This is a genomic window from Shewanella sp. SM23 (genome assembly GCF_025654295.1).
GTDB lineage: Bacteria > Pseudomonadota > Gammaproteobacteria > Enterobacterales > Shewanellaceae > Shewanella > Shewanella oncorhynchi.
Window position 1 is genome coordinate 1 of record NZ_JAKKRM010000019.1, and the last position, 57,671, is coordinate 57,671.

At 45.5% G+C, this 57,671-nt stretch carries 47 protein-coding genes and 1 tRNA gene (1 of these 48 running past the window's edge); 22 read left to right on the forward strand and 26 right to left on the reverse strand.

The features are described from left to right. Both L5L98_RS18520 and L5L98_RS18525 read right to left on the reverse strand, forming a co-directional pair. Positions 1-180: transposase domain-containing protein (locus tag L5L98_RS18520; RefSeq protein ID WP_263142523.1), on the reverse strand; the 180-nt coding region annotated here is incomplete at its 3' end. Positions 181-295: 115 nt separating this feature from the next. Then, a complete protein-coding gene (locus L5L98_RS18525) occupies positions 296-4,849 on the reverse strand; it encodes a biotin carboxylase N-terminal domain-containing protein (protein WP_105251502.1) in 4,554 nt (1,517 codons plus the stop codon). A gap of 121 nt (positions 4,850-4,970) precedes the next feature. Here L5L98_RS18525 and L5L98_RS18530 point away from each other — a divergent pair, with 121 nt between their 5' ends. Next, positions 4,971-5,882 (forward strand): LysR family transcriptional regulator, encoded by a 912-nt coding sequence (locus L5L98_RS18530; protein ID WP_263142787.1) that lies wholly within the window; start codon positions 4,971-4,973, stop codon positions 5,880-5,882. Between the two features lie 164 nt (positions 5,883-6,046). On the opposite strand, the gene blaOXA is transcribed toward L5L98_RS18530, so the two are convergent. Next, positions 6,047-6,871 carry a class D beta-lactamase gene (blaOXA, locus tag L5L98_RS18535; RefSeq protein ID WP_263142788.1) on the reverse strand — a complete coding sequence of 275 codons (825 nt, stop codon included), beginning with the start codon at positions 6,869-6,871 and terminating at the stop codon, positions 6,047-6,049. A 330-nt stretch (positions 6,872-7,201) separates the two neighbouring features. Here blaOXA and L5L98_RS18540 point away from each other — a divergent pair, with 330 nt between their 5' ends. The 10 genes from L5L98_RS18540 (at position 7,202) to L5L98_RS18585 (ending at position 18,632) form a co-directional block, all read left to right on the forward strand. After that, the gene (locus L5L98_RS18540; protein WP_263142790.1) at positions 7,202-8,356 is read left to right on the forward strand and encodes a hypothetical protein; all 1,155 of its coding nucleotides are present in this window, start codon (positions 7,202-7,204) and stop codon (positions 8,354-8,356) included. 158 nt (positions 8,357-8,514) lie between these two features. Next, positions 8,515-9,174 (forward strand): SprT family zinc-dependent metalloprotease, encoded by a 660-nt coding sequence (locus tag L5L98_RS18545; protein ID WP_263142792.1) that lies wholly within the window; start codon positions 8,515-8,517, stop codon positions 9,172-9,174. Between the two features lie 129 nt (positions 9,175-9,303). Beyond that, positions 9,304-10,080 (forward strand): endonuclease EndA, encoded by a 777-nt coding sequence (gene endA / locus L5L98_RS18550; RefSeq protein WP_173913177.1) that lies wholly within the window; start codon positions 9,304-9,306, stop codon positions 10,078-10,080. 8 nt (positions 10,081-10,088) lie between these two features. Next, a complete protein-coding gene (gene rsmE, locus L5L98_RS18555) occupies positions 10,089-10,820 on the forward strand; it encodes a 16S rRNA (uracil(1498)-N(3))-methyltransferase (protein ID WP_263142794.1) in 732 nt (243 codons plus the stop codon). A 93-nt stretch (positions 10,821-10,913) separates the two neighbouring features. Continuing rightward, on the forward strand, positions 10,914-11,867 hold the full coding sequence (gene gshB, locus L5L98_RS18560; protein WP_131525067.1) for a glutathione synthase: 954 nt from the start codon (positions 10,914-10,916) through the stop codon (positions 11,865-11,867). A 74-nt stretch (positions 11,868-11,941) separates the two neighbouring features. After that, the gene (locus tag L5L98_RS18565) at positions 11,942-13,264 is read left to right on the forward strand and encodes an alkaline phosphatase (RefSeq protein ID WP_263142797.1); all 1,323 of its coding nucleotides are present in this window, start codon (positions 11,942-11,944) and stop codon (positions 13,262-13,264) included. A 170-nt stretch (positions 13,265-13,434) separates the two neighbouring features. Further along, positions 13,435-14,478 (forward strand): methyltransferase, encoded by a 1,044-nt coding sequence (locus tag L5L98_RS18570; RefSeq protein ID WP_263142799.1) that lies wholly within the window; start codon positions 13,435-13,437, stop codon positions 14,476-14,478. Between the two features lie 480 nt (positions 14,479-14,958). Continuing rightward, a complete protein-coding gene (locus L5L98_RS18575; protein WP_198573564.1) occupies positions 14,959-16,647 on the forward strand; it encodes a DUF342 domain-containing protein in 1,689 nt (562 codons plus the stop codon). 233 nt (positions 16,648-16,880) lie between these two features. Beyond that, positions 16,881-17,258: a DUF4144 family protein gene (locus tag L5L98_RS18580; protein ID WP_028759298.1), complete on the forward strand. Its 378-nt coding sequence runs from the start codon at positions 16,881-16,883 to the stop codon at positions 17,256-17,258. A 231-nt stretch (positions 17,259-17,489) separates the two neighbouring features. Further along, positions 17,490-18,632: a site-2 protease family protein gene (locus L5L98_RS18585; RefSeq protein ID WP_173913176.1), complete on the forward strand. Its 1,143-nt coding sequence runs from the start codon at positions 17,490-17,492 to the stop codon at positions 18,630-18,632. A gap of 145 nt (positions 18,633-18,777) precedes the next feature. Here L5L98_RS18585 and L5L98_RS18590 read toward each other — a convergent pair whose 3' ends face one another. The 4 genes from L5L98_RS18590 to L5L98_RS18605 form a co-directional block, all read right to left on the reverse strand. Next, entirely contained in the window at positions 18,778-20,241 is a 1,464-nt protein-coding gene (locus L5L98_RS18590) for an efflux transporter outer membrane subunit (protein ID WP_263142800.1), read from the reverse strand. Between the two features lie 7 nt (positions 20,242-20,248). Next, a complete protein-coding gene (locus L5L98_RS18595; protein ID WP_263142801.1) occupies positions 20,249-22,297 on the reverse strand; it encodes a MacB family efflux pump subunit in 2,049 nt (682 codons plus the stop codon). 2 nt (positions 22,298-22,299) lie between these two features. Continuing rightward, positions 22,300-23,532, reverse strand: coding sequence for an efflux RND transporter periplasmic adaptor subunit (locus L5L98_RS18600; RefSeq protein ID WP_263142803.1), 1,233 nt, complete (start codon positions 23,530-23,532; stop codon positions 22,300-22,302). A gap of 469 nt (positions 23,533-24,001) precedes the next feature. Continuing rightward, on the reverse strand, positions 24,002-24,781 hold the full coding sequence (locus L5L98_RS18605; protein ID WP_263142804.1) for a TOBE domain-containing protein: 780 nt from the start codon (positions 24,779-24,781) through the stop codon (positions 24,002-24,004). A gap of 205 nt (positions 24,782-24,986) precedes the next feature. Here L5L98_RS18605 and modA point away from each other — a divergent pair, with 205 nt between their 5' ends. From modA to modC, 3 genes are read left to right on the forward strand one after another with little or no spacing between them, the layout of a single operon-like run. Then, entirely contained in the window at positions 24,987-25,778 is a 792-nt protein-coding gene (modA, locus tag L5L98_RS18610; protein ID WP_263142805.1) for a molybdate ABC transporter substrate-binding protein, read from the forward strand. Position 25,779: 1 nt separating this feature from the next. After that, positions 25,780-26,517: a molybdate ABC transporter permease subunit gene (modB, locus tag L5L98_RS18615; RefSeq protein ID WP_006083011.1), complete on the forward strand. Its 738-nt coding sequence runs from the start codon at positions 25,780-25,782 to the stop codon at positions 26,515-26,517. Then, entirely contained in the window at positions 26,511-27,596 is a 1,086-nt protein-coding gene (modC, locus tag L5L98_RS18620) for a molybdenum ABC transporter ATP-binding protein ModC (protein ID WP_263142806.1), read from the forward strand. Before modB ends, modC begins: the two co-directional genes overlap by 7 nt. 87 nt (positions 27,597-27,683) lie before the next feature. Here modC and L5L98_RS18625 read toward each other — a convergent pair. Both L5L98_RS18625 and L5L98_RS18630 read right to left on the reverse strand, forming a co-directional pair. Beyond that, a tRNA-Leu gene (locus tag L5L98_RS18625) sits at positions 27,684-27,770 on the reverse strand. 146 nt (positions 27,771-27,916) lie between these two features. After that, positions 27,917-29,506 carry a bacteriohemerythrin gene (locus L5L98_RS18630; RefSeq protein WP_131524106.1) on the reverse strand — a complete coding sequence of 530 codons (1,590 nt, stop codon included), beginning with the start codon at positions 29,504-29,506 and terminating at the stop codon, positions 27,917-27,919. 311 nt (positions 29,507-29,817) lie between these two features. Here L5L98_RS18630 and L5L98_RS18635 point away from each other — a divergent pair, with 311 nt between their 5' ends. Next, positions 29,818-29,949 (forward strand): DUF3149 domain-containing protein, encoded by a 132-nt coding sequence (locus L5L98_RS18635; protein WP_105251481.1) that lies wholly within the window; start codon positions 29,818-29,820, stop codon positions 29,947-29,949. A 141-nt stretch (positions 29,950-30,090) separates the two neighbouring features. On the opposite strand, the gene L5L98_RS18640 is transcribed toward L5L98_RS18635, so the two are convergent. Then, on the reverse strand, positions 30,091-30,702 hold the full coding sequence (locus L5L98_RS18640) for a superinfection exclusion B family protein (RefSeq protein ID WP_105251480.1): 612 nt from the start codon (positions 30,700-30,702) through the stop codon (positions 30,091-30,093). 168 nt (positions 30,703-30,870) lie between these two features. Here L5L98_RS18640 and L5L98_RS18645 point away from each other — a divergent pair, with 168 nt between their 5' ends. Further along, entirely contained in the window at positions 30,871-32,496 is a 1,626-nt protein-coding gene (locus L5L98_RS18645) for an ATP-binding protein (protein ID WP_105251479.1), read from the forward strand. 86 nt (positions 32,497-32,582) lie between these two features. Here L5L98_RS18645 and tcdA read toward each other — a convergent pair whose 3' ends face one another. Next, positions 32,583-33,392: a tRNA cyclic N6-threonylcarbamoyladenosine(37) synthase TcdA gene (gene tcdA, locus L5L98_RS18650; RefSeq protein WP_263142810.1), complete on the reverse strand. Its 810-nt coding sequence runs from the start codon at positions 33,390-33,392 to the stop codon at positions 32,583-32,585. Positions 33,393-33,818: 426 nt separating this feature from the next. On the opposite strand from tcdA, the gene L5L98_RS18655 reads away from it, so the two are divergent. Further along, positions 33,819-34,883: a porin gene (locus L5L98_RS18655; RefSeq protein WP_263142811.1), complete on the forward strand. Its 1,065-nt coding sequence runs from the start codon at positions 33,819-33,821 to the stop codon at positions 34,881-34,883. Positions 34,884-35,318: 435 nt separating this feature from the next. After that, the gene (locus L5L98_RS18660) at positions 35,319-36,428 is read left to right on the forward strand and encodes a porin (RefSeq protein ID WP_263142813.1); all 1,110 of its coding nucleotides are present in this window, start codon (positions 35,319-35,321) and stop codon (positions 36,426-36,428) included. 166 nt (positions 36,429-36,594) lie between these two features. On the opposite strand, the gene parC is transcribed toward L5L98_RS18660, so the two are convergent. From parC to nudF, 7 genes are read right to left on the reverse strand one after another with little or no spacing between them, the layout of a single operon-like run. Further along, the gene (gene parC / locus L5L98_RS18665; RefSeq protein ID WP_198573784.1) at positions 36,595-38,871 is read right to left on the reverse strand and encodes a DNA topoisomerase IV subunit A; all 2,277 of its coding nucleotides are present in this window, start codon (positions 38,869-38,871) and stop codon (positions 36,595-36,597) included. Further along, the gene (locus L5L98_RS18670) at positions 38,864-40,036 is read right to left on the reverse strand and encodes a PQQ-dependent sugar dehydrogenase (protein ID WP_105251474.1); all 1,173 of its coding nucleotides are present in this window, start codon (positions 40,034-40,036) and stop codon (positions 38,864-38,866) included. Before L5L98_RS18670 ends, parC begins: the two co-directional genes overlap by 8 nt. A 52-nt stretch (positions 40,037-40,088) precedes the next feature. Further along, positions 40,089-41,975: a DNA topoisomerase IV subunit B gene (gene parE / locus L5L98_RS18675; RefSeq protein ID WP_263142816.1), complete on the reverse strand. Its 1,887-nt coding sequence runs from the start codon at positions 41,973-41,975 to the stop codon at positions 40,089-40,091. Between the two features lie 56 nt (positions 41,976-42,031). Beyond that, positions 42,032-42,607, reverse strand: coding sequence for a YqiA/YcfP family alpha/beta fold hydrolase (locus L5L98_RS18680; protein WP_263142818.1), 576 nt, complete (start codon positions 42,605-42,607; stop codon positions 42,032-42,034). 26 nt (positions 42,608-42,633) lie between these two features. Next, the gene (cpdA, locus tag L5L98_RS18685) at positions 42,634-43,473 is read right to left on the reverse strand and encodes a 3',5'-cyclic-AMP phosphodiesterase (RefSeq protein WP_105251471.1); all 840 of its coding nucleotides are present in this window, start codon (positions 43,471-43,473) and stop codon (positions 42,634-42,636) included. A gap of 15 nt (positions 43,474-43,488) precedes the next feature. Then, the gene (locus L5L98_RS18690) at positions 43,489-43,929 is read right to left on the reverse strand and encodes a DUF1249 domain-containing protein (RefSeq protein WP_105251470.1); all 441 of its coding nucleotides are present in this window, start codon (positions 43,927-43,929) and stop codon (positions 43,489-43,491) included. Between the two features lie 6 nt (positions 43,930-43,935). Further along, on the reverse strand, positions 43,936-44,538 hold the full coding sequence (nudF, locus tag L5L98_RS18695) for an ADP-ribose diphosphatase (protein ID WP_028759445.1): 603 nt from the start codon (positions 44,536-44,538) through the stop codon (positions 43,936-43,938). Positions 44,539-44,782: 244 nt separating this feature from the next. Here nudF and tolC point away from each other — a divergent pair, with 244 nt between their 5' ends. After that, the gene (gene tolC, locus L5L98_RS18700; RefSeq protein ID WP_105251469.1) at positions 44,783-46,090 is read left to right on the forward strand and encodes an outer membrane channel protein TolC; all 1,308 of its coding nucleotides are present in this window, start codon (positions 44,783-44,785) and stop codon (positions 46,088-46,090) included. Positions 46,091-46,166: 76 nt separating this feature from the next. Here the strand turns inward: tolC and L5L98_RS18705 are convergent, their stop codons facing one another. From L5L98_RS18705 to L5L98_RS18715, 3 genes are read right to left on the reverse strand one after another with little or no spacing between them, the layout of a single operon-like run. Further along, positions 46,167-46,904, reverse strand: a complete 738-nt coding sequence (locus L5L98_RS18705; RefSeq protein ID WP_263142820.1) for a TIGR04219 family outer membrane beta-barrel protein — start codon at positions 46,902-46,904, stop codon at positions 46,167-46,169. Between the two features lie 2 nt (positions 46,905-46,906). Next, positions 46,907-47,875, reverse strand: coding sequence for a DUF2333 family protein (locus L5L98_RS18710; RefSeq protein ID WP_105251468.1), 969 nt, complete (start codon positions 47,873-47,875; stop codon positions 46,907-46,909). Positions 47,876-47,886: 11 nt separating this feature from the next. Further along, entirely contained in the window at positions 47,887-48,369 is a 483-nt protein-coding gene (locus L5L98_RS18715) for a copper chaperone PCu(A)C (RefSeq protein WP_113941529.1), read from the reverse strand. A 33-nt stretch (positions 48,370-48,402) separates the two neighbouring features. Between L5L98_RS18715 and L5L98_RS18720 the strand changes: the two genes are divergently transcribed. After that, the gene (locus L5L98_RS18720) at positions 48,403-49,140 is read left to right on the forward strand and encodes an enoyl-CoA hydratase (protein ID WP_263142823.1); all 738 of its coding nucleotides are present in this window, start codon (positions 48,403-48,405) and stop codon (positions 49,138-49,140) included. Between the two features lie 132 nt (positions 49,141-49,272). On the opposite strand, the gene L5L98_RS18725 is transcribed toward L5L98_RS18720, so the two are convergent. From L5L98_RS18725 to dusA, 3 genes are all read right to left on the reverse strand, one after another. Beyond that, positions 49,273-49,473 carry a PspC domain-containing protein gene (locus L5L98_RS18725; protein WP_263142824.1) on the reverse strand — a complete coding sequence of 67 codons (201 nt, stop codon included), beginning with the start codon at positions 49,471-49,473 and terminating at the stop codon, positions 49,273-49,275. Between the two features lie 151 nt (positions 49,474-49,624). Beyond that, positions 49,625-49,915 (reverse strand): hypothetical protein, encoded by a 291-nt coding sequence (locus L5L98_RS18730; RefSeq protein ID WP_263142825.1) that lies wholly within the window; start codon positions 49,913-49,915, stop codon positions 49,625-49,627. Positions 49,916-50,125: 210 nt separating this feature from the next. Beyond that, positions 50,126-51,145, reverse strand: a complete 1,020-nt coding sequence (gene dusA, locus L5L98_RS18735) for a tRNA dihydrouridine(20/20a) synthase DusA (protein ID WP_263142826.1) — start codon at positions 51,143-51,145, stop codon at positions 50,126-50,128. A gap of 734 nt (positions 51,146-51,879) precedes the next feature. Between dusA and L5L98_RS18740 the strand changes: the two genes are divergently transcribed. Then, positions 51,880-52,344 carry a chemotaxis protein CheX gene (locus L5L98_RS18740; RefSeq protein WP_105251417.1) on the forward strand — a complete coding sequence of 155 codons (465 nt, stop codon included), beginning with the start codon at positions 51,880-51,882 and terminating at the stop codon, positions 52,342-52,344. A gap of 424 nt (positions 52,345-52,768) precedes the next feature. Here L5L98_RS18740 and alr read toward each other — a convergent pair whose 3' ends face one another. Continuing rightward, positions 52,769-53,845, reverse strand: a complete 1,077-nt coding sequence (alr, locus tag L5L98_RS18745; protein WP_263142828.1) for an alanine racemase — start codon at positions 53,843-53,845, stop codon at positions 52,769-52,771. Positions 53,846-53,947: 102 nt separating this feature from the next. After that, positions 53,948-55,354, reverse strand: a complete 1,407-nt coding sequence (dnaB, locus tag L5L98_RS18750; protein ID WP_105251415.1) for a replicative DNA helicase — start codon at positions 55,352-55,354, stop codon at positions 53,948-53,950. A gap of 125 nt (positions 55,355-55,479) precedes the next feature. On the opposite strand from dnaB, the gene L5L98_RS18755 reads away from it, so the two are divergent. Beyond that, on the forward strand, positions 55,480-57,671 hold the 5' portion of the coding sequence (locus L5L98_RS18755) for a S46 family peptidase (protein ID WP_263142830.1). 7 nt of this gene lie beyond the right edge of the window; the window shows 2,192 of its 2,199 coding nt (coding positions 1-2,192); the start codon lies at positions 55,480-55,482; its stop codon lies beyond the right edge, outside the window.

Sequence of the window (57,671 nt, forward strand, 5' to 3'; positions counted from 1 at the left end):
CCAAATCATCGCGTCCATCGGCAATTTACGCCGTCTTAACGTCGCAACGCCCTGAGAGTCTAGGCAAGATTGAATTAACTCAGGTTCTAACACATCTGCTAAGCAGGTGAATTCGGTTAGGCGGGTAATATGAGTACGGGCGAGTGCTTCTGAGAGTTGCATAAAAAAATCCGATGACATGAGGTCATCGGATTTTGATCTTTTCAGCGAGATCGTCAAGCGATCTGTCTTAACTGATCGGCATTACGCCAATGGCGGGTATTTTCTCATTCAGCTATGGCGTTAAACGCTGAGCTTATTCTTCAACAGGCGAGACCACGAACAGTAAGTCGCCTTGAGACACTTGCTGACCATTGCTGTTCAGGATGCGCTCGATACGATACTTCTTATCTTCAGGGTACAGAATCGCACTCTGACGGTTAAAGCCGGCTAAGGTCACTTGCGAGAACATCTTCATCGCTTCTGTTAGTGCTAGCGTTTGATCGACTGTGACTATGTCACCTTCTTTCACAAAATCCGCTTCACCCGGTGCAGAAGAGGTATAGAAGATACCTGCGCCTTGGGCTAACACTTTCAGTTCGTTACTTTCGCCAACACGCAGTGACTCAGTGTCCACTTCCACAGTTTCAGCGGCAGCTTCCATTTCAGCGATCAACGCAGGAATGTCCAGCTCAGCCATTAAACGTGGCAGATAGTTAGTATCGTAAACACCTTCGTTGAAGGTACCATCTTTCAAGATCAACTTGAGTAACGGAATGTTAGTCGCGATGCCTTTCAGCACTACACTGTCTAAGTATTCGTACAGTTTGGCAATTACATCCTCACGGTTTTCACCACGCATGATGATTTGCGCAATCAAGCTATCGTAGTATGGCGATACTTCTTTACCTGGCGCAGCAATCGAAATGATTTCCACATCTGGATGATCTGGGAACACACACTCAGTGATCTTGCCAGGATTTGGGATCAGCTGCAGTATGCCATGGCTATCGAGCGCCGCTTTCTCAGCTGTCACACGTACTTCCATCGCATAACCAATTTCTTTAGGTTCTAACGCTGCAATTGAACGACCCGCTGCAATATCAAACTGCGCACTAACGATATCAATACCTGAAGTCGCTTCCGTAACAGGATGTTCAACCTGCAGACGTGTGTTCATCTCCATAAAGTAGACTTCGTTCGCATCTAAGTTATAGATAAACTCTACGGTACCTGCGCCCATGTAATCGGTCGCGTCGCCTAAGGCACGGGTATAGGCCAGCACTTGTCGCTTCAGCTCATCCGGCAGCATAGTTGAGCCAGATTCTTCGACCACTTTTTGGTTGTTACGTTGAACCGAACAGTCACGCAAACCTAATACTTTCGCGTTGCCGAACTTATCTCGCAGTAACTGCACTTCGATGTGACGTAGTGATGTCACATACTTCTCTAAGTACAAATCACCGTTACCAAAGGCAGCGGCCGCTTCAGTTGCGGTTTTTTGGAATAAACCAATCATGTCTTCAGGACGTTTTACAACCTGAATACCTTTACCGCCACCACCTTGTACCGCTTTAAGCAGTACTGGATAGCCGATTTCGCTCGCCACGTTTACGGCTTGCTCAGCATTGGTCAGAATACCGTGCGAACCAGGCACAACTGGTACGTTTTGCGCTTGCGATGTCTTAATTGCGTTCGACTTGTTACCCATAGTCGTCATTGAATGCACGCTAGGACCGACGAAGTTAACACCGTTATTCACACATAATGCAGCAAACTGCGGGCTTTCTGATAGGAAACCAATACCAGGATGCAATGCATCAACCTGTTCATATTCGGCCACTTTCAGCACTGAGTATGCGTTCAAGTAACTTTCGTCCGATGTGTTACCACCGAGACAAACTAACTTGTCGGTTTCTTTGAGCATGTCCGCTGGCACTGATGTCATATCAGGATCCGACGCCACTAATACCACATTGATATTATTGTCATGCGCCTTGCGAATAAGTTTCACCGCTGTACAACCACGGGCGTGAACCAATACTTTGTTAATTGGCTTCATTAACTTACGTGGATCGTTCTGCACGATCACTTCTTCTTCAACAGTAGCTTCAACCACTAAGGTCGACAGTGCATTGATGATCACGTCGTTAATTTTTGCCGAAGGCATTGGCATCAGAGGATCGATACCTGCTAACTGAGAGTCTAAATTGTCGCTGAATGGGTTATGGACTAAGCCCGCCATTGCGCCAGGTACTTTTGACAAGTAGTTAGACAGCGTTGCCGTTGATGGTAAGTAAGCTGGCACCACCATTTGACCTGCGAACGGCATGTTAGTACCAGACAGATAGTAAGTTTGCACCAATGGGTGAGTTACAAAACTCGCCTGCGCACCACCGGTACAGTCACCAAAACCAAACATCAGTACTGGCAATTCGTTATCACGAATAAAGCGCGTGATACGGTCGTTCACCACAGCCATAGAGAATAGCGCCGCAGCGCCTTCTTTAGTCTGCATACCACCTGAACTGATAAAGCACACAACGGGTAATTTACGCTTAGCACACTCGATCAATAGTGCAGAGAATTTCTCAGCACTAGCCATATCGAATGCACCCGCTTGGAATGCGGTGTTAGACACAGCCACACCCACACGCACTTTTTGACCTTTTTCTTTAAAGTCAGCAATACCTGTGATCAAACCACATGGGCGAATGCCTTTATCTAATGCGTCTTCAATCGATAAACGGAAGCCTGGGAAGTTGAGCAAGTTAGCCGACATTTTGTCGCCGTTGATCTCTTCGAAATGGGTAAAGAACTGCTTCACCACATTTTCCCAAGTCATGTTGCCTTTACGTTTTTCGTCACGTAGCACTTTTTGGATCAATAGATCTTGATAACCCATGGTCAAGCGGTTCCAGAAGTCCTTACGACGACCGATACGCACAGGGTTGATCGCACCAGTGTACTTGCTGGTATCGCTTTCACTATCGAAATACTCAGGCAGTAAACGCTCGAAGAAGTAAGTCAGTACCACGAATAGACTGTCGTTAAGTTGTGGGAAACCCACACTCTTCCACTGCTCTACTCGCACCAACAAATCGGCGCGGTTCGATTGACCCATAAAATACTTGAGCCACTTATAGAACTTAGCTTTGTCGTTCGAGGTATCTTGCGTCGACAATGCATGGTCAATTGACTTGTGCAACAGGTTGTTCACTGAGTTACGTGACAAACTCTTCGACATCATGGCTTCTTTCGCGATTGACGCTAAGCTGCCCACAACGTTGTCATACAAGGCATTAAAGATCAGAATGTTATGGCATTGCCAAATAAAGTCTTCACGCAGTTCTTCATTTACCACCACATCAAGCACAGTCAGCTGATTCAGCTCAGGCCATTTAGCTTGAGTCACAGACTTTGGCAAACTTTCTAAGTGCTGAATCAGCCCTTTAAAGTTGTTAGCCGCATTGCTCTTCCAGCGATGATACAAAGACCAGCTAATGTTGAATAACAACGCCTTACGTGCTTTTTTATAGTTCTCTTTTGGCTCACCCAAAATCAAACGTGTCAGCATGTTACGCTCGGTAGAGACTTCGTCACGTTTAGCGACAAAGTTAGTCCACAATTTATTCAAATCTTCGTCATAAACTAGCTTGTCAGGGTTAGACAACCAAGCTTGGAACACACGGTCTTGTTCCTGTTGAATACGTGCCAACAGATCACCTTCTGGCACGCTAGCACGTGACAGACGGCCATATTGCTCTTGAGAAATAGAATGGATACGGCTACGTAGCGTTAAATAACGCAAATAGCGATAGGCGCTACCGAACAAGTTATGGTGACTGGTCGGGCTCGTTGCCACAGCTAATTCTGCGTTCAGTTCCAAAGCCATCAAGTTTTTAGATGGATTAAGGAAACGAGTTAAACTGCGATCATAATGCTCACGTAAATCTTTAGATTCACGCACAAAATTCATCGCTGCACGCTCAACCGCTTCTACGCTGCTAATAATAGCGCGGCGCAGATTGTGCTGACGCTCGTCACGATCGCCCGGTGAAAAGTCGATAATACCGTCGATACAACCTGAGGTATAAAGCTCTTCTGGTGATACACCGACAGATTTCGCACATTCTTGCCAAGATAAGTTGTACTTACGGGCAATACTTTGCAGACCTTGTGGCTGGATCGTGTTGAAAATACCGTCACGCAACGACAACAGAATGTTCGCAGCCGCTAATGGAATTGCGCCACCAGAATAACCAGCACCAATTACGATACCGACTGTCGGTACGTCAACGTTGGCACTTTCTGCGATAGCTTTAGAAATTGAATGCGCTTGGTTTTGGCTGTTAGCGATTTCGCCAGCATCCGCCCCTGGGGTATCAATTAAATAGATAATCGGCATAGACAATTCGGCGAAATGACGAATTGCTTTACAAGCGGCGTAATGATGCTCAGGCATCCAAGCACCGTTAGCGGTAGTGCGTTCTTGGGCAATAAAGCCAATACGACGAGTGCGTGAACCAAAGTTCAGCTCGACCTCAGCACTGTAAAAAGAGCCCAAGTGAGTTTCCGTAATCAAACGACCTTTAAGATCGGCAATAATACGTTTTGCACCAGGACGACCTTTATCTTGGGTCGGCTGGATCACTTTAGCAACGTAACCGTCGACATCTAAAGATGCCAAGTCTTTTAAGTTTGCTTGAATAGCATCCTCATTTAAAAGACCTTTAATTTCTTCCGATAAACTCTGTTTACTGTGCTTAGGAAACAGAGAAAAATCTTTTGCCAAATGCTCGGCCTGTAAAAAAAGCGGATCGGGCGTTTGGGCTTGAGTCATGTGTTTGGGCTGATTATTGCTGGTCATCAAAAGATCCTCTGCTTAGCCTCTGAAAATTTTTAGCCAATAAATATAACTTTGTTATCCCGTCAAATGCCATTAAACTGCATAGGACGCTTTGTTCCAAATATGAGACAGTGGGAATAACATGCCAGATTTAAACGGTATGATGCTATTTGCAGCCGTAGTTAGAGCGAAGGGATTCTCCCAAGCTGCACGTGAAACCGGCCACCCAAAATCCACCATAAGTCGCAAAATCGCGCAGCTAGAAGAACAACTTGGCGTGCGATTACTACAGCGCGACACCCGTAATTTGAGTTTGACCCAAATCGGGGCACTCTTTTATCAACACTGTGATTCGATTCGCAATGAGGTAGAAGCGGCCAAGGCAGTTATCGAGAATACTCACGATGATGTGTCAGGATCATTACGCATTGCAATCCCAGTGTCATTTAGCCAAGAACTTATCGCTAACCTCTGTAGCGGATTTATGCGTTTATATCCCAATGTTGAATTGGATGTCCAGTTTACCGACAACGATATTGGTTTAGTCGGTGAAGGATATGACATAGCCATCAAATATGGTCCACTTCAATCGTCGGACTTAGTCGCAAGATTACTGTTTGAACGCCAGCCAATTTTAGTGGCAAGCCCTGCATACTTAAAACTCAAAGGCACACCCGCGACCCCAAAGGAACTCTGCCTGCACAGTGGGATTTTATTGGGGACTTCTCGCTCAGCACCAATTTGGCCATTGGGTAAAGGTTCGCATAAAACCATGGCGAACTTTCAGCGTAAAGTGAGGGTCAACAGCCCGATAATGGTGAAGCAATTAGCCATAGATGATTTTGGCATCGCCATGTTATCCAATTCAGCCTGTAAGACTGAACTTGCTAATGGACAGCTAGTACCGATTTTACAGGAATGGCCGATTGAACCTTTTAAGGTTTACGGTGTTTATTCGAGCAGACGCCAACTGGCCACCAACATCAGTGTCTTCTTAGACTTCTTCGTAAAACGCTTCAGCAGCCAAGAAAGCCTGCAATCCCTAATGGGTTAACGTTTCCCGTCGCATCAAGGAAACCTGTTTCAAGAAAGCCCAATAAAAATGCCTAGATCTGAGTCTAGGCTTTCAGTATCACGATTGATGTCAGCTAAGTAGGCAGCGTCATACGCAATTCTCGCAAGGTTTGGATACGCTATGCTTACGCGACCTAGCATGGGCTAAGGAATAACGCGTTCCCGTTTTAAGATTTCCTTAGTAACGGCTTGACGCAATGGTAAACCTGCCGCGTCGGGAATATCCATATTCATCGCAAAAAACCATACATTATCATCGAGTTCAACCCAACCTACCCACCAGCCAATGCTTGGTTCTGCTCTGACTGCATAACCGGTTTTCGCACGGATAATATAGTCAGAATTCGCTTCGGTAAGCATGGCTTGCTTAACAATACGTAAACTGCGCTCAGAAGCGTGTATCTTGTTGTGATAAAGCTTACGTAGGAAATCGATTTGCTCCGTAGCCGAAATTCGTATGCCACCATCTAACCAAAAGCTATCCAAATTTCCCGAAATATCCTCATTACCATAATCAAACGAGGCGATCATCTTCGACATACGCGCCTCACCAATTTGGCGAGCAAACTCTTGGTAGACAGGCACAACCGAATACTTCATTGCAGTAATAAGGTTATGATCACGATTCCAAGTTGCGATATCTCGACTTTTACCATCCCACTTAAAGACTTGATGCTCATCCTTCACCACGCCAAGCTCTAGCGCGATCAAACTGTTAGGAATCTTAAACGTCGATGCAGGTAAAAAACCTTGATTGGCACGTTTAAGATTATTAGTGAATCCCTGTTGCTTGTTTTCATTCCATAACACCACTACGCCTTTAGTTTGGTGCTGAGTAAAACTGGCATCCCAACTGCGGGTTTCTTGCCACTCCTTAGCTGTAGTAGATGCAAAAGTCGGCGCCACTAAGCTTGACGACACTAAAATAGACGACATCACCAGCACAGCCGATATGGTGAACAAACGCATAAAGTCTCCTTGTAGAAAAACAAACAATCCAATGAACTAAAAAAGTGATTAAGGCTATCACTTAGGGTTTTGGCAAGCCCTAGCAAACTGCTGACCAATTGTGGCAAAAAAGAGGCAAACTAGACCCTATTGCACTGTTGCAGATGGATTAATGCTAGCGCCATATGATTTGTGATAGAAGATATTGACATAAGATGACGAAGATCACTGAGCTTAACTTTATTACCCTCAGCTTGTAGTGCATACTTTTTGGCATAAGAGCCTATCCGTACGAAAAAAATAATCATTATTTCCAATGAATAACGTCTAATCACTACAGGGAAGCCAAACATGTTAAAGCCAGTGTTAACACTCATCCTCACCACCAGCTTAATGACTACAGCCAGTGCCGTGCAGTTATTTGGTGATGTTGAAGTTTCCCGCCTACCAACAGCCGAAAAAACCATAGGCGACGTAGTCACTCGCTATCAAGCTCTTGACGATGGTCTGGCTCAGCTGAGCTCAAAGAAAAACGAAGTTGACGCCACCCAATTAGCGGCACGCCAAGGACACAGATTATGGCAACAAGCTGTCCGCGATGTGCAGTCAGGGCATTTTGACGACCGACCTTTATACTGGGCTCGCCTTGCCATGCTTAATAGTCTAAAAACCACCAGCGCCAACTTTAAAATGGCCGATTGGCAACAAGACATATTAATGAGTGCGGTTGAAAAAGCCTCACGGGGTTTTAGCGATATTCAATATGGTGATGATGTCCAAATCAAAATATTTCTCACGGGTTTCGATCCTTTCTTCCTCGACAAAGATATCACCCAGAGTAATCCTTCCGGTCTAGTTGCCCTCGCCTTGGATGGTTTTCGCTTTGATATTAATGGTAAAACGGCGCAAATAGAAACCGCTATGGTGCCTGTTCGTTTTGCAGATTTTGATCAAGGACTTATCGAGTCGCTATTGAGCCCGATTTATCGCGATCCTAAAACCCATTTTGTGTTCACCGTTAGCATGGGCCGAACTGATTTTGATATCGAACGCTTCCCAGGGCGAAATCGCAGCGCAGCGGCGCCCGATAACCAAAACGTACTCACTGGCGGCACTAAAATCGCACCCGTTGCCCCAAAGCTTAATGGTAAAGATTTTATCGGCCCCGAATTTGTGGGATTTTCACTGCCTGTTTCGGCTATGCAAGTCAAAGATAGTCAATGGAAAGTCAATGATAACCATACTGTCACTACCCTTGCCCGCGGCGAGTTTAGCGCGACGTCATTAAACGAACTGCAAAACGAAACCTCAGTCGAAGGTTCAGGCGGCGGTTATCTCTCTAATGAAATCTCCTATCGCGCCATAGTCTTGCAGCAAAAGTTTAATAGCCATGCCAAGGTCGGCCACATTCACACACCAAGAGTCAAAGGCTATGACGCCGATACTGAGCAAGCCATAGTCGAACAAGTACGCACTATGGTGATGCAGGCGGCGGCGAGTTTATAGCCAAGTCACATTTCCTGAAACAGGCTGAAACTGGCATTGTCAGATAGCGTTCGCTATGATGCGAACGCTTCTGATGTGAACGCTTAGGCAGGCTTAATCACCGATAAGTTTTAAGCACTCAATTTTATGTTTAACCGACGAGATCCAACGCTAACCCTATGCTGAAACCCGCTGACTTACTCAATGCCTTACGCCGTCGCAGCAGTGAAGCACTTGCCCCGCTGACAAAATCGACGTACGCAGCCTTAGGCCAAAGCCAAGATAAGTCGCAGGGGATAACGAGTCCACCATTACAAGATCCGGCTCAAGCACATATTTTCACCGGTTCATCACGCCCACTCTCGTCACTACAAATTCAAGTACTAGAGCAAATTGAAGCCTGTTATCAAGAGGCCGAGATATCGCTTAAGCGCACTTTTTCACGCCCAGTCACTCAATTTAGTCTAAGGGGTAAGAGTGCGGGTACGGCACATTTGCAGCAGAATCGCCTGCGATTCAACCCCGTTCTACTAAGGGAAAACAGCGAGGCATTTCTGACTGAGGTCGTCCCCCACGAAATTTGTCATTTGCTGTGTTTTCAGCTTTTTGGCAAAACCAAGCCCCACGGTAAAGAATGGCAATCTTTGATGTTAACGGTATTTAAGGTCAATCCGAGTACCACACATAGCTTTAATACCACTTCAGTTACGAGTCACGATGTTGAGTATCGCTGCGCCTGTGGACCGATTCGACTGAGTATTCGCCGCCATAACAAGGTGCTGCGCGGTGAAAGTCGTTATATCTGTAAACGCTGTAAGACCCATTTAACTGCGATCTAGCGACTTTCAGCAAACAAAACTCCCACCTAAGTACGACTCAATTTGCATAAACAGCGATATTTCCCTTACCATCACGCCATAAAAGACGAGCCAAAGGCTCGCGTAGTGTTTGTTATTTTGGGATAAATTTTGAACATAGCTTCTTTAACCGTTAATTCACGGCGACTTTTGTTGTGCCTAATCACTTGGGCGGCGACCTTATCTGTGCCCGCAAGTGCCTCAGTGTCACATCCCAGCAGTTTCAGCCAAGCGAAAACCAAGTCACAGGCGCTCTACGCAGGCAGTCGCCAAGGTACTCTGCCCGCAGTCAGCTTTTACTGTGGCTGTGAAATTCAGATCAAAGGCAAATCGTGGAAACCCGATCTCGCCAGCTGTGGTTATCAAGTCCGTAAACAGGAAACCCGCGCCAACCGGATCGAGTGGGAACACATAGTCCCCGCCTGGGAATTTGGCCATCAACTCCAATGCTGGCAAAAGGGTGGCCGTAAAAACTGTGCCGATAACAGTAATGAATTTAATAAGATGGAATCGGATATGCATAATTTGGTGCCCGCAATTGGTGAGGTCAATGGCGATCGCAGCAACTTCCGATTTAGCCAATGGAACGGTAAGGCCGACCAATATGGCCAATGTGCTATGGTAGTCGACTTTAAGAATCGTCAAGCACAACCTCCCGCGAATACCCGCGGTAAGATAGCCAGAACCTACCTCTATATGCAGCAGACCTATGGTCTTAAAATCGCCTCAAGCCAATTAAAATTGTTTAAGGCATGGGATAAAACCTATCCAGTTGATACTATTGAGTGCAAACGTGATAACGCCATAGCGCAAACCCAAGGTAACCATAACCCCTTTGTGCAGAATGCCTGTAATGCGCCACCACAGCGTCAACAATTAGCCGAATAAGGTCGACAATGAGAGTCCCAAGAATTTATCAACCTCAGCCATTAGCCATCAATCAACAGTTGAACTTAGACGAAGATGGCGCGGCCCATATCGGCAAGGTGCTACGCATGGGCAACGGCGAACATATCAGTCTATTTAATGGCGATGGCCATGATTATCTTGCTGAAATTGTTGACGCAGGTAAGAAGTATGTCACAGTAAAACTGCTCTCCTGTGAGGCCAATTTATCTGAGTCGCCACTCAACTTGCACTTAGGCCAAGTGATTTCCCGTGGCGATAGAATGGAGTTCACCATTCAAAAATCAGTCGAGCTTGGCGTAAATACGATTACGCCGCTGTTTTCAGATCGCTGCGGTGTGAAACTCAACGGTGAACGCCTAGAGAAAAAAATTCAGCAATGGCAAAAGATCGTCGTGAGCGCCTGTGAGCAATCGGGACGCAGCCAAGTGCCCGTGATTCGCCCAGCGATGGACTTACACGATTGGTGCAGTGAGCCTACCTCAGCGCTTAAACTCAATTTGCATCCACGTGCCGCACACGGTATCAATGGCTTAGATTTGGCCCATACCCGCGTGCGACTATTAATTGGCCCAGAAGGCGGTTTGTCGGCGGAAGAAATCGCCATGACAGAAACCTATCAGTTTACCGATGTGTTGCTTGGCCCCAGAGTGCTACGCACCGAAACCGCCTCGCTCACCGCCATTACGGCACTGCAACTCAGATTTGGTGATTTAGGCTAGACAGTCCACAACCGCACACAGCGGTGGTATGGCACCCCATTATCCAATAAATGCTTTTTTGCCTGCAAACGGCGACAAATAAGGAACAGATTAATGATAAAACTCGGCATAGTGATGGACCCCATCAGTGAGATCAACATTAAGAAAGACTCCAGTTTTGCCATGTTAATGGCCGCGCAGGAAAGAGGTTATCAGCTGTTTTATATGGAAATGGCCGATCTTGCCATGGTCAACGGTGTGGCTATGGCCAATATGCGTCCGTTAACTGTTTTCAATGATGCGAGCAAATGGTTTGAACTAGGTGAATCTCAAGACACGCCGATGAGCGAACTCGACGTGATCTTAATGCGTAAGGACCCGCCATTCGATACTGAGTTTATCTACGCAACTTACATGCTTGAACGCGCCGAAGAACAAGGCGTGTTGATCGTTAACAAGCCGCAAAGCTTACGTGATGCTAACGAGAAACTGTTTACCGCATGGTTTAGCGAATTCACGCCAGAAACGATCGTGACCCGTGATGCCAAACGTATCCGCGCTTTCCACCAAGCGAAGGGCGATATTATTCTTAAGCCACTTGATGGTATGGGCGGCACCTCGATTTTCCGCGTGAAGCAGGACGACCCAAACCTTGGGGTCATCATAGAAACCTTGACCAGCTATGGCCAACAATATGCCATGGCGCAAGCCTTTATCCCTGAGATAACCAAAGGTGATAAACGCATTTTAGTGGTCGATGGTGAGCCTGTGCCCTACGCCTTGGCGCGTATCCCAATGAAAGGCGAAACCCGTGGTAACTTAGCGGCAGGCGGAAGCGGTGTGGCTCAACCTTTATCCGACAGCGATTGGGCAATTGCCCGCGCCATTGGTCCAGAACTTAAAAAACGTGGACTGATTTTTGTCGGCCTCGATGTCATTGGTGACAAGCTGACTGAGATCAACGTAACCAGTCCAACTTGTATCCGTGAGATCCAAGCAGCATTTGATGTCGACATCACAGGCATGTTAATGGATGCTATTGAAGCACGCATTAACACCAAAGCATAAAAATTTACCAACGAGTTTGTTGATTTAAGGCGCTTTGACATCACAAGCGCCTAGCCACTTTCTAGGGATGTGATATGAGTTTCACCAAAGCGCCATTCTTGTTACTCGGCATAGGTTTATTACTATCGACTCCGACTTGGGCCAACATAGAAACAGGTCCAACGAAAGCACCGTCGCGTCCCAAAAACATTGTCATCATGATAGGTGATGGTATGGGACCGTCTTACACTAGCGCTTACCGTTACTACAAAGATAATCCTGACACAGAGGAAGTCGAACAAACCGTATTCGACCGTTTACTTGTAGGGATGGCGAGCACTTATCCCGCCAGTGTCAGTGGTTATGTTACCGACTCAGCCGCGGCAGCAACTGCGCTCGCCACTGGCGTTAAATCTTACAATGGGGCGATTTCGGTCGATACCCAAAAGCAACCGCTACCGACCATACTCGAAAAAGCCAAATCCCTTGGCCTCAGCACAGGTGTGGCTGTCACATCCCAGATAAACCACGCCACACCTGCAGCCTTTTTAGCCCACAATGAGAGCCGTAAAAACTACGATGCTTTGGCAATCAGCTATCTAGAAACCAACGCCGATGTATTCTTAGGCGGTGGTCAAAAATACTTTACCCCTGAACTATTAGCGCAATTTAAAGCCAAGGGTTATCAACATATTACTCGTTTTGAAGACCTCGCCAGCATCACCCAACCTAAAGTGCTAGGCTTGTTTGCCGAAGTTCAATTACCTTGGGCGATTGATGAAAAAGATGCGAAAAAACTCAGCACTTTAACCCAAAAAGCACTCAGTTTACTGTCGCAGAATGACCAAGGTTTTGTACTGTTAGTCGAAGGAAGTCTCATCGACTGGGCGGGTCACAATAACGACATAGCTACAGCCATGGGTGAAATGGATGAATTCTCCAATGCCATTGAAGTGGTTGAGCAATTCGTGCGTGAACATCCTGATACCCTGATGGTGATCACCGCCGACCATAATACCGGCGGCCTATCGATTGGCGTCGATGGAAACTACAACTGGAACCCTGAAGTCCTACGTAACATTTCAGCCAGTACCGACACATTAGCCTTAGCCGCCATCAGCGGTGAACAATGGCAGGCCGATCTCGCCCGCGGTTTAGGTTTTGAGCTCAACGAAGAAGAAATCGCAAAATTAACGGTCGCCAGAATGCAGGGATTAGAAACCATAGCGGTTGCGATTCGCCATGTTATTGATAAGCGAACTGATACGGGTTGGACAACCGACGGTCACACAGGCACAGACGTACAAGTGTTTGCCGCAGGTCCCGCATCTGAGCTGTTTAACGGCCATCAAGACAATACTGATATCGCCAATAAGATTTTCAGCTTATTGCCAAAACCGAAGAAACCTAAGAGCTAATATCTGGGTGATTCAATAATAGAAGGCAACGGCATAATGCAGTTGCCTTTTTTATTGGGTCTTTTGATTAGGGATTTTATCAGGTCTTAGCGCAGGGATTCGATGCAAACTGGCTCAGGCGTAAATAACGGGTATAATGCCCACACTTAAGTTTATAGGTGCCTGTAACTGTGTTAACTAATCCATCGCAAGTCATTATTCGTAATCAAGACAGCCTAAGCCAACATAGGGTGTTAGTGCTCAATCATGAAGCCGATCTACTGCCAAAAGCCCTGCTCGATGTCGCGGCCTCGGTCGATGCCCTCGCCTTGGATTATCACCATTATTTACACTTAGCGCCGCACGCGAATTCAAAACTGCGTTGCTACTTCGGCCACGAACTGCCACATCAAGACCCAATTAAACCTGAAAAGTACGATACGGTTATCGTTTATTTCCCCAAGGCTAAACCCCTCGCACCTTATCTATTTAACCTCGCCGCCAACCATCTTGTGCCTAACGGCCAACTGTTAGTGGTTGGGGAAAACAAAGGCGGCATTAAGTCTTTAGTTAAACTCTTGCCTGAGTATTTTGCGACGGGGATGAAGCTCGATAACGCCCGCCACTGCCTACTATTTGGTAGCAATTTAGAGGGCAGCGCCTCGGCAATGAAACTTAGCGACTGGGTCAGTCAGTATCAACTCACAACGCCGCAAGGCGAGATCAGTATCTGTAATTTAGTCGGGGTATTTAGCGAAAAACGGTTAGATCTCGGCACTGAATTATTATTATCACACCTACCAACACTCTCGGGCAGAGTGCTCGATTTTGGTTGCGGCGCAGGCGTGATCACCGCCGCTCTACTAAAAGCACAACCGAGCCTATCCCTAGAATGTGTTGATATTAATGCCATGGCGTTAGCTTCTTGTGAACTCACCCTGGCGGCCAATGGCATGACAGCCAAAGTGTATCCATCCGATGGGCTCGCGCAAACCACAGGAAAATTTAACGGCATTATCTCTAATCCGCCGTTTCATGATGGCCTCGCCAGCACCACCAGCATAGCGCAGAACTTTGTCACCGATAGTGCTAAGCAATTACAACATAATGGTATTTGGCAAATAGTCGCCAATCGCCACCTGCCCTATTCCGATATTATCGCCGCCGAATTTGGCCAATTGAAAGTGGTTGCCGACAACAACAAGTACAAGTTGTATTACTTCCAGCACAAATAGATGTTTGATTAATAACGCGCAGATGCTTTCGCTGAAGCGCGTTATTGGCAACACCAGCCACTCACTCTTATCCCAATCCCTGTTTGTTTGCAGATAAAACCTCACTTTCATCGTGTTACAAAATTCAATATTGTGATCTGCCGCATGCCAGCGATTCTGACAATCCCCCACTTATAGTCACTCAACAGCCGTTCCTAACATAGGGATTCGATTTAAAACATCAAAATAATGGTTAAACCCAAAATCAATATAAGTTGTGGTTTATTCAGTGATTTTTGCTATAAAACCAGAGATAACACTGATTATAAGACTCAATTTTTTATAAAAAACTATTTTAAAATTCACTCATAGACCATTAACAACAAAATGACAACATTTGCTGATTTTGCAGCCAAAAAGGCTTCTTTACCCTAAGTTTCTACTGTTATACTCAAAACAGCTTCTTAACAAGAATAAAACGCAATTACTAGGAATGCCCCTATGCTGGACCCTGAACTCATAGAGCTAAACAGCGATAAGACAAAAGCTGAATTGCGCCTGATCCCTAATGTCCATGGTCCAGTCACCCATGAAGACATAATGCGCCTGTTGTCTTTACCTGAATTCGCCGCCCTGTTTCCGCTAGAGCCAGCCATTACTAAAACCGTCGCTAAAATCAACTCTCTTTGTAATCAAGACGATGGAAAATTTGAGCTCTATACTACTTTGGCCGAACGTCGCGATGGCAGCATAGCTATCGAGATTAGTCCCGATAAAATGCAAGCCAGCCTTAAACTTACCGCAGCATGGGGTGGTAAACAGATAGATTTGCCAGAGATCCTCACTCATCTCAAAAAAAACAACGTCTGCATGGGGCTAAGCAAACTCAAAATTCAAGCTCTACTAAAGCAACTCAGCACACTCAAGCCAGGGGAAATCTGCCAAAGTGAAATAGCCCAAGGCAAAGCCCCTGTTAATGGACTCAATGCGGTACTAGAACGCAAAGTATTCCTTGCGCGGGAGCGCTTGCTTCAGCCACAAGAGCGCGAAGATGGCAGTGTCGATATGCGCAATTTAGGCGCAATGATCGTTGTTAAAGCCAATGATCTCTTGATGGTTAAACATTTAGCCACCGAAGGCACTCCGGGCTACAACATCAAGGGCGAAGTCCTTAAACAAAAACCAGGTAAGGATGCCGTGCTTCAAGCGGGTACAGGCACAGCTTTTCATCCCAAAGATCCCAATAAGCTGATCGCCACAGTGCCGGGGCAACCCGTCGAAACCCGTACAGGTATGAATGTCGATGATGTACTGCAACTTAAAGATGTCGACATCAGCACAGGCCATGTCACCTTCAAGGGCAGTATTTTAATTACAGGTGATGTCCACGAGGGCATGATAGTTAAAAGCTCAGGCGATATTACCGTGATGGGGTTTGTGGACTCCGCCACCCTTGAAGCAGAAGGCGATGTCACTGTGAGTAAAGGCATCATTGGCCGCCAGATTAAAGCCAATGAATACTCTACCAATATCTATTCTCAAGGGCAGATCAGCGCCCAATTTGTGCAATATTCTCAATTAGTTGCCAAAGGTAATATCTTAGTCACTAAACAGTTGCTGCACAGTAATACCAAAACCGCCGGCAGTTTAACGGTCAGCGATCCTAGCGGTCGTCGTGGTGATCTGGTTGGCGGAGTTGCACACGCTGAAAAAGGCATCACGGCGGTTGTCATAGGTGCAACGGCAGGGACTAAAACTGACGTTTACTGCGCAATGGGACAGGCTGAACTCAAGCAAGATCTCAAGCTACTCGATGAGAGCGTTAAAGCTATGGTCGTCGCCAGTTTAGATATCGAGGCTCGCCTCAATAAACTGCCCCCCAAGTCAGAATGGCAAGCTGACGCGGTTATGATTGAGCAAATAAAGATGATGCTTGATGAGAAGAATCGCATCATGGACGAACGTACCCGTGAAGAGCTTGAATTCGATACCTTTAAACAAGAAGTCGAAGGCTACTACGAAAAATACCGCATCGAAGTGCTTAAACACGTATTCCTTAACGTTGAGCTGCATATAGGTCCAGCAAATCACCGTACGGCACGTGAACACGGCACTTGTTGTATTGCTAATGTTAATCAAGAGATTAACTTTGACTATAATGCCAAGGCCAAAGCTGCACCGAGCACATAAGGTTCACTAGGGTTCTTAACGCCAGTGCTGAGGCGGCTTTCGCTCGGTAGCCAAACCTCTGAACTCGTTCTGGCCTCTATCTATCTTCTCCAAGCGTGGCATACTGCTCACAGATAAACGCACGCAGCAGTATGCCAAGTCACCTTCTTGCTAAATCCTAATCCTTGTCTACTGCCGCCGATTGATCTCAGAGAATACCTCAGAGCCCATTTTAAACTTCCTAAGGATCTGAAATGACTAGCGTTAAGATGTCGAGTATTGAATGGCCAGCGATTGTAAAACTGACTCAAAATGACGAATTACTTTACCTAGAACATCAAAGAGATTGGCTCGAACTGGCCTGTCTCTATCAGCATCACTTCATCGAAACCGATCAATTATTAGACTCCAAAGGGCAGCGATACCTTATCAGTGCCTGTCCACAAAAAATCCATGAAGATCCTGTTGGCGAATTACCTCGATTACTGCGCCAAAAACAGGATTTGCCACTCAATGAATTTATCAAATGGGTTCAAAATCATGCCCAAGCACTAGGACAATGTTGTGTCGCTAAACTGGCTTTCACGACAATTGCCCAAGGAATCGAAATTGTTCGTACCCTCGATGAATAAACAGCAAGCACATGATAAGCCATAATAAATGGCTATCAATGACTCAGTTAATCAATAAAAAACAATATGACCTTAAAAGCTAATATCCTCATAATCAATTCACAGGCATAATTTGCCGCGGTGTAACAGCGCTAAGCCAGACGGTAAAGCGCTTAAGATGCACTCCAAAATAACCGTTTTCTGCGTCGACTCAAGGGATGACGTTTAAGTTGGCACTAAATATACAAACAGATGGAACCGAAATTGGAACTACTTAAGATTGACTGCTTAGGCAAACAACTGCGCTTAGAAGGCTCGCTCGCGGGCTGGCAACAACTCTACTGGGACAACACCTTAGTCTCACAAAAAGAAGCTTCCGTCGATAATGGCGGCCTTAAAGTCCATGTCTTTGAGCTCACTCACCACAGCAGCCCGTTGGTGACAGAAAGTGGTGAGCAAGCCATCGCCATGACAGAAGCTAAAATCCAAGTTCGCCTCGAAACCGATCTCGTTTGGCAGCCTTTCCGCCTTGATTACTGCTTACTGATGGATGACAAAATTATCGACCAAGGGCGACGGACAGAGAAAGATATCGAACGCCAAACACCAGAAACGCCCATCGTTAAGCAGCAAAAAATCAGCATGATAGGACTCGCCTCCCTCGGCTTTAAGCTGTTAAAAAGCGCTAAAGTCATAAAGGTAGTGTTAGCGGGCGCCAGTGTTGCCGCTTATTCTTGGCTATTCTCCTTCCAATTCGCCCTCGCACTTATCGCCTGTTTAGTATTCCACGAATATGGCCATATTCGCGCAATGAAATATTTTGGGATGAAAACCAAAGGGATTTACCTTATTCCCTTTATGGGCGGACTCGCGCTCTCCGATGAAAAAATAAATACACGTTGGCAAGATGTGGTGATTTCTATCATGGGACCGACCTTTGGGCTCTTGATGTCCATCGCTTCCTTGATTGCTTACCACGCAACGGGCAATGTGTTTTTTGCCGGCCTTGCCGCCTTTAATGCGCTGCTTAACCTATTTAATTTATTGCCTATTTTGCCACTCGATGGCGGCCATATTTTAAAGAGCATTAGTTTTTCGATGAACAGCATCATGGGGCTGGTCGCCTGCGCCGCCGGTGCCGCTTTCGGAGTGTATATCAGCTACACCTTAGGCTTAGCGCTATTGGGCTTCTTGTTGTTGATCGGCAGCTTAGAAATCATCTTCGAGTGGCGAACTCGCCATCAAAGCCATTTGCTGCCATTAGACAGATACGGGCAAATCTTCTCGGTTATTTGGTATTTGCTCACGGTTGGCGCCTTAGTCGGCATCATCTGGCACTTAGCCGGAACCGGCGATGATATGCTCAGTCTGCCGCTGCAAATATTACGCAGCTAATTCTGCTTAACGGCTAAACGCAGCGCAAAGGCACTAGCACGAGTGCTTACACTTGCACTTGCCCAGAGTGATGCAATACAAAAAACCGCTATTAATAGCGGTTTTTTATTTTTCTGTCGCGCTGTGATGCTTTTACAAAAATGCGCTATTCCTTTGCCAAAGGCGGAGCGATATCGCTGCCGCCAAGGGCTTGATAAAGCGTCGCTTGGGCGGTGAGTTGGTTATAGCGATTCTCGAGTAAAGCCGCCTCGGCGCTGCGACGATTCTCTTGGGCATCAATCCAATTCTGAATACCGATAGCGCCATTGCGGTACTGGCTCTCATAAATGGCTTCAACGGCCGCCGCTGCACTGAATTGCTGTGCCAACTTATCCCCTTGATAACGATATTGCTGCTTAGCCGAAATCGCGTTATCGACATCCTCAAAGGCGGAATAAAGCGTCTTGCGATAATTCACCACTGCAGTTTGATAATCGATATCGGCAATGTCGTTATTGATTTGCATTTGATTCCACTGCAAAAAGGGCAAGACTAGCCCTGCGCCTAAACTGCCAACGGGATTACGTAACAACTCTTTTAACTCAGAGGTCGACTCCCCAACACCGCCGGTTAAACTCAGGCTTGGAAAATAACTCGCATAGGTCGCATCTTTACTCGCCAAGGCGGAGCGCAGTTGATACAAGGAGGCCTTCACATCTGGGCGTCTCACTAATAAATCTGCGGGTACACCCACGCTAACGTCCGGCACTGCTACGTCGGGGAGTTGCTTAATCTCAACCCAAGTTCCCCCTGAAGCTAAACTCTGCGCAGGAACAGCAGCTGGCGCCTGATTGAGTAATATCGCGAGGGCATTTTTAGCCACAGTTAATTGCTGAATAAGCTGGCTATGGGCCGCCTCTTGTCCCGCCATACTGCGCTGAGCTTCGAGCACATTCACTTGCGTCACGGCCCCAGAATCATACTGCCTTTGGGTTAATGCCAGCGTTTGCTGACTGTACTCGATACTCTTTTGGCTTAAATCAATCCGTTGATTTAAATAACCTATCTGCCAATACAAGGATGCAGTGGTCGCCACTAGGCTTTGGGTGGTACTTTCTCTATCTTCGGCGCTCGCCAGCGCAGCCCATTGAGCTTGGTCGATATTGGCCGACACTTTGCCCCACAAGTCCACCTCATAACTGACAGACAATTTTGCTTGATAACTCTTAGTCGCATCGCCACCCTCAAGTGGCTGATTACGGGAAGCGTCAAGGTTTGCCGATAACTGTGGGTATAGATCATCCCGCGTTAGCCCTGCCTGCAAGCGTGCTTTACGCAGCGTTAAGGTCGCTAGGGTTAAGTCATTGTTAGTGCTCAACACTTGACTGACCAGCTTATCGAGCTCAGGCTGATGAAACTGCTGCCACCAAGGGTCGACTTTTACTTGCTCATTCACTGTGGTGTTTTGCCACTGTTCGGGAATAGCCAGTGCGGGTGGTTCAAAGTCTGAACGCATAACACTGCCACAACCACTCAACAGGGCTATGCACAGAGCTGGTCCCAAAGCCGTGCAAACAGCAATAGCACAGCTACGAGGCGAAAATGGTCGATTAAATAGTTTATTATTCATGGTGTTATTACTCTCTAGCTAGTGCGTCAACGGGATCTAACTGCGCCGCATTGCGGGCGGGTAAGAAACCAAATAGCACACCAATTAAGGTTGAGCAGGCAAAGGCAGCAACGATGGAGGTGGTGGAATAAATCATTTGGAAACTTCCCCCCGTTTGAGCAAACACCACGCCAATTAAGTAGGACAAGGCGATGCCTAAGGTGCCACCACACAAACACACTAAAATGGCTTCGATAAGGAACTGGCGCAAAATATCACTCTGGCGCGCACCCACCGCCATACGAACACCGATTTCACGGGTTCGCTCAGTCACTGAAACCAACATAATATTCATCACCCCAATTCCGCCAACGACAAGGGAAATCACCGCGATAGCCGAGATCAGTAAGGTCATGGTTGCTGTGGTTTTTTCGATGTTCTGCCTAATGGTATCGGTATTGATGGTGAAGAAATCTTGCGTGCCGTGGCGCATTTTAAGCAGCGCGATAATGCCCTGCTCCGCCGCGTTACTCGGCACAGTTTCATCGAGTCGAACGGTAATACCATCCAAATAGTTTTTACCCACCATACGGCCAGAAACTGTGGTGTAAGGCACCCACACATTAAGCGCATCGCTGTTACCAAAAGCACTTTCTTTGGGTTGAGTCACACCTATGATACGTACGGGTAAATCTCCAAGGAAAATCACTTGCCCTATCGCCGAGTTATTGTCGGCTGCACTGTTAGGGAAAAGCTCCTTACGGGTATTGTCATCAATCACTGCATCTTGGGCGAGCGATGCGACACTGGCATCATCCCAAAATTGGCCCTGCGCTAACTCGTACCCTCTTACACGGAAAAACTCAGGTCCCACACCATTCACCGATGCCGATACCGCTTTATTACCAAAACGAACCGTTGCAGTAGAGCCAATGCTTGGCGTCACGCTATCAACATAGGGCAGATTTTTAAGGGCATTGGCGTCCGTTGCGGTTAAGGTGCGCACCCGCGCCGAGCGTCGATCGCCAAAACCTGAACCGGGGCGAATATCAATCGTGTTGGTTCCCATCGAACTGATACTTTTGAGAATGGCCTGCTGCGAGCCTTCACCTAAGGCCACCACAGAAACCACTGAGGCGATACCTATGATAATGCCGAGCATAGTCAAGAAGGTACGTAACCTGTGGGTCGACATCGCCACCAGCGCCATTTTAAGTGCTTCGACATATCTGTCCCACGAAGCCACCCGCGCACGCGAGCCATCTTTTGCTGCCACTGCACCGTTAGGCTTTTGTGACGCCGTATTTTGTAACGTTGAGCTTTGCGATGTCGAAGTTTGTGACGTCGAAGTTTGTGACGTCGAGCTTTGTGGCTTAGCCGTTTGTTTATCCTGACTGCGCTCATCGCTGATGATCACGCCGTCTTTGATTTCGATAATGCGGTCGGCATATTGGGCCACGTGCATATCGTGGGTCACGATAATGATGGTATGACCGTCGCTGTGCAGCTCCTGCAACAACTGCATCATTTCTTCGCCGCTGTGACTGTCAAGTGCACCTGTTGGCTCATCCGCAAGGATCACATCGCCGCCATTCATCAAAGCGCGCGCCACACTGACCCGCTGCTGCTGTCCGCCACTGAGCTGATTGGGTTTATGGTCAAGCCTGTCGCCAAGGCCTAAACGCGTTAACAAATGCTCGGCCCTGTCTTTACGAACCGTGCGTTCTTTACCCGCATACACAGCAGGCACTTCGACGTTGCCTATGGCGGTCAAATCGCCCAGTAAATGATAACGCTGAAAGATAAAACCAAAGTGCTCGCGGCGCAGCTGTGCTAACTCATCAACGTCCATAGTCGAGGTATCTTGGCCATTGATAAAATACGCGCCCTTTGACGGCTTATCTAAACAACCAAGAATGTTCATTAGGGTCGATTTACCCGAGCCAGAAGCACCAACTATCGCCACCATCTCGCCACGGCCAATCGACAAGTTCACATCTTTCAGCACAGTGAGTTGCTGCTCACCCGCCTGAAAAGTGCGATAACAACCTGAAATTTCAAGTAATGCCGTTGTCACTGTTAAAACCTCACGCTAGGTGGGCGACGTAATTTACTGCTGCCATCATCGGAAGACGGCATGCCAAGCACAACCTGATCGCCTTCCTTCAAACCCGCGGTGATTTCAGCATTGATTTTGTTGTTAATCCCCACAGTGACATCCACATATTGCACTTGGTTATCAACTAACACAGGCACTTGATATTGCGGGCCGCTGCGGGCTTTACGCTCGACAGACTTAGCCTCTGGCGCCGCGGATTTCTCCCTCGGCTTTATACGCAATATCTGCGCAGGCACTAATAGTGCATCATCGGCCTTAGCTAACACTATGGACACCTGCGCCGTCATGCCGATACGCAAGGTGCGGTCAGGGTTTTCTACATCAAACAGACCATGGTAATAAATAGCGTCTGAGTCGCTAGAGCTCATATTGCTATCGTCGCCATCCATCGAAATCGGCCCAGGCTCAATCGCCCTCAAAACGCCACGGTAGGGATGATTCGGTTTTCCAAGGACAGTGAAATACACGGCTTGACCCGGATGGACATTGACAACATCGGCTTCGGAAATCTGCGCTTTAACTGTCATGGTATCCAGCTGCGCCATTTCAACTATGGTCGGTGTTGTTTGATTAGCGTTAACGGTTTGCCCCACTTCTACCGCGGAATACACCACAGTGCCATCCATCGGCGCGGTAATTTTGGTATAACCTAAATCGATTCTGGCACTGTCGACGTTAATCTCAGCCTGTTGTTTTTGCGCTTCTAATTGCTCAAGCTCGGCTTGATAAACCGTTAGATTAGCATCGGCCACTTCATAATCGGCACGAGAACTGGCCTTATCGGCAAGCATTTGCTGCTGGCGGCTAAATTCCAACTTAGCTTGGCGGATCTGCGCCTGTTTGGCGCGGAACTGAGCATTGATACTCTTGAGTGATGCGAGGGCATCCTTCAAATTATTCTGCTGCGCTAAGCTATCAATCTGAGCAATCAAATCGCCTTTCTTTACTTCATCACCCAGTGCCAGCGGCAAACTTAAGATTTGCCCCGACACCTGCGCGCCTACACTCACCAGTTTGGATGCCTGCAACATGCCATTGGCCAGCACTGAGTTTTCGATATCGCCACGGCGCACCGCTTCAGTCACATAGGTAGGTGCCGTTTCAGGCTTATGCCACATAAAATAAGCACCGCCACTCAGGAGGATTAAGCCGCTTAACGCGAGCAGCAATTTACGCTTTGAGGATTTTTTCATCGGTATTGTCGTGTCCATCAATGCTAAAGACAGCAAGCATTCATCTTGCTAAGGAACTGAAATTGTTCCAACAGTATATAGAGTTAGCCAAAGACAGTAGACGAAGGAAGTGTCGTTAACAGGTAAAGATTTGCAAATATCTGTGTAGAAATTGACAAGGAAAGCACGATTGAGTGGTGCTTAGACTGCCATGCCAATTTAGTGCGTTATCAAATCGTCAGGTGATAAATTGTTGTTGTCTACATTCTATGACTGTGCCACTTGTGGTAGTTCAGCCATTCAAACGAATCTAGATACAGACTTCATTTGATTCTTTTTCAAGAAAAATCAACGTCGTGGGGTGAAGCCTTATGACTTTGATGTCGATTTAAATACAAAAACGACCAACCCGCTACGAAACATTCACGCCAAGTACTGGCCATTCTCAGTGAATAACCCAATGATTAATCGAATCAATCACTCAATTCGACTAATTCATGCTGGCGAGGATCACCTGCGTGGCATCAAAACAGGCGAAACATGATTCGCCGACAGCCAAACTCTGCATTTGGGTGAGTGGCATCACTGAATAGATGATGTCTTTGCCATCAATATCTATGGCTAATTCGGCCTTATCGCCAAGTTCAGTCACGCTCAGCAAACGACCGCTTAGGCAATTTTGCCCATCCACTTCACAGACATGAGTCGTTGCCAGTACAGCGGGGGCTTTAAACAGTAACAGCACAGATTTATCCAGGGCTAACTGCAAGCGTTCGCAGCTCGAATGGGTCACTGAAATCTGAATCTGTTGTCCGCCCGATAAGGTCACGCTGATTTTGTCATTTAATCCAAATGAATCAATGCTATTGATACGCCCCGTTAACTGATTGCGGGCGCTAGTGTTGAGGGAGAAATGCGCCATCACATCCAATAAACTGTGCATATCGACGGACTCATCGAGCAAGGCGGCCAAGGCCATTTCTTGTACTTGGGAGGTGATGGAATACACCTTAAGCAACCGTTCGCCAAATTCGGTGAGTTTAGCGCCGCCACCGCCTTTGCCGCCCTTTTCGCTACACACTACGGGTTCGGGCATGGCGGTGTTCATCTCATTGATCGCGTCCCACGCCGCTTTATAACTGATCCCCGCAAGCTTGGCGCCTTGACTGATCGAGCCAGTGTTGGCAACCTGCTCAAGCAGGCTTATCCGCCTAGGATTGGCGAAGGGCTTATCCCCGAGGGAAAGCGTAAGTAATGCATGTAAATCCATCGTCTATCCAGCACCCAAGTCTGACTTGAGTCCTATTGTCCTTCATCGTCTTGAGGATACCAAGAAGATTGCCGAGATATTTCAGCGGATGAATGCCATTAATCAGCAAGAAACCGCACACAGATCACTAATTGATTGCTTAGGGCTTGAATGATCGATATATAGATTGATATATAACGATCACTTTTTATCACGGAGGAACACAATGAAATCCATTCACCTTAAGCAATTACTGCGTTTTACCACGGCTTCGTTATTCACAATGGTACTGACATCTAGCCCAATTTTTGCGGCAGACAATGAGCAAGTGACTGTTTTTGCAGCGGCATCGCTCACCAATGCACTTAACGAAATCGGCCAGCAATATGAAAAAGAACACAATACTAAGGTGATATTCTCCTTCGCCTCTTCCTCAACACTGGCAAAACAAGTCGCCAATGGTGCGCCCGCCGATCTGTTTGTCTCGGCGAATCAAAAGTGGATGGATTATCTGGTCGATGCTAAAGCGGTCGATGTTAACAGCCGAAAAACCTTGTTAAAAAATACCTTAGTCTTGATTGCCGAGAAAAATAGTCCCATCACAGAAGTCGTGCTCAATGGCGATTGGGATATTAAAACCGCATTAAAAGGCAGTCGTATGGCTGTTGGCGATCCAGATCATGTACCCGCGGGACAATATGCCAAGCAAGCCCTCGAAAACCTCAAGCTGTGGCAAGCTGCTGAGCCCTTACTCGCCCGTGCTAACAATGTCCGTGCCGCCCTCGCTTTGGTTGAACAGGGTGAAGCGCCGCTTGGCATAGTGTATTCAACCGATGCGAAAGTCGCCCAAAAGATCAAAATCGTTGGCACCTTCCCAGAAACGAGTTACAGCCCAATTGAATACCCTGTCGCCTTAGTCAAACAAGAATCGACCGCAAGCGCCAAAGCGTTCAATGAGTATCTGCAGGGCCCAAGCGCAAAAAATGTGTTTGAGAAATATGGCTTTGGAGTGAATTAGGGTGCTGAGTGGTTCTTTGTTAAGCGGCTCTCTGCTAAGTGGCTCTCTTTTGAGCGACTATGAAATTGCCGCACTGCTGCTCAGCTTAAAGGTGTCATCCGTTGCCGTTATCGCCAGTTTACCCTTGGGTATTTTGTGCGCTTGGTTGCTGGCAAGGGTCGAGTTTCCTGGCAAGGCTATATTTGACAGTGTGCTCCATCTACCACTGGTGTTACCGCCCGTGGTAGTGGGTTACCTCTTGCTAATCAGCATGGGCCGCCAAGGTTTTATCGGCCAATGGTTATTTAATTGGTTTGGCATCAGTTTTAGCTTTAGTTGGCGCGGTGCGGCCCTCGCGGCGGCGATAGTGTCATTCCCGCTGATGGTCAGAGCCATACGCCAATCCTTTGAAACAGTAGATATTCGACTCGAGCAGGCCGCACGCACTTTAGGTAGCAGTCGATGGCGGGTATTTCTCACCATCACACTGCCGCTCACCTCTCCGGGGATAGTGTCAGGCATGATTATCGCCTTTGCTCGCAGCCTAGGGGAATTTGGCTCGACCATTACTTTCGTTTCTAATATTCCCGGTGAAACTCGTACAATTCCGCTCGCCATGTACTCTTTTATTGAAACCCCAGGGGCAGAATATCAGGCCATGCGTCTGTGCATTATCTCAATAGTGATCGCACTAGCATCTTTACTCGCCTCCCAATGGCTGAGTAAAAAAGCCCTGCAGAGGACAGCAAGCGTATGTTAAGGATCAATATTGAAAAACGGCTCGGACAGCTGCAACTGAAAGTCGATACCCAATTGCCATTGCAGGGCGTGACAGCCGTTTTTGGCCGCTCGGGTGCGGGTAAGACCTCGCTCGTGAACCTACTTGGCGGGCTTTCGACCCCAGATAGCGGTGAAATCCGCCTCGGCGACAAACTGCTTTATCAACAAGGCAAAGTGAACCTTTCCCCAGAGAAGCGCCAAATTGGCTATGTATTTCAAGAAGCACGGCTGTTCCCGCACTATAGCGTGAAGGGCAATCTCAACTATGGTGTGCGTAAAGCTAACCCAGTCTTGTTCGATAGAATTGTGCAGTTACTGGGAATTGAAAAACTCCTCAGTCGCTATCCCAGCACGCTATCGGGCGGTGAAAAACAACGGGTTGCCATTGGCCGTGCCCTGCTGACATCACCTGACATGCTGCTGATGGATGAGCCGCTGGCATCACTCGATTTACCCCGTAAACGCGAGTTACTGCCATACCTACAAACCTTATCGCAGGAACTAAAACTGCCGATAGTGTATGTGAGCCACAGCCTAGATGAGATCTTACAACTGGCGGATTATATGCTGGTGCTGCATCAGGGGAAATTGATCGCCCAAGGGGCCTTAAGTGAAGTGTGGAATAGCGAGCAAATGCGGCCTTGGGTGCCATTGCAGGAACTCAGCTCACTCCTCAGTGCAAAGGTCGCCGACAGACATCCCGACTACCCCATGACTCGACTCGTGATGGATGATGGAAACTATTTGTGGGTTAGTGGCTATCTGGCTGAAACGGCAAAGAAACTCAAAGTGCGTATTCAGGCAAATCATGTCTCGGTTTGCACTGAGATCCCCAAAGGCTCAAGTATACGTAACCTGCTAAAGGGAAAAATTAAAGAGTTATACTCCAGCGATAACAGCGAGCAAATCCAATTAAAAATCGCCCTAGGCCGCGATGAACTTTGGGCCAACATCACCCCTTGGGCCTGCGACGAACTGCAACTCACTCATGGCAAAGCGATTTATGCACAAATCAAAGGCGTGACTATGACGCAAATGGATATCGCCGAATCCCACTAGCTCAACCTAGAGCACCCTTCGAAAACCAAATTTCAGGCACAAAAAAACCGACTCTAGGTCGGTTTTAGTTCCTTCATCAGAAGGATTTGGTACCAGTGGCCAGACTCGAACTGGCACGCTTTTAAGGGCGGGGGATTTTGAATCCCCTGTGTCTACCGATTTCACCACACTGGCATATCAAATATGCACTTAGAAACAATCAAAACAACTGTCTGTCTCTAAGTGCTGGGAATTATACCTTTGCTTATGACAATGGCAAGTCTTTTGCCGCGACTTTAATACAAATTGCATTTAACCGCTCAAAAATCATGCTCTTGGGGTTATTCTGCGCCATGGGATAATAAAAAAGCGGTATATTCTTTATCACTTTTTTGAATATGGTTTACCAACCAAGCTTTCAAGAAAGCCATTAATTCGTCGGCAACATCTTCACCTCTAACAACCCGCTTTTGAAAATCAAGTACTTGCCCAACTAACTTGCCGTGTTTTTCCTTGTGGCTGTCAGTTTGAGGGTAACCAAAACGCGCAAAGAGTTCCTCTTCATAGGCAAAGTGATTGGCGGTGTAATCCACTAACCCTTGTACGATACGTTTGATGGCTTCAAGTCCATACTCTTCATTTAATGTGCGGTGTAATTCATTGATCAATGAGACTAAGCGTTGATGTTGACGATTGATCTCAGGCATTCCTATGTCTAACTCAGGCCCCCATTTTACAAAGAGTTTATTTTGCGCCTGACTCGAATTAAAAAATGCCGCATTCACATGGAATCGATGCAGCAAGGAGCCGATTTCCTGCGACATGTTATACACTTTCAAACTCGATAAGTTAGTGTTGTTGGTGTGGGAGGCATTACTCAGGGCTAGCTCAGCCATCACACTGATATTTTTATTAATTTCCTCTGCTACTGTATGTTGTTGTCCCGATGCTGTGGCAATTTGGTGGGACATATCGGTAATGGTCTCCACCTGAGCGACAATCTGCCCGAGTGCACTGTGAGCTTGATCAACCATATCAGCCGTTTCGTCGGCAATCGCCACGTTTTTCAACATGACTTCAACACCATGTTGTGCGCCTTTTTGTAATGCGGCGATTTGCTGCTGGATCTCAACCGTGGCTTCGGATGTTCGTTTAGCAAGATTACGTACTTCATCGGCGACTACAGCAAAACCGCGACCATGTTCACCCGCTCTCGCACTTTCAATGGCAGCATTTAAAGCGAGTAAATTGGTTTGTTCGGCCACCTGCGAAATGGTTTCAATAATACTACTGATATTGTTGCTGTCGGCGGCCAAGTGCTCAATCACGGTTCGAGTATCATGGATTTGTTGCGACATAGCGCCAATTTTAGTGACTATGCCATTCATGATTTGATCACCGCGCTTAGCAGAACTTTGGGCAATATCAGCTGCCTGCGCAGCACTCACCGCATTTTGCGATACGGCTTGTACGCTTGAAACCATCTGCGTCATCGCACTGGCTGCCAGTTCCGTTTGATGCTCTTGCTCTAACACGCCTTGCTTTGCCTGTTCACTAATAACCTTGATATCCGAGGCGACTTTTTTCATCCCTTCACAGGTATCAGATAAAGACAAAATCGTACGGCTGACATCCTCACCCATGCGATTAATGTTATGTACTACCTTAATGAACACACCCGCATCCTTCTCTTCCAATTGATAACTCAAATCTCCCTCGCCTAAGTGGTGTGCTGCACGCTCAAGTTGTCTCAAATTACGGATTAATTTATTGATGTTGAACATTAAAATGGCGGCGAGCACGCTTAAACACAAAATGGCAACAAAGTGCCCTGTGATCACCAAACAATAGAGGGGATAAATCAGCAACAATAGTGGCGCAAAGATAGAATTATATCCCATTGAATCCTTGTGACTTTTTTTAGAATCCATTTTTTACTCCTTTAAAAAACTGATATCGCGTCTTCATATAAAAACAAGAACGAATAAATGGAATAGCGCGTTAACTGAATATCGATCGAGTTGAATAGGTTAATCCTAGACGCTAACGGAAGAAGAAACAAAGCTAAATTATTTGAACTCGTCGCTGTTAAGCATACCCTTAAATTTGACCAAGATCACAGAGTTAACTAAGGGTTATGACTTTGTATTCCTATGTCGATTTTTTATTGATCGAGATCAGTATTTTAGCTATCGAATACCGCTAATTTAGCGAGGACTTCACAGGAAAGAGGATTTCAGTCATGGCATTTTGGTTAGATCTGATGTTTGGTAACCCCATAGGCTTACTTTCAATGATCGTTATCTTTAGCACAATAGGGATAGTGTCTTATATCACTTGGATGTTCATTGTGAAGTCGGCACCGAAACCATAGTTTTTGCTCCAGTTGTTCTTCATGTTTCTTGTATAAATGCAAAATCTAGGGGGTCTTATCACCCCCATTTTTTGTTGTCTCGCATGTTAAAAGTGCTAACTAAAACATTGCTAGCACTCATCCGAGTGAGGTAGAACACGCCTATGCTGCGTGTTTTCTGTTTTGTACTAATCCATTCAAAAATTGCGGACGCGCCTTAATCAACGACTGCATTTCTTCTTGGCTCGGCTCACCTGCTGGCAAACGCAGCACATCACGGTTGAGGTACATACGCGCTTTCATGGCAATCTTATAGTCAGCGGTCGGTCCCTGAATCGCATAATGGCGCTCGTTACCGAGCTTTTCTAAGATGCAGGCATTCACTAAACTTTTTACAGCGGGTTCATTTTGCGGCAGAGTCAAAATCGTGGCGCCTTGAAGAAAGAATTCCCTCACTAAAGCTCGCTCAGCGGGATCAAGTAGATTCACTTTAGCTTCAATCGTCTCAATAACGCGCTTATCACTTAAATGACGGATAGACTCATCTAAGCCTAAGTTAATTAATTGACTCAAAAAGTAAGCGATAGAAACGATTAGACCTAATCCAACAAACTGTGCATGTTCTGGCACAAATTTATCGAGCGCCAGCACTGCCAGCACATTAGGAGGAATAAGAAGTAAGACAGAGCAACTCACCATAAGCCACAGCATGACTCTAAACATCATTTTCTTCGGGCTAAAAAACTTAACTGAATCCAGCTTGAGTTTAAACATAGTGCTATCCCAGTGACAAAAAATTGAACTTATCGGCTAATAAGCAAATTTAATGCCACAAATTAAGACATATTTCGTTGATTTTATCTGCGAGAAAATGCACTTTCTGGATCTGTAGGTCTATGCTTATAAGCATCTCAAGCCGCTATTGCATAAAGAAAATTTAAGATGCTGACATTCTTTAGCCAACTTATCAAAAGCCCCATAGGCAGGCACCTTACCCTGTCTATTGTACTTTTTAGTTCTGTTATCACCTTAATCACCACAGCGTATCAGTTGATCAGTGATTATCGCAATGATGTAGTGCGTATCGATAGAGTATTTTCCAACATGGAAAAGGTGAACTTAGATGTGCTCGCCGCCAGTATTTGGGTTATTGACGAGCGGCTCATTAACACTCAGCTCAATGGGCTAATTCAGCTGCCCGATATTAACTATATTTCGATTAAAGATGACAGCGGCCAAGCATGGAATGCAGGCGAGCAAAAACAAGAACACTCCTTAGATAAAACCTTTCCTTTAGTCTATAAATCACCGACTGAAAACATCAATGTCGGCACACTCGAAATACAAGTCGATGTCGATGCTATCTATCAACGCTTGTATGATAAGGCCATTATCATTCTGCTTTCTAATGGCATCAAAACCTTCTTAGTGGCTGGGTTTATTCTATTTTTAGTGTGGTTCAACATTACTAAACACTTAGATAAACTCAGCCAATACTGCAAAAATATCGACATAGACCATGAATACGAGCCACTACAATTTGACCGTCATGAAAAAATTGATGAATTCAAACAAGTCGCTGATTCCATCAATAGCATGCAAGTACAACTTAGAAGCTCATTTAGCGCCTTAAAGAATTCTAAGACGGAACTGCAAATAGCCTTAGAAGATAGAGAGCGGCTACTCAAGCTCGAACGTAGCTATAAAGAAGAGCTCGCAAGGCAAGTAAAAGAAAGAACACTAGAGTTAGAACAATCCCTTAGCGCACTAAAACGAGCACAACAGGTTTTAGTTGAGCAAGAAAAAATGGCGGCCTTGGGTGGACTCGTGTCAGGGGTTGCCCATGAGATAAACACCCCAATTGGCATTTGTTTGACGGCGGCAAGTGCGCAACTCAGCCATATTGAAGAACTGATCGACCTGATCCACAGCGATCAAGCCACACTAGATGAGATAAATGAAATACTTAATGAGTACCAAGAAAGCTGTGAACTCATTGTCCGTAATATCACTAAAGCCAGTAGTTTAATTCAAAAATTTAAAACGATCGCCATCGATCGCAGTCACGAAGAACACCAATGCTGTAATCTAAACCAGCAGCTACATGAAATCCTAGAGTCGACATTAATTATGCATCCCAATGTTAACGCCTCAACGGAGATCAACGTGGAGCCTACACTCAATATCAAAACCAATATCAGTTTGTTAAATCAAATTGTTAGTAATATTCTCTCGAACGCCTTTACCCATGCATTCCAAGGACATGAAGACAATCTTATCCACATTAGTGCGACTTTGGATGAAGAATCAATTCAAATCAGCATTCAAAATAATGGCTTAGCCATTCCAGCAGATGTTGCTGAGCACATGTTCGAACCCTTCTTTACTACAAATCGTAATAAAGGTGGTACTGGCTTAGGATTATCAGCGGCCTTCAATGCCGCAACACTGTTGAAAGGCACTATGAGTTATCGCGCAGACTCAAAACTAGGCGGCCCACAATTTGATATTAAATTTCCATACACTCAATGTGAACCAGTCAATAATCAACAAGATTTTTATATCTAACTATAACCTAATGAAATTACATAATATTGAAGGGGTATCACCGCCCTTGAAAGCGGTGATATCTTGACTGAATCTAGTTTAAGAGTTTAAACCGCCTCTTGAGCCTGCTGTGCCAATCGCGCTAACACGCGACTTGCCGCCACAAAACCAAATGTCCCAGTGACCATAGTCACAGCCCCAAAGCCAGAAGCACAATCCATCCTCATGCTGCCATCAGCCGCCGCTTTAGTACCGCACACTGAGCCATCGGCTTGGGGATACACTAACTGCTCACTGGAAAAAACAGCATCGATAGCAAACCGGCGTTGCACGTTTTTAGAGAAGTTATACTCGCGGCGCAAAATATTACGCACTTTGGCTAGCAAAGGATCTTGGTAGGTTTTAGCGAGATCAGTTAACTGAATTTGCGTCGGATCTGTCTGTCCACCCGCACCGCCCACTGTCACTATCTTAATTTTTTGACGTTTACACCAAGCAATTAACGCAGCCTTCTGCTTAACGGCATCAATACAATCAATAACATAATCAATATTGCCCCCCTCTTTAGCTCCAAGCAAATACTCGCCTAGATTATCCAATGTAATAAAATCTTCAATTTCATTCACTTGGCAATCAGGATTAATTTCACGTATCCGTTGTGCCATCACAGCAACTTTAGAACCGCCGATGGTGGAGCTAAGAGCATGTATTTGTCGGTTAGTATTAGTGACACAGATATCATCTAAATCCATCAAGCTTATCTGCCCTATGCCGCTCCGCGCTAAGGCTTCAGCCGCCCAAGTACCGACGCCACCAATACCAATTACCATCACATGGGATGTGGCAAATTTAGCCAACGCCTTTTGTCCATACAAACGGCCAATTCCACCAAATCGATTTTGATAGGCCTCAGTCATAAATACTTACCTTATATTACCCAATAACAGCAGGAACGCTTGCCCTAGCATCCAGTAAACACCAGCTGGGACAGCTTAAAAGCAACACCAGAAATGTGCCGTGGATTCTAAACGATATCGACATAAACCGAAATCAGATCCTCAGCCACCAAACACTAGATGCAAAGGGATACGAACACTAAATAAGTGTAATAAAAGCAAAGGCCCATCATTTACCACAGAGTCATTTGGTAATCGACTTAATAAAAACATGTATTTCACTTGTAAAACAATATGTTGAATAAGCCATTCTTTATATGAAACTTGATCCAGATCACACTTTATCATTTCAAGTCTGTGCAGACTTTGCCGCATAAAAGCTCAACAGCATGCATAGATACTGAAGTTATCAATGCATATAACAGCGATAAGCACAGGAAAATGAAGATGAAAAAGAATCTACTGACGACGGCTATTATTTCTAGCCTCACACTCTATTCATTCACAGCACTCGCCGATGGCCCTGAATTCTATGGCCATGCTGATCTTGCCATTACCAATTCAGACACAGGTTATGCAACTCAAAACCAAAAGGAGGGCACTGTTCTTGAAAACAACTTCTCTTGGTTAGGCGTAAAAGGTTCTGAAGCTGTAAGCCCTTACTTTGACATCATTTATCAAATGGAATTTGGTGTCGAAAACTTTGACAACTCAAATAAAACCTTCAATGCCCGTAATACATTCCTAGGTATCAGAAGTGCCGCAGGTACGGCTTTAGTGGGTCGTAACGATACCGTATTTAAAGCAGCTGAAGGTAGCTTCGATCTTTTCGGTAATACCAATGCTGATATCGACTTACTGGTTGCAGGCCAAACACGCTCCGCCGATGGCATTTCTTACTATTCACCTAAAATTGCCGATCTCGTGACGCTTAATGCCACTTATCTGATGAGTGATAACTATGACCAAGTGGATAAGAATGGCAACGACGTGTATAGCAAAGATCAAATGTATGCTCTGAGCGCCACCTTAGGGGATAAAGCCTTTAAAGCACAAAACTACTATGTCGCTGCCGCCTATAGTGATGGTATTGACAACGTTGAAGCCTACCGTGGTGTGGCCCAAGCTAAATTCGGTGACGTAATCTTAGGTGCCTTATATCAACACAGTGAGCATGTAGATGATAAGTTTGCCAATCTCTCAGGCGATACCTATTTTGTCAACGCGGCCTACTTAATTGGCGACTTAAAACTAAAGATGATGTACGGCAAAGATGACTCAGGTTTAGGTAAATACGTGAGCCGTTATGTTGGTGATCAAGACAACAGTGGCCTAGAACAGGTCCGTGATGTTGACCTGCAACAGTTCAGTGTGGGCGCAGATTACCGCCTGAGCACTAAGACTATGGTCTATGGTCACTACACACGCTTCGATGGTGATCTTATGTTGGCCGATGTAAAGCAAGACCTGAATGACAACATCTTTACTGTCGGTTTACGCGTTGATTTTTAAATAGATTAATCAACTAACCCCAAGGTTATTTATTGATAAAAAAGCGGCTTCGGCCGCTTTTTCTGCTTAGATATCGCCCCCAAACACAAATCTATAACCAATATGACAGACTTGCTACAGCATTAGTATATGCTACAGTTACCCTCGCCGACGCACTATCTAAGGCAATCCGCCTTACCTACCACTTAAGTAGTAAGTGAAAAATAGAGTTTTACCCCTTTCAGGTAAATTTGCAGTCAAGATATAAGGAAAGATCCCAGAAATGGCCCGAATATAGGCAAGGAGAGCCAAAAATATGATCTGCGCCACAGCCTGCGAGTCGTAAAACTGTAAAAATCGGCGGCAACTTTGTTACCGACTCAGGTAGCAAATGCGTTAAACCACACAAAAACCATGAAAAATGGATAAGAACTTAGGTTCGAGGGAGCACAAAACATGAAAAAGACATTCATCTCTGCATCAGTTGCATCAGTATTGGCATTGGCTTCATTCGGTGCGCTAGCCGAAGGCCCAAGCTTTTATGGTCGTTTAGAATTAGCATTAACCAATAGCCAAACAGGTGCAACCTTACAATCTGGCACCAATGGCGTTGATACAAAAAACTACGCAGATGAGAACAACGGTGGTACTTATTTAGAAAACAACTTTTCACTATTAGGTGTTAAGGGTTCTGAAAAAATTGCTGCTGGTTACGACATTGTTTACCAAATGGAATTCCAAGTTGAAAACACTTCTGGTGCAGGTGAAGTTTTCAAAGCACGTAACACTTATCTAGGTTTAAAAACTGACGCAGGTACTGTGTTAGTGGGTCGTAACGATACCGTATTTAAACAAGCCGAAGGCGCTGTAGATATTTTCGGCAACACTAACGCCGATATCGACCGTTTAGTCACCGCCCAAACTCGTAGTGCTGATGGCGTATGGTATTACTCGCCAAAAATAGCAGACTTAGTGACATTAAACGCTAACTATCAATTTGATGATAATAACGATCTGCTAATCGACGGTAAACCAGCCCCAGCAACGAATGAAAGCTTATACGCACTAAGCGCGACATTGGGTGACAGCAAGTTTAAAGAGCAAAACTACTACGCTGCAGTGGCTTATAACAAAGGCATTGCGGGTGTTGATGCGTACCGCTTAGTGGGCCAAGCAAAATTCGGCCAATTCAAAGTCGGTGGTTTATTCCAAACCTCTGAAAGTGTTGTTGACAGTTCAGTTGACGGTAACACTTATTTCGTCAACGTTGCTTACGATCTGAACGGTGTAAACCTGAAAGCTCAATACGGTGTTGATGAAACTGGCTTTGGCAGCTTTTACAAAAACGTAAACACTACACTTAAGGCTGATGGTTCATCATTTGTTAACAAAGGAACTGACATCAACGTACAAAACCTCAGCCTAGGTGCTGACTATCGTTTAGCTAAATCAACTATGGTATACGGCCAATACGCTATGTACCGCGGTGACCATGTTGTTGCAGGTAACAAAGTTGATCTACAAGATGACAACGTATTCTCTGTAGGTGTACGTTACGACTTCTAATCTCTTACCTAAGAGATAATAGAAACCTACTGTAGTAATACAGTAGGTTTTTTTATGTCTCAAATCTAATCCAAAAGCGCCAAAAATAAAAAACCACCTAAGCCAAACTGAGGTGGTTTTAGTTAACCCATTTAATTATTTACAGCATTGAAACCATTAAAAAGCATTAGATGCTCGCTAAAGCATCACCACCGTCACCTAATTCAACGCTATCGACGCGTTGTAATCCTCTAGGCAATTTTGCACCACGACGACCACGTTCACCTCGATAATGCTCAAGATCGCTTGGCTTCAGTGTGAGCTTGCGCTTACCAGCCCACAAGGTAACCGGCGTATCACTCGGCACTAATTGTAAATGCGTCATAAGTTCATCGCGATTCTTGGCTCTTTCGGTTGGTATGCCAATAATTTTATTACCTTTACCCTTGGATAATTGCGGTAACGCTTCTAGCGAAAACAGTAACATCCGCCCTTCGTTTGTAATCGCTAGCAGTGACATTTCTTTAGTGCGGTCGATCAACTTAGGCGTTAATGACTTAGCGTTTGTTGGTAGACTCAGCAAGGCTTTACCCGCTTTATTGCGCGACACCATATCGTTGTATGAACAAATAAAACCGTAACCCGCATCCGTTGCTAACAAGTAACATTGGTCTTCTTCCCCCATCAACACATGCTGCATGGTTTCGCCAGGTGCCATATTGAAGCGAGTCGTAATAGGCTCACCTTGGCTACGGGCCGATGGCAGAGTATGGCTATCCGTCGCAAAAGCCCGCCCAGACGAATCAATAAACACTGCGGCCTGATTGCTACGTCCCATCGCGCTACATAGATATTGGTCGCCAGACTTATAGGAGAGCGACAAAGGATCGATATCGTGGCCCTTAGCACAACGCACCCAACCTTTTTCAGATAAGACAACAGTCACGGCTTCTGTCGGCGTTAACTCTTGTTCAGTTAATGCTTTGGACTCATTACGCAATACGATTGGCGAGCGACGATTATCGCCATAGGTTTCCGCATCTTGAATTAATTCTTTCTTGATCAACGTCTTCAAGCGACGCTCTGAGCCCAATAACTGCTCCAGTTTTTCGCGTTCGGCTTCAAGCTCATTTTGTTCGGCCGTGATCTTAAATTCTTCTAACTTAGCTAAATGCCGTAACTTTAACTCGAGGATCGATTCAGCTTGTTTATCACTGAGTGAAAAACGGGCCATCAACTCGGCTTTAGGATCATCGTGAAAACGAATAATCTCGATCACTTCATCAATGTTGAGGAAAGCGATCATTAGGGCTTCGAGTATATGTAACCGCGATACCACCTTGTCTAAACGATATTCTAAACGACGTTTAACCGTATCAACGCGGAACTCTAACCACTCAGTTAATAAGGTTTTCAACCCTTTAACTCGCGGACGCCCATCGAGGCCCAGCACGTTTAAGTTAACTCTAAAGCTCTTTTCTAAATCCGTGGTGGCGAACAAATGCGCCATCAGTTGATCGCAATCGACGCGATTGGAGCGCGGCACCACCACAAGACGCACAGGGTTTTCATGATCCGACTCATCGCGTAAATCGGCCACCATAGGCAATTTCTTCGCCTGCATTTGACCGGCGATTTGCTCTAAGATTTTACCGCTACTGGCTTGATGCGGCAGCGCCGTTATGATGATTTCACCGCCATCGACGGTGTAAACCGCACGTGCTCTTAATGACCCACGGCCCGACTCATAAATTTTTGCAATATCGGCAGACGGGGTAATAATCTCGGCTTCAGTTGGATAATCAGGGCCTGGTACAAAGGCCATCAATTGCTCGAGTTCAAGCTTAGGATCATCGAGCAATGCTACGCAGGCGGAGACTAATTCTCTCACGTTATGCGGCGGAATATCCGTCGCCATACCTACGGCAATACCAGTAATACCATTGAGTAAGATATGCGGTAAACGTGCAGGTAGTACTTTTGGCTCTTTTAACGTGCCATCAAAGTTAGCACCCCACTCGACCGTACCTTGTCCCAGTTCACTGAGTAACACTTCAGAGAATTTAGAGAGACGTGCTTCGGTATAACGCATAGCCGCAAATGACTTAGGATCATCGGGGGCCCCCCAGTTACCTTGGCCATCGACTAACGGGTAGCGATATGAAAATGGCTGCGCCATCAATACCATAGCCTCATAACAGGCACTATCGCCGTGAGGATGGTATTTACCTAATACGTCACCAACCGTACGGGCCGACTTTTTATGCTTAGATTGAGCCGATAAACCTAACTCACTCATCGCATAGATAATTCGACGCTGTACCGGTTTAAGTCCATCACCAATGTGTGGCAGGGCTCGGTCCATAATGACGTACATGGAATAGTTCAGATAAGCCTCTTCGGTAAAGCGCCGCAATGGCATTTGCTCTACCCCATCGAGACTTAACTTGATAGCGTCACTCATTTTCTTCTAGTTCCTGTGTTTCTTCAGTACTATCGCCCTTATAAAACAAGCGATACACGTTACCTTTTAAATCATCGGAGATGTACATAGCACCATCGGATGCCGATAACAGCGCAAAGGGCCGAGCAACGGGAAATTCACCGTCAAGGAAACTAACAACCGTTTCACGACTCACCACTTTTTGATCTTCAATCTTCAACATCACCACTTGATAGCCAACTTTACTCGAACGATTCCACGAGCCATTTTCGGCAACAAACAACTGATTATGGTATATATCGGGAAATTGACTGCCGCGATAAAATGCAAGTCCCGTGGGTGCAACATGGGCTGGCAACTCATACATTGGCAGAGTGATTTTTAAATTTTTCGGTTTTTCATAGGCGGGTTCGACAACACTACTGGCATGTAAATAAGGAAAGCCATAATGACTCCCTATCACATCGATGCGGTTAATCTCATCGGGTGGCAAGTTGTCCCCCATCCAATCACGGCCTTGATCGGCAAACCATAATTTTTTGTCTATTGGCGACCAATCAAATCCACTTGCATCACGCACACCAGCCGCAATCTGCTCACTCGCGCCAGTATCAACATTGATCGCTATGATACTACTGTAAGGCACTGGCGCTTCACAGACGTTACAGGGCGCACCAATAGACACATATAAACGGCCATCTGGGCCAAAATTAATTGCCCGAGAACTTTTCTTCTCTGAGTAAGGTAAGTCACTGTAAATCTCTTTGGGTCGACTCGGGCGGCGCAATCTTTGCTCAATATCAACAAAGCGCACTATTTGATTTTCAGTGGCGACAAACAAGTCACCATTGTGGAATGCAATCGCATCGGGTGATTCAAGCCCTTTGGCTATCACATAGCGCTTATCGACACGACCATCTTGATTACTATCAACGAGAGCATGGATAGTGCCGCTCTTATTGGAACCGACAAATAAAGTGCCATTAGCCCCCATCGCCATCTGCTTAGCATCGCCAATATCCGAGGCATAAAGCGATAAACCAAAACCCTTAGCGACGGTAATCATGATCGATTGGGAACCCGCAAAGGCGCTATTGCAGAGCAATAACGTCACACTCGCTAAGAGCGTAAAACCGGCAGAAAACACCTTTAAGCAATTATAATTATTAGTTTTAATATACAACATTGTAATTTTCTTTATGCCTATGTTTTATTGTTATCGGCAATAGTGCACAACATTAAAGTAAAGCCATGTCACCCTTATCTTCAAGCCAGTTTTTACGGTCCGGCGAACGCTTCTTAGCGAGCAACATATCCATCAAAGCATCCGTTTCTTCGATGTCATCTATCGTCAACTGTACTAAACGACGAGTGTTTGGATCCATCGTTGTTTCACGAAGTTGTAAAGGATTCATCTCACCCAAGCCCTTAAAGCGGGTGACTTGTACCTTACCCTTTTTATTCTCAGCGGCAATACGGTCTAAAATACCCGCTCTTTCTGCCTCATCTAAGGCGTAATACACCTCTTTGCCGATATCAATACGGAACAACGGCGGCATAGCAATATACACATGACCCTGCTCAACTAAGATACGGTAATGCTTCAAAAATAGCGCGCATAACAAGGTAGCAATGTGCAGTCCGTCTGAGTCGGCATCCGCAAGGATACAAATCTTGCCATAACGTAATTCAGAGATATCGCTGCTATCGGGATCGCAACCAATCGCGACCGAAATATCATGAACTTCCTGTGAAGCTAATACCTGCGAAGCATCGACTTCCCAGGTATTCAAGATTTTGCCACGCAGCGGCATGATGGCTTGAAACTCACGATCGCGGGCCTGTTTAGCACTACCACCCGCAGAATCCCCTTCCACGAGGAATAACTCTCCGCGCATAGGATCTTGGCCACTACAGTCTGTCAGCTTACCCGGCAGTGCAGGTCCCGAAGTCACCTTTTTGCGGGCCACTTTTTTGGCGGCCTTTAAACGACTCTGGGCATTATTAATGCACATTTCGGCTAAGGATTCAGCTAACTCGGTATTTGAGTTCAACCAGAGTGAGAATGCGTCACGCACAACGCCAGACACAAAAGCAGCGCATTGGCGACTAGAAAGCTTTTCTTTTGTTTGACCAGCGAATTGCGGTTCTTGCATCTTCACCGACAATATAAACGCGGCGCGATCCCAAATGTCTTCGGGTGACAGTTTAATACCTCGGGGAATTAAATTTCTGAACTCACAGAACTCCCGCATAGATTCCAATAAACCTTGGCGGAAACCATTCACATGGGTACCACCGAGCGGAGTCGGAATTAAGTTAACATAACTCTCGCCAATAGATTCGCCGCCTTCAGGCAACCAAGTAATGGCCCAATCTGCGGCTTCTAGTTGGCCTTTAAAGCAACCCACAAACGGCTCTTCTGGCAACCTTAAATTGTCGCCAATCGCTGCCTTCAAATAATCAGTTAGGCCGCTTTCATAGAACCATTCATGGACTTCGTTTGTCTGTTTATTGGTGAATTTGATCCGTAAACCTGGGCACAGTACCGCTTTAGCACGAAGTAGATAAATCAGTTTTGAATTTGAGAAGTTAGCCGAATCAAAATAGCTCGTATCGGGCCAAAAATGCACTCGAGTCCCCGTATTACGACGGCCACAGGTCCCTGTTGGGCGTAAATCTTCAACCTTAAAGCCATTTTCAAAAGCGATGTCATACACTTGGCCATCACGGCGAACCGTGACTTCGACACGGCGCGACAAAGCGTTAACCACCGAGATACCGACACCGTGTAAACCACCGGAGAACTGGTAGTTTTTATTCGAAAATTTACCGCCAGCATGCAATTTGGTCAGAATCAACTCAACCCCAGGAATGCCTTCTTCTGGGTGGATATCCACTGGCATACCACGGCCATCATCAGTGACTTCGAGGGAGTTATCAGTATGTAGAACAACTTCAATTTTTGTCGCGTGACCAGCCAATGCCTCATCGACACTGTTATCTATGACCTCTTGGCCCAAATGGTTCGGTCTGGAGGTGTCGGTATACATACCTGGACGGCGTTTAACAGGATCGAGTCCGTTGAGAACTTCAATGGCGTCAGAGGTGTATTGATTTGTCATAGGGCACGCTATAGGTTGTTATATCCGGCCATGTTGCGGCTCGGCATGTCAGTTTGTCAAGGTAAGTGTAAAAATTGGCTTACAGTTTGCAGATGCGACTCATAACCAACAAAGCTGTGATCACCACCCGCTTCAACTCGCAATTGACAGTGATGATACTTATTGACCGCTTCGCGATAATCCAGCACATCATCACCTGTCTGCAATAATACCAAAAAACGATCCGGATTGCGGATCACAGCCGTATTAAATTCAGCGACTTCAGACTTATGCTCAGGTAAGACAAGATAATGCTGTTCAGTGTAAGGATTGAATTGCGGCCCCATAAACTCATCGAACAACTCAAAGGGTTTTACCGCAGGATTAACTAACACCGCTTTGCCACCATAGGTTTCGGCTAAATAGCTGGCGAAATATCCACCTAAAGATGAGCCTATATAAGCTAATGGCTCTTTGGCATCAATCGCCGCCTCAACATAAGCGGTTAAGAGCACCATCGCAGCCTTAGGTGTATTAGGCAATTGGGGCTGATGGAAGGCCACACTAGGGTGATGCAGCGCCATGTACTTAGCCGTCATCACAGCTTTATCTGAAAATGGAGAGCTATTAAAACCGTGAATATAAAGCAGCATATTTCCTCAGGCTGCGGCTATTCGCGTTAATAACCGCTAGAGTTGTTGTCGGGGGAAAAATGGTTACCCGGTACGCGATACACTTTAGTATTGATGCTACCATCGGCTTTCAACTCCAGCAAACGATAACCCGGTTGAACGCCATCCAAGGCAAAATAAGGCGATAACGGCTTAAATTGAATACAAGTGGAAGGTGTCGCCATCAACTGCAACGTGCCATGGGGCCCATTATGATGGGTATCAATACATTGGTGCACATGTCCCCAGAGCAATCCTTTGACCTGCGGATATTTTGCCACTCGCGCGATAAACTCGGCGCCATTGTCCATGCAGTGCTGATCCAGCCAAGTACAATTCACAACGATGGGATTGTGATGCATCACCAGTAAAGTATGGCATTCAGGATGTGCGGCAATGGCTTCGTCAATTAATTCGAACTGAGTCTCGGCCATATTGCCGCCAGGCTTTCCCCGCACGGTTGAATCCAACATGAGGATTTGCCAGTTTCCCGCCAGAATACGCTGCTGCCCAAAAATCTGTTCACCCTGCATGTGCAGATACATGATCCGTGGATCGTCATGATTTCCAGGAAGATAATGGCAAGGTAAGCCAACGGGGGTGACTGCTTTCACAAATTGCTGATAGGACTCAGCCGAATAGTCTTGACTCAAATCGCCCGTGGCGAGCATCAAGTGAGCAGGATAGTCCACAGCTCTAATCGTATTTAATACGGCAGCAAAACTTTTGCTAGTATTAACTCCTAATAGCTGAGCTTCAGGATCGGCAAAAAGATGCGGATCTGTGACTTGCACGATACGCACGCTTTCCCCTTCAGCTATGGAGTAAGAGACAGCCTCTTTCAGCACATTGAATACCCAATTCTAAGACTGGCACACGACACTGTGTTGGTAACCAATCTTTAATAACTCTTCCAGGAATGCATTCACCTGGTACTTTTCATCACTTTGATACATGCGTACATTGGGATAATCATACACTGGGCGTAATTGGTAAATCTGTTGGCCAGTTAACACTTCTGCTAATTTAGCATCGTGATAAATTCTCACTAACACCTTGGGAGTATTGATAAACTCCTTGATTTCGATGGGACGAGATATCTCAACTAGCTGAGTATATTTGGTATTTTCTAAAATTCGCACTACTAATATACCAAACTCACCTTCGAGTCGCCATGACTCACCGATAGCTATCTCTAACGGTAACCATTTCAACATGTAACCATAATTACGCCCGCACAGTGCTAAAAAATCACTGACGTTGGGTTTATAGCGCCGTTTTAGACTCGAAGTAGCCAAATTCATCCCAACTTAAACCAGTTGCTGATAGTTCAATTGTAACCATTGTAATCCAATAACGGTCGACGCATTATCAATCTCGCCCGCAACCACTCGCTCATAAGCTTGCTCGCGGCTCATGACATGCAATCGAATATCTTCGTGCTCTTCAGCTAATCCATGCAATCCACGGGCGTCGTTTGAATCGACATCAGCCCAATAGAAATAGAAACGTTCTGTACTACCACCGGGGCTCGCTAAATAGCTATTTACACTGTGTATTTGCTTAGCCATTAAGCCTGTTTCTTCCATTAATTCGCGGTGTGCAACATCCAGAGGCGTTTCTGCGGGCGCAATCATACCCGCGACTAACTCAAGAAGCCAAGGAGATTTAGCGGTTGCTAATGCAGGAAAGCGTACCTGTTCGATGAGTACGACTTTATCTTGCTTGGCATCATAGGGAAGAACGACCACAGCATGACCCCGTTCAAACACTTCGCGAGTGACAGGCTTACTCCAGCCACCAGCGAATAATTTATGCTTGAAAGTGTATTCGTCCATTGAGAAAAAACCTTGATAAAGGGATTTTTTTCCTAAGATCTCAATATCCGTTTGCGAAAAAACAGGGGGTTTCATACTCTATCCTTAAAAGTTAAATTTGCGCCTATAATCAAGGCAATTTGAGCACATTTTTAAAATAAAATCTGTTACACTTCGAATTTGACTTGAAAGTGTCAGAGTTCTTAGACTCTAGGTCATTAAGTTTTAGCTGTATCGGGAAGCGTCGGGAAGCGCAAACCGCCTTGGTAAAGGCATTACTTAGTCTAAACGAAGTTAAAATATTCCTCCGTGGGGGGATTTTGTCTAATAAGGACAGCAAATGAAATTTAAGATCCATAATTTATGCGCAGCATTAACACTTGCGGCTTCCGCTTCAGCGGTGCAAGCAGATGATTTGTTGCAAATTTATCAGCAAGCACTGACCAGCGACCCGCTCGTATTGCAAGCCCAAGCCCAGCGTAATGGTTTGTTTGAGAAAATCGAACAAAACCGCGCTCCGCTGTTGCCAACCATTAGTGCAAACGTCGGTTATGACAAAGCTTGGAATGATCCGAAGGATGATGCAAGTGGTCTAGTAGGTAGCCTGAAATTAAATCAAGTCATCTATGATCACAGTGCTTGGGTTGGTTTAAGTCTTGCTGAGAAAGCCGCTTCTCAAGCTGATTCCGCTTATGCTTCCGCATTACAAAACTTGATTACTCGTATCACTAAAGCCTATTTCGATGTATTAACGGCGAAAGACAACTACGAGTTCCAAGGTGCAGAAAAACGCGCAATCGAGCGTCAACTTGAACAAACTAAACAACGTTTCGCAGTGGGTTTAACCGCGATTACCGATGTGCATGAAGCTCAAGCGCAATATGACTTAGCCTCAGCCACTGAAATTTTAGCCGAAAACACGCTCGCCAATAGTTATGAAGCCTTACGTGAAATCACCGGCATCGATCACAAAACGATTAATGTGCTAGATACCAACCGTTTCTCAGCCGTTACGCCAGCGCCAACGTCATCTAGCGAATGGTTAAAAATTGCTGAAACCAATAGTGTTGATTTAATGACTCAACGTATTGGTAAAGATATTGCCCAAGAGACCATTAAGCTTTATCAAGCAGGCCACATGCCGTCTTTAAGCTTAAATGCCGGTTACAACAAAGGTCTTGAGCAAAAAATGGGGAATCTCAACGAACCTGATTTTGATAATGTCAGCGTTGGTGTCAACTTAAGCATTCCGATTTTCGAAGGTTTTAAAGTCAGCTCACAAGTTAATGAAGCACAATTCCAGTATGTTGAAGCAAGTGAAAAGCTTGAGCAAATTTACCGTGGTGTAGTGAAAAACGTTCGTAATAACTACAACAACGTAGGTGCTTCTATCAGCTCAATCAAAGCTTATGAGCAATCTGTTATTTCATCAGAAAGTGCCCTAAAAGCCACTCAAGCGGGTTTCGAAGTGGGTACTCGTACTATCGTTGATGTTTTGAACCGTACCCGTGACTTGTACGACTCAAAACGTAAATTATCCGATGCGCGCTATAGCTACATCAACTCAGTTGTTGCACTAAAGCAAGCTGCGGGTACATTGAATGAAGATGATGTTATCGCCATCAATAATGGCTTGATTGCACAGTAACAACGCTCTCAGTCATTAAATATAAAAAACCGCCATTTGGCGGTTTTTTTATGCTTAAAAGTTAAAATCAACAAAATTAGAAGTTGATTTCAACACCCGCAAAATAACCTTTAAATTTAGTATCAGCACTCACACCCGAGAAATTACTCACATCGAATAAAAATTCACGGTAGCCTACACGTACACGCGTATCGACGGCCAAACCATCAAATTGCCAACCTAAACCAATAGCATAGTCGTGCACGCTTGACTCATTGACGCCCTGCATCAAATCAGCAAAACCGTACAAACCTAAGCCAGGCATACCTACATGCGTACTGGCGTAACCCATCACAATACCGCTATCGACATCTTTCTCTTCTGGGTGACCAGGATCTTGCACGCGCAGTGAACCATTCATTAACTTGTATGCAGCACCAAGGTCCAATGACACTATGTCGTTGTCCAATATTTCGTAGTACAGCACGAAGTCTGTGTTACTCAAATCAGTATAAGTAGTAACATTACCTTTAAAATCATGACCATTGAAGTTGAAATCAGCACCAGACATGCTACCTTTCTGATCTAGGCTATTTTCACGGATTTTAATGTTAGGGACAAATGGCAATGGGTGCTCAACCGCAATCCAGTAGCTACCTTGAGCCGATGAACTGTAATCAAATGTTTGTTGTGGTTGACCTTTATCAGCAAAAGTACCGCTAGTATCGGCGCGCCAGTAATCACCACCAATCGTAAAACCAACCACAGTTGCCGCTTGGGCAGATGAGGCCATACAGAATCCTAATACCGCACTGGCGAGGAGAGTTTTTTTCATAATTAACCTTGAGATAGCAAGTTCGTTAAATCAATCACCGCGGCATTCGCACGGGATACATAGTTAGCCATAACCAATGAATGATTAGCGACTAAGCCAAAACCGCTGCCATTAAGCACAACAGGGCTCCAGACAGTTTGCTGAGTCGCTTCCAGTTCACGAATGATCTGTCTTAGGCTTACTTCAGCATTTTTCTTCTTCAATACGTCAGCAAAGTCAACTTCAACTGCGCGCATAAAGTTCAACAACGCCCATGAAGCACCACGGCTCTCATAGAAGACATCATCAATTTTCCACCAACTGGTTTTTACCTGATGGCTGGTCAAATTTGGGGTTGATTGACGCGCCGAATTGTCACCAGCTAGGTCTGTATTTAAGCGCTCTTGGCCAACGCTGGCAGATAAACGCTGCGACATACTGCCCAGACGTTTCTGCACTTCTTTCAACCATTCATTAAGGTTGTCAGCACGGGCATAAAACTGTGCATCTTGATTATTTGGGTCCATCATGCGGGCACGATAAAGCTTCAGCAATTTGATTGCATCGCGATATTCGCTTTCGGCACTGGGTACTAACCAGCTAGTGTGGTCAATATTGAGCTTAGATTGGGCTTCGCCTAAATCTTTGTCCGCCGCAGATTGTGACTGTGAGCGGCTAAACTCTTTACGCATAATCAAAGCTAAATCACGGGCTTGCTCCAAAGCACCATATTCAAATGCGGGCATATTATCCATGAAGATGGAAGGTGGCATCACATCGTTTGATAACCAACCACCTTGCTTATCGAGTAAATTTTCGACTGTGAGGATTAGCGATGTAGTAGTAGCGTATCCAACAATATTCTTATTGGATGCTGTTAATTGTTGAGGGCTAATCGGATCCGGTTCGATACTCCACCATACACTCACGCCATAACCGATTAATACTAAAAATAAACCGACCCCGGTAACTTTTTTCCATGTAATTTGCATCAAGCGACTCCTTAATGATGGTGATGATGCTCTTGCTCTGCGGCGTTTTCTACTGCTTTACTAACAGGCAGGGTAATTGCCATTTTCTCGCCACCGTCAAACTCTAATTGCAGTTCAACTTGTTGCTCTAACACCAATGGCGCTTTTAAGCCAAGCAACATGACGTGATCCCCTGACGGCGTTAACGTTAATGTGCCATGGGAGGGGATGTCAAAACCTTCAACATGGCGCATCTTCACCATGCCTTGGTCTTCGATAATCGTGTGTAATTGGGCATCCTTTGCCACAGTCGTACTGACACCGATAAGACGAATCGCTTTATCTGTGTGGTTTTCAAGCGTAAAGTAAGCGGCAGTATTTGGTACTGTCTCAGGCATGGCGCGTATATGACCTTCAGTCATGACTACGTTCGCCAACGCTGAAAATGATGCACAAGATAAAACTAGACAATTAAACAGCTGTTTGAATATTGGTTTCAATGTCTTAAACTCCATGTCTACCCAATGTCGTCGTAAAGGAAACAACCCATGAGTCATATACAGGTTCAGGATGATCAGGGCGTGCGTATTATTAGCTTTAATCGCCCTGATAAACGCAATGCACTTGATCTTAATATGTATAAACAACTGACAGAATACCTGATCGAAGGTGAAGCAGACAACGACATTCGTGCCTTTATGCTCCATGGCCAAGATAATTGTTTCACCTCAGGCAATGATGTTGCTGACTTTTTGAAAAATAGTGACTTAGGGCCAAATCATCCCGCAGTACGTTTCTTATTTTGTCTACTCGAACTCAAAAAACCTCTGGTGGCTGCTGTTTCTGGTGCCGCCGTCGGTATAGGTACAACCGTACTGCTACATTGCGATCTGGTATACGCTGACAACACGGCGAAATTTCAACTTCCCTTCGTCAACTTGGCTCTCGTGCCGGAAGCGGGGGCTAGCCTACTCTTACCAGAACTCATTGGTTATCAAAAAGCGGCTGAGTTACTGCTACTTGGTGAAAGTTTTAATGCCGAGACGGCCCATAGACTCAATATGATCAACGAAATTGTGGCCCATGAAGATTTACTCAGTTATGCATTATCTCAGGCAAAAAAATTGGCAAATCAACCGCCACAAGCACTACAAATCACACGTCAATTAATGCGTCCGCATAAAAATCGTGTACAACACCAAATGCACCAAGAACTTGAACAATTTAGCGCTAGGCTAAAAAGTGATGAAGCCAAAAGCAAATTTCAGGCTTTTTTGAAAAAGTAGTCTGCAAGGCAGTATACACATACATTTTCGCATGAGGGTCAAAGTGCCCTCTTGTTGATAGGTTTAACTGCATCATTTTAAATCAAAAAAAGCCACTTATTAGCTCATCGAACACCAGCCATCACTGCATGATTAGGCTGGTTTTTTCCATTGATCAACTAACAGTGCTAAAACAAAGTAAATCAACAAACTCACGCCAGGCATAAATACGGTAGCGCCAGCCCACACCACTCGAGTCCAAAAGCAAGACCAACCAAATTTCCATGCCATACCAGCGGCAACACCACACACTAACCGCTCTGGACTCTCCATACGCACTTTTAATCGTTTCATCTAAAACCTCGGCTCAGTTCATCGCTAACTTATTTATCACTAACACTATGCCACTGAAACCAGCAAATAATGCCTGAAAACAACGCAAGACTAATTACAGGTAACAGTAGCAATGTCATCAAAGGTGCTACAAACCACATAAGCAGATCCTTTACTTAGCGCTATATTCATCGGCACCTGCCGATTCACCTTTATTTTCAGCGTTTAAGCTAAGTTGACTGTTGAAGTCATAAATACTTTCAGCCAGTTGTGTTTGCAATGACATCACAAATTCACGCTTTACACTGACGAACAACTCTTGTGTCTGCGCAGTTAATGTTTGCTCAATAGTTCCCACAACATCTGATATTGGTGCGGCTTCTGCGTGTGCTGCAACGCTACCGACTAACGCGCCTAATAACACACTCATTTGTACTGATTTTTTAATGGTTAACATAAACATGATGGCATCCCTTTCGATTAATTAACTTGACGAAGGGACTATTACAAACTGCGTGCCAACTTATAATAATATTTTTAACAGCATGATTCTAATCACTTTAAAGCATTTTAAGTGAACGGAATGAGATATAGGAATGAATTAGGAAATAACAAGTGGTGAAAAATACTACTCAAACTAGTAAATTTCACCATCTTTTAAGTTGATTAGAAATTACTCAGCGACTTCAGCCTGAATATTCTGAAAAGCCTGTTTTACCACTTCTATCCCAGCGCCGTTTTTATGGGCATTTTCACTCAAATAACGACGCCAAGCACGGGCACCTGGTAAACCTTGAAATAAACCTATCATATGACGAGTAATATGATTGAGCCGGCCACCAGACTGCAAATGCGCTTCAATATAAGGCAACATAGCCTCAATCACAGCCTCTCGGCTGATCACTGCTTTTTGACTGCCACACAATATTTGATCCACCTGCGCCAGAATATAAGGATTCTGATAAGCCTCGCGCCCCATCATTACTCCATCGAGCTGCACTAAATGAACTTGTGCTTGCTCGAGAGTTGTTACGCCGCCATTAATACCAATATTAAGTGCAGGATAATCACGCTTAAGTTGATACACACGCTCATAATCGAGCGGCGGGATCTCGCGATTCTCTTTTGGGCTTAACCCTTGAAGCCACGCCTTACGCGCATGGATAGTAAAATCCGTACAACCTTTGGCACTGACCACATCAATAAACTGGGTTAAAAACGCATAACTATCTTGTTCATCAATTCCGATACGCGTTTTCACAGTCACAGGAATATCAACGACTTGTTTCATGGCGTCAACACACTCAGCCACTAACTCAGGTTCCGCCATCAGACACGCGCCAAAGCGACCATTCTGCACTCGATCGGAAGGACAACCCACATTGAGGTTAACTTCATCGTAGCCACGCTCAGCAGCGAGTTTAGCGCAACGAGCCAAATCTAAGGGATTAGAGCCACCTAACTGCAACGCCAAAGGATGTTCTTCCTGGTTATACGCCAAGTAATCACCGCGACCATGCAATATCGCTCCTGTTGTCACCATTTCCGTATACAACAAAGCATTAGCCGACATCAAACGTGCAAAATAACGATAATGACGGTCCGTCCAATCCAACATGGGTGCAATAGAAAAGGTCCTATCGATTGGAATAGTTGATATAACAGGGTTTTTACTCATTTTAGACTGAATCATCACGCTCACATTTTAAGCTGTTTTTACACATTTGTGCATTTGTCTAATTGCCGGGCATCCTGTGAGGTATCCCAAATTATAAGATTGAGCGCTCAAGATGGTGTTCCCAGTAATTGACCTGAAAACACGTACTGAACAACACACTACAAATGCGTCGTTAGGGTGAAGCAAAAAGTGAGACAGTTTACAGCGAACATCGTACTTTTACAAAGTCAGCTAAGACACTCAAGGCCAAGACGCCTTTTTGATAGCACTCCACAATGCCGAAAATAGCCATATAAAATGGGATTACGTAAGACGCGATGGGATAGAGAGTTGAGTAGCAACGCCTTCTCACAAGTTCAAGTGCAAATAAAAGTCGAGTTACTCCATAAAAAGGCTAAAAAACTTTGCAGCATCGGCACTCATGAGCCACTATGAATGGGGCTAATGCAGCCCATTTTTGTATGTATGAGACGTAAAACAACGCCATTTGACGATAAGCGTCTTCCAAGCAAACTTATGAACCATCATACAAAACGATCTAAACAATAAAGGAAACGGTTATATGGAGCTTTAGCTGCCTATAACTCAGATAAATGATAAGAATATCTTTAAATTAGCCTCACATTTATAGCGGTCTCATCTAAGCTGATAGAGTGTGATCAAGATTGCTGTCGATAAGCAACTTTTCTAATAGCCTTAAGCAATGCCATTACTCCATGGTTTAGGCTCAAAAGAGGACAAACTTAGGCATGAACGTTAATTTTATTAATCCTTTCCTCCAATCTTTGCTCAATGTCATATCTACGATGGCGAGCATGGATTTGACGCCGGGCAAACCCCAAATCAAAGTAGATAACTTAGCTAAGGGTGATGTATCCGGCCTAATAGGTCTTGTTGGACCCCAAACAAAAGGATCACTGTCGATTACCTTCGAACAAAAGCTTGTTTTGCAGATAATGCAGAATATGCTGGGCGAAAACCCGGGTAAAATTAACGAGGAAGTGACTGACTTAGTAGGCGAAATTACGAATATGGTGACTGGTGGCGCAAAAAATCTTTTGGGTCAAAAAGGCTATGAATTTGAAATGGCCACTCCTATGGTCGTATCAGGAAAAGGCCATACTATTTCCCATAAAGCTAATGGCACTAAGATTATCATGCCATTTACAAGCCCGCATGGTACTGCTTATATTGAAATATGTTTTGAAAACTAATAGCTTAAATACATCAAGCCAGTCAGCTCAAAATACATTAACTATCCTGTCGCTCTGGATCTTATGTTTCATTCGCTTTTTTAAAGCCAGATAACAAAGATCAGAACAGCTGGTTTACCGTAACCTGAATTGAGATATTTTTATCGTCTATTTTGCCGCCTAACACCAGTTCAGCACAGCTTCATCCTCAGGTCCAAAACATATTGCGTCGCCAACGGTGAACTGCAAACCACTATTTCGCTTATCTCAGCCCTACAGGTTCGACACTTCTCTCGCTAACAAATAACTATAATTCATAGTGTTATTTGCAGTAACCATTCGTGTAGAGGCAATTATTCATCCTGACACTTTACATAAAAGAAAACGGTGTTTAATCACCGTTTTCTTGCTAAAAAGTGTCCCCAAATACTTCCATTTGTCAGGGTTAAGCTAAGCAAACCGCAACCCTTGGGGTGAGCTTAGTGACTAATTCATAAGCGATAGTACCGATATGTTCAGCGACTTCTTCAACGGGTAATGCTTTACCCCACAACAAAGCACTGTCGCCAACCTTATCTTGCGCATCTTGGCCTAAGTCGACAGTCAACATGTCCATAGAGACGCGGCCTACTATGGGTACGCGACGACCATTGACCCACACGGGTGTGCCTTCCGGTGCATTGCGAGGATAACCATCACCATAGCCAATCGCCACGACACCTAAACGGGTATCTTGCTTCGCGGTCCAGAAACAACCATAGCCCACTGGCTGATTGGCTTTATGATCCCGTACCGCAATCAACTGTGATACCAATTCCATCGCAGGAACTAGCCCGTGATTCGCACCGCAATCACCAGTAACAGGAGATACACCATAGAGTGCGATACCAGGACGGATCCAATCGCCTTGGCTCTGAGGCCAATACAAAGCACCAGCAGAGTTTGCTAAGGTTCTAAATCCGGGCAAGCCTGCCGTTAACGTATTAAAAGCCGCCATCTGTACTGAGGTATAGGTGTTTTCAGGCTCGTCCGCACAGGCAAAATGTGTCATCAAATGGATCGGTTTTGCCACATTGGGACAGGCCATTAACCTTGCGTAAACCGTTGAAAATTGTTCGGGCGTAAAACCTAAACGATGCATGCCTGAATCCACTTTAAGCCAGACAGTGACAGGTTTTGACAACACAGTTTGCTCTAACATTTCAAGCTGAGAGCTGTGGTGCACTACAGTGTCAATATCATGCCCGACGAGTAACGGGAGATCGGTGGCACGGAAAAAACCTTCTAGTAACAATAAACGCGCTGTCACGCCGCCCGCTCGTAATTCTAAGGCCTCATCCAATCGTGCTAGGCCAAAGCCATCGGCATTGACTAAACAATTAGCGACATTCAATAATCCATGACCATAACCGTTCGCTTTAACGACGGCCATCACACGACTCGCTGGTGCCTGTTGACGCAACGCAGCGAGATTGGTTTGCAGTGCACTACTGCTAATTTCTGCACGGGGAAAAGGGTTCAAAATTTACCTTGTTTACTCAGGAAATAAAAAGTCACGGATATAAAAAATACATCAATACAGCTCATCTTCTGCAAACGCAAACTGACTGTTTTTAAACGTCAATTAATCTTCTTCAAACTGCGGCCCAGCATAATTATCGAAACGCGAAAATTGCCCTTGGAAAGTGAGCCGCACCCGACCAATGGGGCCGTTACGTTGCTTACCAATGATGATTTCTGCCGTGCCTTTATCTTGAGAATCGTTGTTATACACTTCATCGCGATAAATAAACATGATGAGATCCGCATCTTGCTCGATAGCGCCTGATTCACGTAAATCCGAGTTAACAGGACGTTTATCGGCCCTTTGTTCGAGCGAGCGGTTAAGCTGCGACAGGGCAATAATCGGGATTTCCAACTCTTTGGCTAATGCTTTCAGCGAGCGTGAAATTTCAGAAATTTCTAAGGTACGGTTATCTTTTAAGGCGGGCACCTGCATTAACTGCAGGTAATCTATCATGATCATAGATAAACCACCGTACTCACGGGCGATACGACGCGCGCGGCTGCGAACTTCTGTCGGGGTTAATCCCGAACCATCATCAATATACATCTTACCTTGTTCGAGCATGATACCCATAGTCGATGAAACCCGCGCCCAATCTTCATCATCGAGTTGACCAGTACGGATTTTGGTTTGATCAACGCGGCCCAAGGAGGCCAGCATACGCATCATAATCTGTTCTGACGGCATCTCGAGACTGAAAATAAGTACGGGTTTATCTTCATTCATTGCGGCCTGTTCGCACAAGTTCATCGCGAAGGTGGTTTTACCCATAGAAGGACGCGCAGCAACGATAATCAAGTCGCCAGACTGAAACCCTGCCGTCATTTTATCGAGATCGTTAAAACCGCTCGATACTCCAGTCACACCGTTGTGGGGGTTGTTATAAAGCTGCTCAATCTTATCGACGGTTTTTTCCAGAATAGTTTTGATACCTTCGGGACCTTCATTAGCATTGGTTCGCATCTCTGCGATCTTAAATACTTTACTCTCAGCAAGGTCGAGTAATTCACCCGAGTCCCGACCTTCTGGGTTATAGCCCGCATCGGCAATCTCATGTGCGACGCGGATCATATCACGGACCACGGCCCGCTCACGGACGATTTCAGCGTAAGATAAAATATTACCCGCACTTGGGGTATTTTTCGCAATCTCACCTAAGTAGGCAAAACCACCGGCATCTTCTAATTGGTTCTCAACTTCGAGCTGTTCAGAAACCGTGATCAAATCGATCGGTTGCCCTAAATCGACCAATCTGTGCATGGCAGAAAAGATCATCTTATGTGAGCGAGAGTAAAAATCCTCTTTTACTACAGCCTCTGCGACCCTGTCCCACGCTTCGGCATCTAACATCAAGCCGCCTAATACCGATTGTTCAGCCTCAATTGAATGCGGTGGCAGCTTGAGTCCATCAAGCTGCAAATCTCTTGGCTTACTTTTAGGCTTAAAAGCACCTTGTTGTGACATTAACGCTCCCGATTTCCAACAACTTAACAAAATATGATATAAAACCCGCGTCAAGCAAACAGGATGTTTACACTCGCCTGTTATTTCATTCCAACGGACACTCTAACAATCAATAAGGAAAGAACATGCGTATTGCATTGGTTGCGGCCTTAGTACTGACATCCGGCATAGCAACTGCCGACGAAGGACAATGGCAACCTTATCAAATGCCTTCAATTGCAGACAAACTCAGTGAACGCGGAATCGATATTCCGGCAGAAAAACTGGCCGATCTGACAAGTTATCCAATGAACGCTGTGGTTGGGCAGGGCTATTGTACCGCCAGTTTTGTCTCCCCCCAAGGGCTAGTTGTGACAAACCACCATTGTGCCTACAAGGCGATACAATATAACACTAAGCAAGAGCATAACTACCTAGAACAAGGCTTTTTAGCAACATCGATGGACAAGGAACCCTCTGCCGGTCCTAACGAACGTTTATACATCACAGAAGCAGTGACCAATGTCACCGCGCAAATCAATAAAGACCTCAGCCAAGACCCGCTAAGTCGTTACGAAGACATTCAAAATCACAGTAAAGCGCTCATCAAAAGCTGTGAAGCCGATGCTAACTATCGTTGTAATGTGCGCAGTTTCCATAACGGCTTAGAATACTACTTAATCAAGCAATTGATGATCCGCGATGTGCGCTTAGTCTACGCACCACCTGAAAGTGTTGGGGGCTATGGTGGCGATATTGATAACTATGAATATCCACGCCATTCGGGTGATTTTGCCTTCCTACGAGCTTACGTCGGAAAAGATGGCAAACCCGCCGCGTATAGCGACAATAACATTCCTTACCAACCAAAGAGCTACCTTAAGGTCAATGCCGATGGCGTAAAAGCCGGTGATGGCGTGTTTGTGGCGGGTTACCCAGGCACGACTAGCCGTTACAACCTGACCAGTGAACTTAAATTTGCCAGTGATTGGTTGTACCCAACCCAAGCTAAGCGTTATCAATTACAGATTGATACTATCGAGGCTATGGGACAAAAAGATGCCGATATCGCTATTAAGTACGCAGGTAATATGGCCTCAATGGCCAACCGGATGAAGAAACTCAACGGCCTATTAGCGGGTTTTAAAGCAACGGATATCATTGGCATTAAGCAAAGCCGTGAAGATAATTTTTTAGCTTGGCTTAAACAAAACCCTAAGCTAAATCAAAATCTCATTGCTGAGTTAGAAGTGTTACTCGCAGAGCAACAACAAGCGTTCCAAAGTAATTACTACTTTACCAATGCCCAATCTAGCACATTGTTAACCGCAGCAAACAGCCTCTACCGTCTTGCTAAAGAAAAACAAAAGCCCGATGCCGAGCGTGAGCAAGGCTACCAAGAACGTGATATTGCAATGCTAAGCTCACGTCTTAAACGTATCGATTCAAGTTTTGATGTCACTGTTGATAAGACTTTGTGGCTACAAGATTTAAATGCTTACCTTAGCCAATCAAATCGCGTAGCAACACTCGATGAAATGCTAAGTGTGAACACGAAAGATGCCGATCTAGCAGCTAAACTCGATGGTTTGTACTCACTCACTACGCTCACAGACCAAGCTAAGCGCCTCGCGTGGATGAATGCCGATGCTAGCGCTTTCGAAACCAGTGCCGATCCCTTTATTCGTTTAGCCGTAGCACTTTACGACACGAATATGGCACAGGAAAAGTCAGAAAAAATCTTAGACGGCAAGCTGTCTAGTGCTCGCCCTGATTATATGGCGGCCGTAATCGAATACTACAAAGCAAACAACTGGCCAGTCTATCCTGACGCCAACGGTACGCTACGGATCAGCTATGGCATGGTTGATGGTTATCAATCACGTGATGCGCTCTATAAACAGCCGTTTACTCGTCTTGATGGCATAGTCGCAAAACACACAGGCGTTGAGCCCTATAATGCGCCGAAAAAACTCCTCGATGCGATTAGCGAACAACGTTTTGGTGATCATCTGGTGAAGTCGGTTTATCAAGATCCCCGCGGCTGGATTTGCAGACTCTTCTCTTGTTTAGATAAACCAGAAGAATTTAACTCAGTACCTGTTAACTTCTTATCGAGTGTGGATACCACAGGTGGTAACTCCGGCTCACCAGTCTTCAACGGAAAAGGTGAGTTAGTGGGCCTTAACTTCGACTCAACCTATGAAGCTATCACTAAAGATTGGTTCTTCAACCCAACCATCACCCGTGCAGTGCACGTGGATATTCGCTATATCCTGTGGATGATGGATGAAGTGGATCATGCCGATAACTTAATCCAAGAATTGGATTTAGTGAG

Coding starts and splice junctions, on each gene's coding strand:
- L5L98_RS18525 (WP_105251502.1), bottom strand. CDS start 4,849: ATGACCAGCAATAATCAGCCCAAACACATGACTCAAGCCCAAACGCCC.
- L5L98_RS18530 (WP_263142787.1), top strand. CDS start 4,971: ATGCCAGATTTAAACGGTATGATGCTATTTGCAGCCGTAGTTAGAGCG.
- blaOXA (WP_263142788.1), bottom strand. CDS start 6,871: ATGCGTTTGTTCACCATATCGGCTGTGCTGGTGATGTCGTCTATTTTA.
- L5L98_RS18540 (WP_263142790.1), top strand. CDS start 7,202: ATGTTAAAGCCAGTGTTAACACTCATCCTCACCACCAGCTTAATGACT.
- L5L98_RS18545 (WP_263142792.1), top strand. CDS start 8,515: ATGCTGAAACCCGCTGACTTACTCAATGCCTTACGCCGTCGCAGCAGT.
- rsmE (WP_263142794.1), top strand. CDS start 10,089: ATGAGAGTCCCAAGAATTTATCAACCTCAGCCATTAGCCATCAATCAA.
- gshB (WP_131525067.1), top strand. CDS start 10,914: ATGATAAAACTCGGCATAGTGATGGACCCCATCAGTGAGATCAACATT.
- L5L98_RS18565 (WP_263142797.1), top strand. CDS start 11,942: ATGAGTTTCACCAAAGCGCCATTCTTGTTACTCGGCATAGGTTTATTA.
- L5L98_RS18575 (WP_198573564.1), top strand. CDS start 14,959: ATGCTGGACCCTGAACTCATAGAGCTAAACAGCGATAAGACAAAAGCT.
- L5L98_RS18580 (WP_028759298.1), top strand. CDS start 16,881: ATGACTAGCGTTAAGATGTCGAGTATTGAATGGCCAGCGATTGTAAAA.
- L5L98_RS18585 (WP_173913176.1), top strand. CDS start 17,490: ATGGAACCGAAATTGGAACTACTTAAGATTGACTGCTTAGGCAAACAA.
- L5L98_RS18590 (WP_263142800.1), bottom strand. CDS start 20,241: ATGAATAATAAACTATTTAATCGACCATTTTCGCCTCGTAGCTGTGCT.
- L5L98_RS18600 (WP_263142803.1), bottom strand. CDS start 23,532: ATGAAAAAATCCTCAAAGCGTAAATTGCTGCTCGCGTTAAGCGGCTTA.
- L5L98_RS18605 (WP_263142804.1), bottom strand. CDS start 24,781: ATGGATTTACATGCATTACTTACGCTTTCCCTCGGGGATAAGCCCTTC.
- modA (WP_263142805.1), top strand. CDS start 24,987: ATGAAATCCATTCACCTTAAGCAATTACTGCGTTTTACCACGGCTTCG.
- modC (WP_263142806.1), top strand. CDS start 26,511: ATGTTAAGGATCAATATTGAAAAACGGCTCGGACAGCTGCAACTGAAA.
- L5L98_RS18630 (WP_131524106.1), bottom strand. CDS start 29,506: ATGGATTCTAAAAAAAGTCACAAGGATTCAATGGGATATAATTCTATC.
- L5L98_RS18635 (WP_105251481.1), top strand. CDS start 29,818: ATGGCATTTTGGTTAGATCTGATGTTTGGTAACCCCATAGGCTTACTT.
- L5L98_RS18640 (WP_105251480.1), bottom strand. CDS start 30,702: ATGTTTAAACTCAAGCTGGATTCAGTTAAGTTTTTTAGCCCGAAGAAA.
- L5L98_RS18645 (WP_105251479.1), top strand. CDS start 30,871: ATGCTGACATTCTTTAGCCAACTTATCAAAAGCCCCATAGGCAGGCAC.
- tcdA (WP_263142810.1), bottom strand. CDS start 33,392: ATGACTGAGGCCTATCAAAATCGATTTGGTGGAATTGGCCGTTTGTAT.
- L5L98_RS18655 (WP_263142811.1), top strand. CDS start 33,819: ATGAAAAAGAATCTACTGACGACGGCTATTATTTCTAGCCTCACACTC.
- L5L98_RS18660 (WP_263142813.1), top strand. CDS start 35,319: ATGAAAAAGACATTCATCTCTGCATCAGTTGCATCAGTATTGGCATTG.
- parC (WP_198573784.1), bottom strand. CDS start 38,871: ATGAGTGACGCTATCAAGTTAAGTCTCGATGGGGTAGAGCAAATGCCA.
- L5L98_RS18670 (WP_105251474.1), bottom strand. CDS start 40,036: ATGTTGTATATTAAAACTAATAATTATAATTGCTTAAAGGTGTTTTCT.
- parE (WP_263142816.1), bottom strand. CDS start 41,975: ATGACAAATCAATACACCTCTGACGCCATTGAAGTTCTCAACGGACTC.
- L5L98_RS18680 (WP_263142818.1), bottom strand. CDS start 42,607: ATGCTGCTTTATATTCACGGTTTTAATAGCTCTCCATTTTCAGATAAA.
- L5L98_RS18690 (WP_105251470.1), bottom strand. CDS start 43,929: ATGAATTTGGCTACTTCGAGTCTAAAACGGCGCTATAAACCCAACGTC.
- nudF (WP_028759445.1), bottom strand. CDS start 44,538: ATGAAACCCCCTGTTTTTTCGCAAACGGATATTGAGATCTTAGGAAAA.
- tolC (WP_105251469.1), top strand. CDS start 44,783: ATGAAATTTAAGATCCATAATTTATGCGCAGCATTAACACTTGCGGCT.
- L5L98_RS18705 (WP_263142820.1), bottom strand. CDS start 46,904: ATGAAAAAAACTCTCCTCGCCAGTGCGGTATTAGGATTCTGTATGGCC.
- L5L98_RS18710 (WP_105251468.1), bottom strand. CDS start 47,875: ATGCAAATTACATGGAAAAAAGTTACCGGGGTCGGTTTATTTTTAGTA.
- L5L98_RS18715 (WP_113941529.1), bottom strand. CDS start 48,369: ATGGAGTTTAAGACATTGAAACCAATATTCAAACAGCTGTTTAATTGT.
- L5L98_RS18720 (WP_263142823.1), top strand. CDS start 48,403: ATGAGTCATATACAGGTTCAGGATGATCAGGGCGTGCGTATTATTAGC.
- L5L98_RS18725 (WP_263142824.1), bottom strand. CDS start 49,473: ATGAAACGATTAAAAGTGCGTATGGAGAGTCCAGAGCGGTTAGTGTGT.
- L5L98_RS18730 (WP_263142825.1), bottom strand. CDS start 49,915: ATGTTTATGTTAACCATTAAAAAATCAGTACAAATGAGTGTGTTATTA.
- dusA (WP_263142826.1), bottom strand. CDS start 51,145: ATGATTCAGTCTAAAATGAGTAAAAACCCTGTTATATCAACTATTCCA.
- L5L98_RS18740 (WP_105251417.1), top strand. CDS start 51,880: ATGAACGTTAATTTTATTAATCCTTTCCTCCAATCTTTGCTCAATGTC.
- dnaB (WP_105251415.1), bottom strand. CDS start 55,354: ATGTCACAACAAGGTGCTTTTAAGCCTAAAAGTAAGCCAAGAGATTTG.